We start from the raw sequence: 56,897 nt of genomic DNA on the forward strand, positions 1-56,897 counted from the left end.
AGTGCCCAGGTGGCGGAATTGGTAGACGCGCACGGTTCAGGTCCGTGTGCCGCAAGGTGTGGAGGTTCGAGTCCTCTCCTGGGCACCACCCGCATATAAGTCGGATCCGCTTTTCAAGCGAGTTTGATAGTCAAGGCGACAAGCCCCGAAAATCGAAAGATATTCGGGGCTTTTGCTTTTTGTCGGCGGCATCAGCGCCACGGCACCTTGCGCTGTAAATGATGGCGCGCATAAAGATCTTCGCCCATGCCTTCGATCTGCCCATCGATCAAGGCTTCAAAGGGACGCAATAACGCATCGACATTCATCGGCGATTCGATCGCGTTCAAGGCGTGCGTCACTGCTTCAATCGTGGACAGGGCGCCCGGGATGTCCGCATGACGCACGCGATAGCGCGTCGTCAACCCCGCCGGCAGCATCACGCGCGGCAGCGCCGCCAGCTCGGGATTGATATGCAGCAGTTTGCGCGCATGCCCCCACGTCCCATCCGGCACGATCAATTGAATCGGCTGCCCCAGATCCTGCCCATACCCCGGCTCCAATATCTCGGCCGAAGGGCCAGGAAACAGCAAACGTGGCGCATAGCCGGGCTCGGCCCAGTCGTCAGGCGAAAAACGTTCGCCCACCACGCGCCTTGCACCCACCAATCCCAATACGGCCAGTCTGGCCGTATTCAGCGCATGGCGAGATTCACTGGGGTGCTGCAAGACCACGACGCGAGTGCGGCATGACAAAGACGGAATAAGCGGGCACAGGCAGTGCGATTCAGGACGCAGGCAGCGCGTGCAAAGGGTACGGGACATGGGGCGACACTATATCGAAAGCGGGCCGCTCGAAGAAATTCAAACGAGATGAAAAAAACCGTCGCCACTTGCACACAACAAAAAAAGTATGCATAATCTCGCTCCTCTGCTGCTGAACAAGAAACGACGCGAAAGCGACGCAACAAGTGAAGCACCAGCGCCCAGGTGGCGGAATTGGTAGACGCGCACGGTTCAGGTCCGTGTGCCGCAAGGTGTGGAGGTTCGAGTCCTCTCCTGGGCACCAATTATTACATCACGAGGTACCTGTCGTGATGCGCCAAGAAGAACCCCGTTCGTGAAAACGACCGGGGTTTTTTCTTTTCCGCTGCGCTCTTTTCCAAGTGCGGCGATGGCTGGGACTGGCGCGGCAAACCCGATGCCCCGCCTAAGCCCCGCCCTACTTCAGCACGCGCGTCATCACCACGTGCGGAATGCCGGCCTCGACGAATTCCTCGCCTTCCACCGTGAAGCCGTGCGCCTCATAGAATCCGGCGGCATGCGTTTGCGCGTGCAGCACCAGCATGCGGTGGCCGTCGCCATGGCCTTGCTCGATCAGCGCATCCAGCAACTGGCTGCCCACCCCCAAGCCGCGCGCCTTCTTATGCACGGCCATGCGGCCAATATGGCCATCGGGCAGCAAGCGGCCCGTGCCCATCGGCGTACCGTCCGGCCCATAGGCAACGGCATGCACCGACACGGCGTCGTCGTCATCCAGCTCGACCTCGGGCGGCACCCGCTGCTCAACGACGAATACCTCGTAGCGAACCGAGTAGGCGTCCTCGCGCAGCCTGTCCCACGTACCCAAAGCGATACGCACCGTTGATTGCTTCATTGATTGTTTATTGGTCGACATCTCCATTCCCTCGCGTGCAGCCCGTCAATAACAAATATGCTACGCCGCATTCTCTCAGGGATGGCAATCGGGCGAAAAGGGGTACGATCGCGGCTTGCTCACGTTGCCTAGGCACGACATGACGCCCACCACTCCGCCCACCTGGCTGAAAGCCGCACCCGCACTTTTCCTATTGTTGTGGTCCAGCGGATTCGTCGTGCTCAAGATTGGCCTGGCCTACGCCGACCCGATGACGTTCCTGGCAGTGCGCTATGCCTGCGTAGTGCTCATCCTGGCGCCCTTCATGCTGATCATTCGGCCGCCGCTGCCGCGCGGCATCCATGCCTGGGTCCACCTGGCGATGGTCGGGTTGCTATTGCAGGCGGGCTACTTCTGCTTCACCTATCTTTCCCTGAAAGTGGGCATGTCGGCCGGCGGCATGGCGTTGATCGCCTCGCTGCAACCGATCTTGATCGGCCTGCTGGCCCCGCTGATCGCGCACGAGCGCGTGGACGCGCGGCGTTGGGCCGGCCTGGGGTTGGGCGTGTCGGGCGCTGCGCTCGTCATCATCGCCAAGGCATCCATCGAAGTGCTGGCGCCATTGGGGCTGGTGTTCGCCGTGGGCGCGCTGCTTTGCATTACCGGCGGCACGCTTTATGAAAAGCGCTTTGGCGTGCAGACCCATCCCGTCACGTCCAACCTGGTGCAGTATGCGGTTGGACTGGCCGTCTCCGCGCCGCTGGCCTTCTGGCTGGAGCCCATGCACATCGAATGGACCGGCGCGTTGCTGGGTTCGCTGGCTTACCTGGTCGTGGGGAATTCGTTGGTCGCCATCACCTTGCTGCTGACCATGATCCGGCATGGCGAGGCGTCGCGCGTGTCGGCGCTGTTCTTCCTGGTACCACCCTGCACGGCGGTCTTCGCCCTGTTGGCGCTGGGCGAACCGATTCCCATGCTGGCCTGGCTGGGCATGGCGCTGGCGGCCGTGGGTATTTTGCTGGTCACCCGCAGCGCGCGCACGCCGCAAGTAGAATAAGCGCCTTCTCGCCCCTGGCTCGCCCACATCGCCGCCCATGAATGCCGTCGTTACCGCCGCCCTGCCGGTCTTTGCGCTGATCCTGACCGGCTGGCTGGCCGCCCGGGGCAAAATACTGGGGCCCGGCGCCACCGACGCGCTGAACCGCTACGTGGTCTACCTGTCCTTGCCCGCCCTGCTGTTTCGCGCCATGACGCAGGTGGACCTGGCGCACATGGCGCACTGGGGCTTCGTCGGCGCATTCGCCGGCGGCATCGCCGTCACCTTCCTGGTGTCGTTCCTGCCCGGCCGGGGTGGGCGGCGCGCACTGACCGACCGCAGCATCGAAGGCTTGGCAGCGTCCTACGCCAATGCCGGCTATATGGGCATCCCTCTCTGCCTGGCCCTGTTTGGCGCCGAAAGCCTGGCGCCCGCCGCCTTCTCTACCTTGCTTACCGCCAGCGTCCTGTTCGGATTCTCCATCGCGCTCATCGAATTCGACCGCCAACAAACGCCCAACGTGGCGGCGACCTTGCTTAAGGTCGGGCGGGCGCTGATGCGCAACCCGCTGCTGGCCGCGCCCGTGCTGGGTCTGGCTTGGGCCTCGACCGGCGTGGCGCTGCCGGAAGGCCTGGACCGCTATGTCTCCCTGCTGGGCGCGTCCGCCAGCCCGTGCGCGCTGGTCACGATCGGGTTATTCCTTGCGCAGACGGAGACCGCCACGGCAGGCCCTGGCGTGCTGCGGCTGGTGACGGGCAAGCTGCTGCTGCAACCGATCATCACGGCGCTGTTGGCCTTCTACGTTTTTTCCATGCCGCCCCTGTGGGCCTGGACCGCCGTGTTGATGAGCGCGCTGCCCATCGGCACCGGCCCCTTCATGCTGGCCAACATGTACGGCCGCGACGCTCGCGTGACGTCACGCGCCATTCTCGTATCGACAGTGGCGTCGGTGCTGACGGTCAGCCTGCTGGTCGCCTGGATCAACGCCCACCCCATTTCCTGACCCTTCGCCATGCTGCTTGCCGCCGCCATCTTCATCCTGACCATCACGCTGGTGATCTGGCAGCCCAAGGGCCTGTCGATCGGCTGGAGCGCCGTGATCGGCGCGGGCCTGGCCTTGGCAACGGGCGTTGTCCATATCGCCGACATCGCGGACGTGTGGCGTATCGTCTGGAACGCCACCGCCACGTTCATCGCCATCATCATCACCAGCCTGATCCTGGACGAGGCGGGCTTCTTTGAATGGTCAGCGCTGCACGTCGCCCGCTGGGGCGGCGGACGCGGGCGACTGCTGTTCGTGCTGATCGTGCTGCTGGGCGCCGCGGTATCGGCCCTGTTCGCCAATGACGGCGCCGCGCTGATCCTGACGCCCATCGTCATGGAGATGCTGCTGGCCCTGGGTTTCGGACCCGGCGCGTCACTGGCCTTCGTGATGGCGGCGGGATTCATCGCCGATACAGGCAGCATCGCGCTGATCGTGTCAAACCTGGTGAACATCGTGTCGGCGGATTTCTTCGGGATCGGATTCGGCGAATACGCATCTGTGATGCTGCCCGTCAACCTGATGGCCGTTGGGTCGACGCTGGCGGTGCTGTTGCTGTTCTTCCGCAAGAGCATCCCGCCACGCTACGACGTGAGCCAACTGCCGGCGCCCGCCTCGGCCATTCGCGACCCGATCACGTTCCGCGCTGGCTGGATCGTTCTGGCGCTGCTGCTGCTGGGTTTCTTCGTGCTCGAGCCCATGGGCATCCCCGTCAGCGCCATTGCCGCGGCGGGCGCGTTGGGCCTGCTGCTGATCGCGGGACGGCAGCACATCGTGGGTACGCGCAAGATCATGCGCGGCGCCCCCTGGCACATCGTGATCTTCTCGCTGGGCATGTACCTGGTGGTGTACGGCTTGCGCAACGCCGGCCTGACCGCGCATTTGGCGCAAGTGCTGGACCGTTGCGCCGAATACGGCCTATGGGGTGCCGCGATGGGCACGGGCCTGATCACGGCCTTCCTGTCTTCCATCATGAACAACCTGCCGACCGTGCTGGTCGGCGCACTGTCCATCGCCGACACCAGCGCCACGGGTCCACTGAAGGACGCCATGATCTACGCCAACATCATCGGCAGCGACCTGGGGCCGAAGATCACCCCGATCGGCAGCCTGGCCACGTTGCTATGGCTGCATGTCCTGGCGCGCAAAGGGCTGCGGATCACCTGGGGATACTACTTCAAAGTAGGTATTGTCTTGACGCTGCCGGTATTGCTGCTGACGCTGGCCGCGCTGGTCTGGCGGCTGCAATAGCCAAGCGTAATCACCGCCGCCATCGGACTACGGGCTGCATATAACTTTTAGTTATTATCAAGTCGTTATTTAATGGTTTGAGGGATTTAAGCTCCGCCTTAAACTTCACCCATTCCCACGGGCGCCTTCCACGCGCCCGTTTGCATTGAAGATCCAGATTCCACCGGGACTCCCCATGAGCACCAACGCCGCAACCCTGCCCCTACCCTCGGCCATGCCGCCCATCCAGATCAACCGCAAGCCGCTCTGGATTGCCCTGTTGCTGGTGTTGGCGGGCGCGCTGTACTTGAACCAGACCGTCAGTTGGCGCCAAGGCGCGCTGTGGATCGTCGGCGCACTGCTGGGCGTCACGCTCTATCACGCTTCTTTCGGCTTCACGCAAGCCTGGCGGGTGTTCGTGTCCGACCGCCGTGGCGCGGGCCTGCGCGCGCAAATGTTCATGCTGGGCGTCGGCGTGCTGCTGTTCTTTCCCTTCCTGGCCTCGGGCACGCTCTTTGGCCAACCCGTCACCGGGCTGGTCTCGCCACCGGGCGTATCGGTCGTGCTGGGCGCCTTTCTCTTTGGCATAGGCATGCAATTGGGCGGCGGCTGCGCCTCGGGCACGCTGTTCGCCGTGGGCGGCGGCAACACCCGCATGCTGGTCACGCTGCTGTTCTTCATCGTAGGCTCGGTCATTGGCACCGCCAATTTCGGCTGGTGGTCCACATTGCCCGCGCTGGCGCCGACCTCGCTGATCAAGACCTGGGGCCTGGCGCCCGCGCTGATCGCCAATCTGGTGGTGTTCGCACTGATCGCCTGGGGCGCCACCGCGCTTGAAAAGCGCCGCCATGGCCACGTGATTTCGTTCGCGTCGCGCACGGCTCGGCCGGTCTCGCTGCTGCAAGGCCCGTGGCCGCTGATCTGGGGTGGCGTGGCGCTGGTCGTGCTGAACTTCGCGACGCTTGCGCTGGCGGGTCGGCCCTGGGGCATTACCTCGGCCTTTGCGCTGTGGGGCGCCAAAGCCTGGAATGCGGTCGCCGGCGACGTCGCCACCTGGACTTACTGGAGCAAGCAGCCCGCGCTGGCCGCGCCGCTGCGCCAGGATGTCACCACCGTCATGGACATCGGCCTGATGCTGGGTGCGCTTGCCGCCGCCAGTGCCGCCGGCAAGTTCGCCCCCGTCTGGAAGGTGCCGGCGCGTTCGCTCGCGGGCGCCGTGATCGGCGGCCTGCTGCTGGGCTATGGCGCGCGCCTGGCCTTCGGCTGCAACATCGGCGCCTACTTCAGCGGTATCTTGTCGGGCAGCCTGCACGCCTGGCTGTGGCTGCCGGCTGCCTTCGCGGGCAGCGCACTGGGCGTGCGCCTGCGCCCCGCCTTCGGCCTGGCGGTCGAAAAGACTCCGCCACCGTCCAGCTGCTGACATCCCCCTGCCGGAAAACAGTGTTCCAAGAACCGCCCCCTATTTCAGGGGGCTTTCTTTTTTTCGGCCGTTCAGCTGGTGTATGGTTGCTCCATTCCGCAATACGGAGAGGACTATGAGCTGGATCATTGGCCGCTACACGGCTTTTCTGTTGACCCTGGTCGGCGCGGTGGTCACCGCCTTCCTGGCATTCACGAGTTCGCTCTGGTGGCTGTGGGCCGCCATCCCGCTGGCGATGCTGGGCGCGCTGGGGGTCTATGACCTGATCCAGACCCGCCACGCCATCCGGCGCAATTATCCGGTGCTGGGCAATCTGCGTTTCCTGTTTGAGTTCATCCGCCCGGAGATCCGCCAGTACTTCCTGGAAGACGACACGCAGGCCGCCCCTTTTTCCCGTGCGCAACGCTCCATCGTCTACCAGCGCGCCAAGCGCGAAATCGACAAGCGCCCCTTCGGCACGCAGGAAGATGTCTATGGCGACCGCTATGAATGGATCAACCATTCCATGTCGCCCTCGCACATCAACGACACGAATTTCCGCGTCACCGTGGGCGGCCCCGACTGCAAGCAGCCCTACTCCATGTCGGCATTCAACGTGTCCGCCATGAGCTTCGGCGCGCTGTCCGCCAACGCCATCATGGCGTTGAATGAAGGTGCGCGGCAGGGCGACTTCGCGCATGACACCGGCGAAGGCGGCATCAGCCGCTACCACCGCCAACCCGGTGGCGGCCTGGTGTGGAACATCGGTTCAGGCTACTTCGGCTGCCGCGACGAGCATGGTGCGTTCTCGGAAGAAGCCTTCGTGAAGAACGCCTGTACGCCGCAGGTGAAGATGATCGAAATCAAGCTGTCCCAGGGCGCCAAACCCGGGCATGGCGGCATTCTTCCGGCAGGCAAAGTCACGCCCGAGATCGCGGAGGCGCGCGGCGTCGTCGCCTGGCAGGACTGCAATTCACCGGCCAGCCACTCGGCTTTTGACTCGCCCATCGGGCTGATGAAATTCGTGGCTCGCCTGCGCGAACTATCGGGCGGAAAGCCCGTGGGCTTCAAGTTCTGCGTGGGCCACCCGTGGGAATGGTTTGCCATCGTCAAAGCCATGCTTGAGACCGGCATCACGCCTGACTTCATCGTGGTGGACGGCGCTGAAGGCGGCACCGGCGCCGCGCCCGTGGAGTTTGTCGACCATGTGGGCACGCCGCTGCGCGAAGCGCTCAGGCTGGTGCACAACACGCTGATTGGCGTGAACCTGCGAGACCGCATCAAGCTGGGCGCCTCGGGCAAGATCATCACCGCGTTCGACATGGCGCGCGTCATGGCCATGGGCGCCGACTGGTGCAATGCCGCGCGTGGCTTCATGTTCGCCATCGGCTGCATCCAGGCGCAGGCCTGTCATACGGGCAAATGCCCCACCGGCGTCACCACGCAAGACCCCATGCGCCAACGCGCGCTGGTCGTGCCAGACAAAGCGCAACGTGTCACCAACTTCCATGGCAACACGCTGCACGCCCTGGCCGAACTGCTGGCAGCCGCCGGTTTGACGCATCCCAACCAATTGCGCCCGCACCATATCGCGCGCCGCATTTCGTCCAGCGAAATCCGCTTGCTGTCGGCCTTGTTCCCCGAACTGGCGCCGGGCGAATTGCTGCGCGGCGAATTCCGCCACCAGGTGTTCCGCGTGGGCTGGGCCATGGCGCAGGCACAGTCGTTCCAACCCACCCGCGACATCACGACGGCGCTGGCCGAACAGCACGTGTGAGCCTCAAGCGGACACGGATGTCCGGACGCTACAGCCAGCGCTCGAACATCCGCGAAAAGAACTCCATGAAACGGTCATCGGCGCCGCGATCGCGCCAGTCCTCTGGCGTGATCCGCACCGAGTCGGCCACATCACGCTGGAACAAGGCTTCCATTTCGCCTGCGAATTCTGGCCCCAACACCACGGCATTGATTTCGTAGTTCAGCGCAAAACTGCGCCAATCCATGTTGCTGGACCCCACCGTGGACCACACCCCGTCGACGACCGCCGTCTTGGCGTGCAACAAGGCGTCTCGCCTTTCGTAGAGTTTCACGCCTGCCCGCAACAGGTCGGTGTAGTGCGAACGCCCGGCATTGAACACCAGCGACGAATCGCTGAACCCCGGCAACACCAACACGACGTCCACCCCGCGCCGAGCGGCTTCCGACAACACATCGATGAAGGCAGGATCCGGCACGAAGTACGCCATCGTGATGTGGATGGACTTCTGCGCGCTTTCAAAGGCGGACATCAAGGTGAGATACACCGTGTACCCGTCGCTGCGGTCGGGCTGGTTGGCCAGGATGCGTACGCGGGTAGCGCCCACCGGCGGCGCAACATAGTCGCCGCCGCCTGCGATCGGCTCGTCCGATTGCGACGCCCAGCCCGCCTGGATGACCTGTTCCAACTGCGCCACCGCCGGACCTTCGATGCGCAGATGCGTATCGCGCCACGGCGCCGCCTTCGCGTCGCCTTCGGCCTGCCCGCCGCCTCGCCCCCCGCTTGATCCTGAACCCGATCCGGTCCCTGGCGAAGATTCGTACACGCTACTGACATTGATGCCGCCCAGATAGCCCACCTTGCCATCCACGACCAGCACCTTGCGATGGTTGCGCTGGTTCGGCGACCAGCCTGCTCGTCCGCTGGCCGGATTGACGGGGTTGAACACCGCGACTTGCACGCCCGCGTCGCGCAGGCGCTGAAACAGCGCGTCGGGCGTCTTGAGCGTGCCCACGGCGTCCACCATCAAGGCCACCTTGGCCCCACGGTTGCGTGCCGCGATCAATGCCTCGGCAAACCGGGCGCCCTCGGCGTCATCGTCGAAAATGTAGGTTTCCATGTGCACGTATCGGCGTGCCTGCCCAATGGACTGCAACATCGCCTGATAGGTGCTCGGGCCGTCCGCCAATAGCCGGACACGATTGCCGGCCGACAGCGGCGTACCGCTGACAGCTTGCTCGACGGCCAGATGGCGCGCGAGGAAATCGTCCTTGGGAGTCTTGGGGTCCGCCGCGATGCCTTGCCCGCGGCGATAGCTGTCACGAGCCGCATCCGCTGACAGGCCCGCCTGAGCTTTGCGCGCCTCGCGCTCTTGCGCGTCCGGCACGCTGGCGCACGCCGCCAACATGGCGGCAGCGCAAGCCAGCATCAGTGTTTGCGCCCAACGGCGCGCGCCGGGCAACCATGAGGCCGTGCCCGATCGCGATCCGATCCGGCCCGTGGCCGGGGGCGGCCTCATGGCGAAAGCGGCTTAACGCCTGCCGCCCGCCACCAGGCAGCCCAACAAGGCGCCGACCAATGCCGCCACGCCAACGGACTTCCACGCATTCTCATGCACGTACTCGTCCGCATAGGCCGTGGCACGACGGGCGCGCTCACGCGCCACGCCTTCCCAATCGCCCGCCTGCTCGCGTGCGTCTGCCAATTGCTGCTTCAGTCGCGCACGGGCCGATTCGATTTCGGAGCCGGTATAAGAAGCCGTCGAACGCAAGAGATCTTCCGTCCCGGCAAGCAGCTCATGGAAGCTGTCGTTGACCCGGTCGCGATGCAAAGCCATCTCAGCGCGTTGGTTCTTTCGATTCATAGTCGCTCCTTGTGAAGATTGGGCCTGTCGGCAGGCCGCCTTCCGGATGCGGTAGCGCATCCCGGCGTCACCCGATTAGCCATGTCCCCATTGTGCCGATCATTGCCCGCCGCCGCCCGAGCTTTCGCAACCAGCCGTAAACCGATATTTCAGCGGAGCGAATCTTGCTGGGTGATTACCGGGGCCAGCCACCGTCCGTGCCCCGCGACGCATTCGATTTCGTAAAAGTCCATTGCATTCAGCGGCTTAGCGCTTGACAGCGGAACCCCCCTAGCCGCCACAATAGCCCTTTGCAATGCGCTTCAACCGCCTGGAAAAAGGAAGTGAACGCATGGTTTCCCCTTCAGCAGTACTTGCCCACGCCGCGCAGGAATACCAGGCGCGCCCCCCCTTGGCCCTCAGCCCCGAACAGGCCGAATTGCAAGATGGCCTGCTGGACCGTCCGGCCCACATAGACCCCAAATTCCTGTACGACGCGCTGGGTTCATCGCTGTTCACGGCCATTACCCTGCTGCCCGAGTACTATCCCACGCGCTGCGAAACCGAAATCTTCCAGCGCCACGGGCAAGACATTGCCCGGCATATCGGGCCGGTGCAGTCGATGATCGACCTGGGCGCAGGCGACTGCGTCAAGGCCGAGCGGCTGTTCGCCAGCTTGCGGCCACGCCACTACATCCCCATCGATATCTCTGCCGACTATCTGCAAACCGCCGTCAGGCGCCTGAAGCTTTCTTATCCTGACTTGCAAGTCACGGCGATCGGGCAGGACTTCTCGCAGGCGCTTGCCTTGCCTGCCGTCATTTCTACCGAGCAGCGGCTGTTTTTCTACCCAGGCTCCAGCATCGGCAACCTCAGCCCCGACGACGCGCATGCCATGCTGCAACGCATCCGCGCGCAATGCGACGGCGGCGGCTTGCTGGTGGGCGTGGACCGGGTCAAGCCCAGACAGGTCCTGGAGCCCGCCTACGACGATGCGCTGCACTTGACCGCCGCGTTCAATCTGAACCTGCTGCGCCATGTCAACCGAGTGCTGGACGCTGATTTCAATGTGGACGACTGGCGCCATGTCGCGCTGTACAACAGCGCCCGCTCCCGCATCGAAATGCACTTGGAAGCACAACGCCCCCTGCACGTGGCCTGGCCCGGCGGTGGACGCGCATTCCACGCAGGCGAACGCATCCACACCGAGAATTCCTACAAGTTCACGCCACACGCATTTTCCGATCTGTTGCAAAGCGCCGGGTTTCGCGACGTTGCACACTGGTCGGACTCACGCGGCTGGTTTTCCGTTTTCAGCGCCCGCGCCTGACGCGGTCGTCCCCCTCAACGCCACTGGAGGATCGCCATGGAACCTGCCTGCCTGCTGACTCACCCCGCCACTGGACCGTATGCCAGCGGACAGGCCGGCCAGCACGACCGCTACGACGCAGTGCGCACCACCAGCACGGCGCTTGCGGCACCGCTAAGCCCCGAAGACTGCCAGGTGCAATCCATGCCCGATTGCAGTCCCGTCAAGTGGCACCTGGCCCACACCACCTGGTTCTTCGAGACCTTTCTGCTGACGCATTTCCACCCGCCGTACACGATGTTCCACCCGCAGTACCGCATGCTCTTCAACTCTTACTACAACGCCATCGGCGCCAAGCATCCGCGTCCCCAACGCGGTCTGCTGTCGCGCCCCACGCTTGCTGAAGTGCAACACTATCGCCAGCATGTCGACACCGCCATGCACGACCTGATCTCTCGTCTGGGCGGCAACGATGCGGACTTTGACGCCCTGCTGGAACTGGGCCTGAACCACGAGCAGCAGCATCAGGAATTGATCCTGACCGACCTCAAGCACATGCTGTCGGCCAACCCGCTGAAACCCGCCTACGTGGCGGCCGGCTCCCCGGCGTTGCCCCCAGCGACGCCGGCCGGCTGGACCCGCTACGGCGGCGGCATCACCCGCATCGGCCACGATGGCCGCGGCTTCGGCTTCGACAACGAAGGCCCCGCGCACGAGGTGCTGCTGGCCCCTTTCCACTTGGCCGATCGTCTGGTCACGCAACACGAATTCCTGGCCTTCATCCGCGACGGCGGCTACAAGCGGCCCGAACTCTGGCTGTCGTCCGGCTGGGACCGCGTTTGTGCGGAAGGCTGGCGCGCGCCGCTGTACTGGGAAGGCCAGCGCGACGACTGGCGCGTATTCACACTGCGCGGGATGCAGGAACTGGAATTGCAGGCCCCCGTCACGCACGTCAGCTATTACGAGGCTGACGCTTATGCCCGCTGGGCCCGCGTGCGCCTGCCGCGCGAAGCAGAATGGGAACACGCCGCCCGGCAACTGACCGACCCCGCATTTCCCGGCCGCGCGAACATGCTGGAGAACGGCCACCTGGACCCGCGCCCCGCCCCCGCCCGCAACGGTTCGGGCGGCCCGGTGCAGCTGTTCGGCGACGCCTGGGAATGGACTTCCAGCGCTTACGATGCCTACCCCGGCTTCAAGCCCGACGCCGGCGCCGTTGGCGAATACAACGGCAAGTTCATGTGCAATCAATATGTCCTGCGGGGCGGCTCCTGCGCCACCCCGCGCGACCATGTCCGCGCCAGTTATCGCAACTTTTTTCCGCCCGAAGCCCGCTGGCAGTTCTCGGGCATCCGGCTGGCCCGCGACGCCTGAAACCCGGCTTCCACATTTTGCATCCCCCCCGCTTGCACGCCAAAAAAGTTTCGTGCTAGAATTTCGTTCTTCGTTGCTCAGCGCTTAAAACAAGCACTGAACGGCGAACAAGGATTGGCGCATTAGCTCAGCCGGTTAGAGCGACGGAATCATAATCCGCAGGTCCCCTGTTCGAATCAGGGATGCGCCACCAAGAATTTAAAGGCATTTAAAAGAAGGCCCTCACTACGGTGAGGGCCTTTTGCATTGCGCGGCGCGGGGATCAGCCAACTGCGCCGATCCACTACACCTTACGCAACGTGTCCCGGCGCCTGCCGCCCCACGTCGCTGCCAGGCTTGCCACGAACGCGCCGATCAGCATGGAGGCGAAGCCCCACAGCGCAAATGCGGCGGCGGCCTTGCGGGCCTTGTCGGCAGCTTCCTTGGCCTTCTGCTTGGCGTCTTCCGCGGCCTTCTTGGCGTTGGCGATCGTCTGCTCGACACGGCGCTGCGCCACGGCGGGCTCCGTGCCCGTCTGGGCGGCCACCACCTTCACCACATAGTCGCGATCTTCGGGCGTCATGTCACCGCGCGCCAAGCTCATGGCCACGATGCGACCGACCTCCGTCCTGGCCGCGTTGCGGTCGCCGCCCGCATCGGGGCGGTCGGAACGCAGCAGCGTATCGGTGAAATAGTCGGTCGCCCGGTCCATTCCTCCGCCGCTTGCGCCCGCGGCGGCGGTGGCCGTCACCGCCGCGCCCGCCCCTGCCGCGACCGAGGCGCCGGCCTTGGCCGCGCCAGAGGCCAGCGTGGCGATCGCCGAGCCCAGCAAGGCGGCGCTCACCACCGCGCTCAGTGCCCACACGAGAAAGCCATGCGCCGTATCGCGGAAATAGACCTCATCCGAATGCACGTCCACCCATTTCGTGCGCAAGCGCCCGGCCACGTAGCCGCCGATGCCATAGGACACGATTTGCGTGAACAGCATCCAGGCGATGATGCTGATGCCAACAGCAGGCGCCGACATCCCCTCATCCGCCCACGGCGACACCGACAGGAAGCCCAGGCCCGTTCCGCCCGCGAACAGCGCAAGCGACAACGCGGCGGCAATCACCGCCCCCGCGAACACCGCGGCCCAAGACACCGCTGAAATCGCCGATTCATGCGGCGGCACGGTGCCGCCGTACGGCTGGCTCAATGAAGATGCGTTTTCCATGGTGATTCCTTATTGATTGTTTTGTCGCGACGGCCGCAGGCCACTCCCAGGCCGGCAACGAGTCGGGAAACGACAGGCACGTCAGTGCCAGAAAAGCGCCAGCAGGATGATGATGGGAATAGGCACGCCAAGCAGCCATAGCAAGATGGAACGCATAACGGACTCCTCATGGTTGTCATTGCATTGCGTCGACGCCAAGCAATCAGGCCAGGTCGATTGCGCCAGGCAGGCGCGGGTCGGGCGCGGGGGGTGTGGGATCGTGAGCCGGCGGATCATCGGGCGGCTGATTCGGATCCGGCAACGGATCATCCGGCGGCAGATTGCCGGGTAGCGAGGGATCGTCCGGCGACAGGTCGTCTGGCAAGCCGGGTTCTCGATGCGGGGATGGGGTCATGGTGTGCTCCTCCGGCGCCAAGCGCGCCGCCCGCCTTACAGCAATTGGCGTTCCCGGTGCAGCACATTGCTTCGCCAAGATGCGAAAAAGCCCTCATATGAGGGCTTTTCATGCGTGCCCGGCAACGCCGGGATCAAGGCTTGGTCTTGTCTTCCTTGACCATGGCAAGGCCATTTATGCCATCACTACCCAGAAATGCCATCACGGCGGCCTTGCCGGCGGTAGAAGCTTCGTCCTGACTCCCATAGCGCCGTTCTGAATAATTGGTGCTGTGCACATTACCCGTTTCGGGATCAAGCAAGGTGATGATCCACGCGAACTCGCCTGGCATCAGTTGCCTGACCTGTAGCGTGGCACGTGTGCCGGGGCGCAATCTATGCGGCATCTAGCAGCCTTTTGATTGATGGGATGCCGCCATCGTAGCGCAAACTGGCCCGCCGCCCTGATCACGCCAAACACCGTTTGGAATGCTGCGGACGCACATGATTCCATGCTGCACACCCTGCGGCAAAAACGCCACACCCTCCAGTTTGCGCCAGGAAAACCCTAGGGTTCAGTCCGCAAATACAGGCGCACAATCAGTACAAACATATAGACCGCACAAGCGGCGCCGCAGCCCTTTAATCAGGCGAGGACGGAGACAACATGACTTATGTAGCAGTGGTTATCAGCTGTTTGATGGTTATGGGTATCGTCGCGTTGGTGATTCAAACGATTCAAAGCGCAGGGCCCGAGCCCTGGCTGAAGATATCGGCGGCGATTGTCAGTTCAACCTTTGCTTCGCTTTTATTGATTCCACTGGGCTACGCGGTCGCTCAGACCATGCTGATCGACTGATGCCGCCGCTTTCCCGGCAACTCGCCAGAGCTACCCGCCTCGGGCGGGTTTGCCGCGTGTCGCCGCCCAGCACAACAATGAACCAGCGGTGACCATCGCCACGCCTTGCCAGAATGATGGGGTCAGGCGGGTCGACAGCCACACGGCTGCGAAGAAGGTGGACAGCACAGGGGTGAAGTAGGACGCCGTGGCCAATAAGGTCAGGTTGCCTTTCAGTATTCCCACGTTCCACAGTGCATAACCGGCCGCCATCGCGCCGCCGGTGACGCACAGTTCAAGCGTGGCGGGTCCCGTAAATACCATCGCCGGCTCGGCGCTCAGAAAATACTTGATCCACAACGCCCCCGCAGTCAGCATGAAAAACAGCGCGACGCCATTTTTGCCGTCGGCGAATCGCTTTGTCACGTTGCAATAAACGGCCCAGATAATGGCGCCACTGAATGCCAATCCATAACTCAAGGGGTTGCTCGACACATTGGCCAACGTGCGTTCCCACGACAGCCCGCCCGATCCGCCCACGACCCAGACTATGCCGCAAATCGACAGCAAGATCCCCGGTACCACCCAGGCGTTGGCCCGCTGGCCGTTGATGATGATCGCCAGCACCACCGTCAGGCATGGCCAGAGATAGTTGACGATGCCAAGCTCGATCGCCTGCCCGCGGTCAAGCGCAAAGCCCAGCGACAGCGACAGACAGATCTCGTAGGCGACGAACAACAGACTGCCCACGATGAGATAACGCGGGGGGAAGGTCCGCCACTTTGGAAAGCCCAGCAAACAAACCAGAAAACCTGAACCCACCGTATAAATGAGCGCCGCGCCGCCAATGGCGCCGAAGCTCTCGCTGACGCCGCGGATCAGGCCGACAACCGTGCCCCACAGCGCAATCGCCAGTAAACCCAGGATAGTGGCCGTATTCCGGCCAGGAGAAATTTGCATTACCGTTCCGCATGCTTGTTACTGCTCGTCACCTTGGCTATCGCGGCCGGGCGCGGGATCAGCCGGGCAGTTTAGCGAATACCGGACGCGAACGTAGTGACCTGCCGGCATGGGGGGAAGATCCCTGCCAAAGCGCGACATACCCACCGAAACGTTGAAGAAGAGGGAGTAGCATCCGCATGGCCATTTCCATACGCAGATTGAGCGACGTGCTCGCCAGCACAGAGTCGGGCAGGCTTTATCGGATAGAAGTTTTCTTGCAAGCGGACGACCCGGGAACCGCGGACCCACCGCCGCCCGCCACGCGCTACATCCTCAGAACCTCGGAAGGAGAGCGCGTCGTTGCCTTGGGCGAAAAGCGATATCGCCTGATATCTGGCGAAGTGCTGACGGCCCTGGCCCCGCAACAGCCCCCTCGCCCAGATGCCTGACGCACCCGCACGGCATCACAGATCCGACGCCACCCGTCGCTTGCCCTGCCCCTTGGCCTTGTAAAGCGCCACATCGGCACGTTCCAGCAATTGCAGCATCGTGATGCCGGAATCCGGATAGACAGCGATGCCCACGCTGGCCGATACGGCAACACGGATATTCGGATAGGGCAGCGACAGGCTCTCGACCAGCGCTTCGGCCACCACTTGGGCGTTTTCCCGGCCGACTCCCATCAATAGGACCGCGAATTCATCACCGCCCAGGCGGGCTGCCACGTCGGACACCCGGATCGCACGAGCCATGCGATCCGCGGCTTCCTTCAAGACCGTATCGCCGGCGGCGTGGCCATGCAGGTCATTGACGGCCTTGAACCCGTCCAGGTCGATCGCCAGAATGGCGAACGATTCGCCGCTACGCTGGGCCACGGCCAGCTCACGCAGGATCAGTTCGCCAAACAGCACCCGGTTGCACAATCCGGTCAGTGGATCGTAGTGCGCCAGATGCTGGGCATGCGCCAGCATGCGTGAAGCCTGCAACAGCGCCGTGCCGACCTCTTCGGCCTCTTTGACGCGGGTGCCCGGCAATTCGACGGTACGGCCTTCACCCAGCGCCAGCGCGGGACCGACCAGGCCCTGCACCGCCGAGGTCAGACGGCTGGCCAGGCGCAAGGCCAGCCACAGCCCCAGGCCAAACGCGAACGCGGTGCCCAACGCCAGCCAGGCGATGGACCGGTACAGGTCTGTCGTCAGCAGGGTCATGGGCGCACCCGCGGCAACCGTCCAGCCTGATAGCGCCGATCGACTGAACGCGGTATAGACCGGTGTGCCTTCCTTGGTGGTCGACTCCAGCGCTCCCTCGCTTTCCTGCTGCACCGCCTGGGCCAGGGTGGGAACCGCCTTTTGCCCCACGAACTTCGCGGCATCGCGAGTGCGCGCAACGATGGTCCCCGAATTGTCCAACACCGCTGCCACCCATCCGTCCGGCAGCGCCCGCCGGCCCAGCGCATCGCCGATGCGGCTGGGCGACAGGCCCACATTCAAGCTGTAGACAACCGCATCGCCCCGCACCACCGGCACGCCCAGCGCAATCGTGGGATTGTGGCTGATCGCCCCGGTGAACAGCCCGGTCAGCACCGGCGTGCGCGTCTCGAACACTCGGTTCAAGTCCCGCGACGCGCTGCTGGTAGGCAAGGCGGTGCCAAAGGGCACCAGCGTATTGAGAACCTGGTGGCCCTCTCGATCAGTCAGGACATAGCTGTCCACGATTTGGAAACGCACGGAATCCCGCGCGCGCTGATGGAACCCTGCCAAGTCACCGCCGATCAGGTCAGGCGACGACGCCAGCATCTGCAAACCCGCCTCGACGCCGGTCAACTCGCGGTCAAGAATGGAGGTCAGGTTGCGGGCCAGGAATATCGTGTCGCGAAAGACGCGCTCTTTCTGGATGGCATAGCTCTCGTACACAGCCACGGACGCCACGACCAGCGCCGGCGAAATACAGGTGAAAACGAGCGCCAGCAAGCCGGTTCGCATGGAATACCGGTGCTGCGGGCGACTCCGCACGCCCGCCAGGCTTTCGCCATCAGCCATCGCCTATTCCCCTTGGACCCATGTGCCTCCCGATATGCCCTTCCCGGACGTACGCCGGGAATGAAATTCAGAAATTATTGCAGAACTCCGCAAACGCACAATCGGCGCACAGAAGCCATTTTCTGACGCTGTAACGCCTTTTTGGCAAACCATATCGCGTCCCCAATTTACTCTCAAAATTTCGGCTCGGCGACGATTTCCTGACAGATCGATACGCTTGGCAATCTGTATTGATGGCAGGTTGCTACTATCGCCGCCATGACCACTCCGTCCCCCAAACCAGCCGCCTCCAGCACATTGGAGCCCGCCGACAAGACCGTGCTGACGTACGGCGCCATCGCCGCCCTGTCGGGCCTGATCCTCTTCCAGCTCCTGGCGCGCGGCGCCTGGCCATGGGGCAGCCCGTTTGCCCTGGCCTTCCTGCTGCAATGGGTTGCGCTGGCGCCGCTGGCTGGCGCACTGCTGGCCGGCATGCGCAGTGGCCGCCGCTGGCTGGCCGCGCTGGCCATCTACGGACTGATCCTGCCCGCCGTGACGGCCTACGGCCTGACCTCGGCGAATGACGGATTGCCCGGTGAACTGCGCGGATGGCCACAAAGCACTGAACTGGCGTTGGCACTGCTGTTGACGGGCGCGGCGGGGTTCATCCTGCTGCCTGTCACCCAGGCCCTGGATCCCGGCAAGCCGCAGTGGAACTACCCTGCCGTGTTCCGCGCTGCCTGGCGTAACGCGGTCCATCTGACGTTGGCCGCCTGCCTGGCGACGGCGGTGTGCCTGCTGCTGACGGCAGCGGGCGCGATGTTCAACATGATCGGGATCTCGATCGTCCGGACCATCGTCGAGAATACGAATTTCCGGCTTGCCGTCTGGCCGATGATCATGGCCGCCTGCCTGGTGGGGGTGCGACGCCGCCCGCAATTGACGGACACACTGCAACGCTCCTGGTTGACGTTGAATGCCTGGCTGCTGCCGTTGGTCACGCTGGTGGGACTGGCATTCACGCTGGCGCTGGCCGCCCGGCTGGCGTTGGGTCTGCAAGCCGTTCAACTCTCTGCCGGCGCGCTGATCGCGTTTTCACTGGTGTGGATCAAACTGATCAACGCTGCCTGGCAGGACGGCCCCGCCGCTGCCCCCTTTGGCCCGCGCCTGCGCGGGCTGCTGCGTGCGGCGATGGTGTGCCTGCTGCCACTGGCCGCGGTTGCGTTATACGGCGCCATCGTCCGGGTAGAGCAATATGGATGGACAGTCCTGCGCGTCTGGGGCGTTGCCAGCAGCATGGTGCTGGTGTTGTACGGCGCCGGCTATGCGTGGGCGGCGCTGCGCCCAGTGCGCTACTACGCGACGCTGGGCGCCACCAATCTGATCGCAGCCTTTGCCACGCTGGGGTTGCTGGTGGCGGTCAACACACCCATTGCCAATCCCTTGCGCCTGACCGCAGAGAGCCAGTTGCAACGCATGATCGACGGGCGCATGAACCCGGAGCGATTCCGCTTTTACGCAATGGGCAAGGACTATGGCCATTGGGGCCGCGACGCCTTGCAGCAGTTGGCCGACGGCGCAGCCAACGCGCAGGATCCGCAAATTGCCATTGCGGCCGCTGAGACGCTACGGGGCGGGTACTTTCGCTGGGATGACGCCAAACTGGCGGTAGACCAACTGCCGGCAACCGTACCCGCCTTCACCACGATTCCCGCCAACCGCGCGATACCCGAGGCGTGGTGGACCGCGCTACGCGAGACGGCCCCCAGCCACGCAAGTACGTGCGCAACCCCCGTCAATTCCGCCAAACCGGACCAAGCACCGAGTTTGCCTTGCCGCCTGATCTTTGCCGACCTGACGAGCGACGGCCAGGACGAAATCATCCTTTACATGGCGCGGCCAGACGACCAGGCGCCCGGCGCGCAGGAACGATTGATTGCCTATGCCTCGAACGCGCCGGGAGAATGGAGCATGTTGGGGCGGTTGCAGCAAGAGGGCTTCGCGCAACGCCTGGAAGACATGACCGGCGTCATGGATATCCAACAGGCGCTGGAACAAGGCCTGGTGCGCACTCAGCCTCGCACGGATCTCGACCTGATCATCGGCGATAACCTGCTACGGCTGTATTGAAGCGGAATCGATGACACCAGGCGCGGAACCCTGATTCCGCGCCTGCATCACGCTACTTCTCTTCCAGGTCGGGCACGCCCGAGAACTGGCTTTTCAGCAGGGTCAGCGCGCCCTTTTCCGCCAACACCTCGTTGGGGAATACATGCTTGGTATCTTCAAGTACCGGAAATCCGAATATGCGGACCCGGGCATGAAATCCTTCAGGGGTCTCGGCGAACTCGATATCGAAGTTGCGCTCTTCGATCCAGCCTGATCGATGCAGTTTCCATTCCATATGCAACGCGCTCCTGATTGGCGAAGTTGACACGAAAGGCCGGCCCGGACAGAGCCAGCGCTGCTAACACCATACACCCGGCGCCGCCCATGCGGATGACTTGTCGCCATTCGCACGCGCGGCGCCTGCGGCGTTACTCTCGCCGGGCCGGCGGCGTTTCCGCCTTGCCCAGCAGTTCGTCGGACGAGGGCGAAAAAAGGTCCCAGCAGGCCATGAACAACGCGGCGATCAGCGGACCAATCACAAAGCCATTCAGGCCGAACAAGCCCATGCCGCCCAACGTGGAAATCAGGACGACGTAGTCGGGCATCTTGGTGTCCTTGCCCACCAGAATCGGACGCAGCACATTGTCCACCATGCCGATGACCAGCACCCCGAACGCAATCAGCACCGCGCCCTTCACCACGGCGCCCGTCAACAGGAAGTAGATGGCAACCGGCGCCCAGATCAGGCCTGCGCCGATCGCGGGCAGCAACGACAGGAAGCCCATGATCACGCCCCAGAGCAATGCGCCCTGGATCGACAGGATCGAAAAGATGATGCCGCCCAGCGCGCCCTGCGCCGCTGCCACCGCGATGTTGCCCTTGACGGTGGCGCGCACGACGGTCGTGAACTTGCGGAACAGATGCTGCTTGTGTGCGTCGCTCAACGGCATGGCGCGCTTCAAGCGCGCGGACAACTGCGGCCCGTCGCGCAACAGGAAGAACAGCAGATACAGCATGATGCCGAAACTGATCACGAACTGGAACGTGTCCTGCCCGATGCTCAGCGCCTGCGTCGCCAGGAACTGGCTGGCCTGCATGGCGCCCGCAGTGAGTTTTTCCTGCAAGCTTGGAATATCGGCAAGATCAAAACGCGCCAACAGGTCATGCACCGACGGTGGCAAAGCCTCCATTGCCTGCTGGAAATACGAGCCGAAGTTCAGTTCGCCCGACTTGATGCTCTGATATAGATTCGCGCCTTCGCGCACCATGGATCCACTGATCGCGACAAGCGGCAGGATGACCAGCAACAACACAAGCGCCAACGTGATCAGCGCGCCAAGATTGCGCCGCCCGCCGATGCGCTTGACCAGCCGGCGCTGCAAGGGGGCAAAGATGATGGCAAGAATGGCGCCCCAGAAAACGGCGCCGTAGAAAGGCCACAATAGCCAGCCGAACGCGATGGTGACCACCACGAGCAGGAGCAGAAAGGTTCTGTAGTGCAAGCTGGATGATTGACTCATGTTCCATTCCAGGCACGGCGTGCGCCGCGAGACCCGCATTGTACAAAGCGTCCGTCCCGGGACGGATTCAGGCTCCCTGCCCCAGGGTGCGCAGGATGGTTTCCCGAGCCTGCGCCAGGCCCTCTGATTGCGCATTCAGCCCCTGCAAGCGCAAGTTGAGTTCCTGCTGTAGCGTGAGCGTCGCCACGCGCGCCTGGCCGTCCACCAGCAGGATGTCCACGGCATGAGCAGCAACAAAATCCGCCACGCCCACGGCATCGCGGGCCACGGAGTCCATCCGGGTCGCCGCCTGCATCAATTCTGAGGCGGGTGCGGTCACGGCTTCGTCATAAACACCGTCGTAGACCGGCGCCAGATCGGGCGGCAGTGCCAACTCGACACGAGCGCGATCGGCCTTGGCGCGTGCATCGTGGAGTTTGCCCGCGCTATCGGCCAGCGTTTTGCGGGCCGCCTCGAAGCCGGACTTGCGTTCGACGATCTCGCCCACCGAGCGGATCGTCTCCATCGCCAGCACCTCGCGCAACGGAGCGGCGGCCTCAGCCATCGCCTTCTGAAAATCGGTGATGACCTCGTAGGCATCGGCGTAATCACCCACCGCCTCCTTCTCAGACTCGCTCAGCGCGCCAATCGGCAACAGCGCATCGCTGCTGACCCGTGCTTGCAGCAGCTGAATGAACGCCACGCGCTCTTGGGGCTCTTTATTGACGCAGGCCGTCATGAATAGCATCGACGCCATCGCCAGGCCCGTCAGGCTGGCTCGCCACGGTGACATGCGTGTCCTCCTTGCATCAGCGGATTGAGGTGGCGGGGTTGAAACCCCAAGGGGAATGAACCACGGCGATGCCGGACATCCGTGGGCAGATTATCCCGAAGCATCGGCCAGCAGCCGTTCATGGGCGGATTTTGTTGCGATCGAAGCGAGTTGACACAGGACGCGGGGGGAGCGGATCGCCCCAGGGCCTCAGACATTCAGCGGATACCGCATCGCGCATCGCCGTGCCGGGTCGAAGCCCGCGGCCGCCTCGGCATGCAAGCGCGCTTGCAAGGGCGGCGAATACGGCTCGGCCAGCTCGGCGAAGCCCAGCCGACGGTAGAACGGCGCATTCCATGGCAGTTCCCGGTCAGTGGTCAGCACAACCGCCCCGTACCGGTCCATAGCCCGCGCATGCGCCAGGACTACCTGCATCAAGGCCCGGCCCAGGCCGCGCCCCTGCCACGGCAACGCCACCGACATTTCGGCCAAAAACAGGTCACCGCCCATCGGCCGCGCCAACGCGAATCCGCGCACATGATCATCGGGCTGCGCCACCCACAGCAGGCCGGCCGTTTGCGCCTGGGCCAATTCAGTGTGCGGCAAGGGGGCGCCGTCGGCGGCCCAGGCCATGGCCGTGCCAAGGAAGCGCTCGGCCGCAGAGCGCTCGATATCGGCCAGGCCGGTCAGGTCGGAAGGGTGGGCGGATCGGATCATCAGGATGGAAAGTATGCACCATGCGGGGCCGTGGCCGGCCCCTGCCCCAATCCCTTAAAATGCAGGATTCGGCCGCGCCGTCGGCCGCTCGCAACATTGGCATCGCCCTGACCATGACTCAAAACGCCACTCCCGCCCCCTGGGGCTTTACCCAGCCTGATTGCCGCGGCGCGGCCGCCCTGCTGTTCTTCATGAACGATCTGGCGCGTGTCGTGAACCAGTACTTGGGACAGGGCCAATTGTCGGACGAAGCCTTGGCGGATGCCCAAAAAGCCGTTGACGCGCTCCTGCAACGCTATATCGAGATCCAGGCGGCGCCTGAAGCGTTCAATGACGAGCACATCGGATTGGCCCTGGAAACCGAGCGCCAACCTGACGGCACCACCGGCGCGCAAGTGGCGCTGCGGATGTCTCCCCGCCTGGAAGGCCTGATCATCGAGGCCCAGCGCCAGGCTCGCGCCACGGAACACTGACCCGGCCGGGGCCATTGCGCCCCACTTGAAAAAAGACTTGCAAACCCCCTCAATTAGCGATAATATCGTTGGTTGAGGTCTTTCTTCTCGCCACCGCATTTCAAAATAAACGGCAAGGGCTGAAAGAAAAGCGCTACTAGCAATAGCAGCAATAGCAAGCAACAAATAGCACGCAATACCTCAGCAGTGCCTGGAGCGCCCCAGAGGCAACCCAGAGCAGCACCCCGGACTCCGGCCTGATTTGCGAAAACCCATAATGCCAAAACGCAAATCCCGGCTCCGTTCAGGAAGCCGCGCCCTATCGGCGCAACTTTCACAACCCAAGCAGCTTCGCATCCCACTGCGTTGAATCGGTTAAAGCCCGGGTCTCGAACCTGAAGGGCCAGACCGCAGGCACGCAGCCAGAAGCCGCCCACAGCACCTTCGCCAAACCGCCAGTCCGGCTTGGCCAGAAGCAACAAAATACGCTGCGGCTTGCGTCGACCTCACGACAACAGCCGCACAGCAACCGCCAAAGCCAACCCACTTTGCGCGGCCCCCTCAGGCCTAAAGGGCGCACGCACCGAACCTGCGCACCACCTGGCCCGAACTGATGCCGTCCTGGACTGACGGATGGCATCAAACAGCGGCAGCAAACCGTTACCCGCGCACGCAAAAATATGAGAATGCGCAAAGGGACGGCAACACTTATGCGTTAGTGTCATGCATGCCTGTCCGATTCAACCCGGCCGGACATGGCGAACGACCACGATGTGAGGCGCTTTTGTTACGTCCACATCTTGCGCGGCATGAACACCACGCAGCTTTCTAATAACTAGAACCTAGAGAACAAAACACCATGAATACTCGTTTCACTACCTCGGACCTGATCCGACGCCCGGCACACACGATGCTGGACAACACCCCGATCCACATCGGCGACATCGTTTACCTGCAACCGGCCAATGGCCCGGCCATCCGTGCGACGGTCATCTTCAATGCGCCGATCGACGGCACGACGACCTACACCACTGAAGTCGTGCCTTGCGGCTCGCCCACGCAGAAAGTGCCTGGCCAACGCATCCGCTTCCGCCACGAGCACGTGCACCGCATCGAACCCGTGCGCCGCACCACGCATTAATCCAAGTCAAACTCGCCGCGCTTCATGCGCGGCGAGTACTTTTGTGCGTGATAAAGTCCCAGGCAATCCTGTCCAGGCAAGCTCAACATGCAGAACAATCGGCAAGCGATCCGCATCTGGGATCTTCCCACCCGCATCTTTCACTGGGCGCTTGTCGTCTGTATCGTCGGCGCCTTTGTCAGCGTGAAGCTGGGCGGCCTGTATATGGATTGGCACGTGCGCTTCGGCTGTACGACGCTGGGCCTGATCATCTTCCGCCTGCTATGGGGCATCATCGGCCCGCGCTATGCCCGCTTCAGCCAATTCGTGCGCGGCCCCGCCGCGGTGGCGCGATACCTGAAGGGTGCCGCCGCCCCCGCTGGCCATAACCCGCTGGGCGCACTGTCCGTGCTTGCCCTGCTGCTGGTCATTGGCTTTCAGGCCGCAAGCGGCCTGTTCACCACCGACGACATCATGACCCAGGGGCCGCTGTTCGGACACGTCAGCGAGACCATCTCGGGCGCCCTGACCTCGTGGCACAAACTCAATGAATGGGTCATCATCGCGCTGATCGCGTTGCATCTGCTGGCTGTCGCCTGGTACGCCGTGGTGCGCCGCAAGCGGCTGGTGCGCGCCATCATCACGGGCAATGTCGACGCCCGCGAGGTGCCCGCTGGCACGCCCCCCACGCAAGACGGCGTAGCGGTCTGGTTGCGCGCGCTGGTGTTGGGCGCCTGCGTGACTGGCCTGGTGCTGTGGATACGGTCGCTGGAAATCGTGTCGGACATGTCCTTCTCCTGATCCAGCCCCAAACCGCCACAAAAAAAGCCCCTCGAAAATTCGAGGGGCTTTTTCCTTGGGTCCACGCGGCTGCCCGAAGACAGCCTGCGGCCTTATTTCTTCTTGCGATAGGAATCGTGGCAAGCCTTGCAGCTTGCGCCCACGTCACCAAAGGCCGCGCGCAGCTTGTCCAGATCGCCAGCATCGGCCGCAGCCGACAGCTTCACGATATTGTCCTGGAAGGCTTGCTGCTTTTGCTTGAAGCCGGCCGCATCGCTCCAGACCTCGGGGCGGGCATCGCCACCTTCCGTACCTGGACCGAACGCCGTCCACGGCAAAGCCGAAAGCGTCTTCAGCACTTCAACGTTGGCCTTGATCTGCGCGGCATCGTAGGGCGCCTGGCCCTTGACCACCGGCGCCATGCGGCCGAAGTGCGAAGCCATCAACGTCAATGCTGACTGACGGTACTTGACCGCATCTTCAGGCTTGGCGAACTGCGCCGAGGCGGTGGTCGCCAGCAACGGCCCCGCCGTCATACAGGCCAACGCGATCAGCGTGGACAACTTCTTCATTGCAATCTCCCGTAAGGACAACAACAATGCCGCGCGCATGACGCGCGCGGCATGGCGACTATACCGCCCGGGCCAACTCTGCGGCCAGCCCGATGTAGGAACGCGGGGTCATCGCCAACAAGCGGGCCTTCGGCTCATCAGGCAGCGCCAGGCCCTGGATGAATTCTCGCAGAGCTTCCTCGGTAATGCCCTTGCCCCGCGTCAAAGCCTTGAGCTGTTCGTACGGTTGCGGCAGGCCATAGCGGCGCATGACGGTCTGCACGGGCTCGGCCAGCACTTCCCAGCACGCATCGATATCGGCATCGATGGCGGCCGTATTGACTTCCAGCTTGCCCAGGCCGCGCATGCACGCATCCCATGCCACCAGGCAATAGCCCAGGCCCACGCCCAGGTTGCGCAGAACGGTGGAGTCGGTCAGGTCGCGCTGCCAGCGGGAGATCGGCAGCTTGTCGGCCAGATGGCGCAGCACTGCGTTCGCCAGACCCAGATTGCCTTCGGAGTTTTCAAAATCGATCGGGTTGACCTTGTGCGGCATGGTCGACGAACCGACCTCGCCGTCCTTCAGGCGTTGCTTGAAGTAGCCCAGCGCCACGTAGCCCCAGACATCCCGATCCAGGTCCAGCACGATGATGTTGGCGCGCGTGATGGCGTCGAACAGGGCGGACATCCAGTCATGCGGCTCGATCTGGATGGTGTGGCGGTTCTGGGTCAACCCCAGGCCGGCCAGCACCCGCTGGCTGAAGGCGGGCCAGTCGATTTCCGGATAGGCCGACAGGTGAGCGTTGTAGTTGCCGGTGGCGCCATTGAGCTTGGCCAGGGGCTCGACCGCTTCAGCCGCGGCGATGGCGCGATTCAGGCGCGCGGCCACGTTGGCGAATTCCTTGCCCAGGGTCGTGGGGCTGGCCGGTTGGCCGTGCGTGCGCGACAGCATCGGCTGGTCCGCCTGGACCAGGGCCATGTCGTTCAACTTGGCGGCCAGTTCGCGCAGGCGCGGCACCACGACCTGATCACGCGCGCGCGACAGCATCAGCGCATGCGAGGTGTTGTTGATGTCTTCGGACGTGCAGGCGAAGTGGATGAACTCGGCGGCACGGGCCAACTCGGCGTCGTCGGCGACTTTTTCCTTCAACCAGTACTCAACGGCCTTCACGTCATGGTTGGTGACCCGTTCGATGTCCTTGATGCGGGCAGCGTCGGATTCCGAGAAATCCTGCACCAGCTGGTGCAGCCGCTGGCGGGCGGCCGCGGAGAACGTGGGCAGCTCGGGCAGGCCGGCGTCGGACAGGGCGACCAGCCAGGCCACCTCGACTTCGACACGGTGCGCCATGAAGCCGGCTTCGGACAGCAGACCGCGCAGCGCGTCGCCCCGGGAAGCGTAACGGCCATCCAATGGCGAAAGGGCATTCAGTTGGCTCAATTGATCGGCGATTTGCATGGTGTGAAGAAGAAATGGCTACGGATGGGAAAACCCGGTGAGTTTAACATTCGGGAGAATGCAACATTGTGGCAAACTGGCGAAGATTCCGGCCAGCGGACGGTTCGACCGTCATGCGGCCTGCTATACTTCGGCCGCTTTTCGACTCCGCTTGTGACTCCATGAAACTGATCGGCTCGCTTACCAGTCCGTACGTACGCAAGGTGCGTATCGTCATGGCCGAGAAAAAGCTGGACTACCGGCTTGAACTCGAAAACGTCTGGTCCGCCGACACGCAGATCCAAACGTATAACCCCTTGGGCAAGGTTCCGTGCCTGGTAATGGAAGACGGCGGCGCGCTGTTTGATTCGCGCGTCATCGTCGAATACCTGGACACCTTGTCTCCTGTCGCCCGTCTGATTGCACAGCCGGGGCGCGATCGTGCAGCCGTCAAATGCTGGGAAGCCATCGCCGATGGCCTCCTGGACGCCTGTGTCGCCATCGTGAAGGAAAACCAGCGTCCCGAGGCGCAACGCAGCCCTGAATGGATCGAGCGTCAGTACAGCAAGATCCACGCCAGCCTGGATGCGATGAACAAGAGCCTGGGCGACAACGCCCATTGCATGGGCATCAACTACAGCCTGGCGGATATTGCCGTCGGCTGCGCGTTGGGTTACCTGGACCTGCGCTTTGCCGCGCTGGACTGGCGCACCAACCACCTGAACCTGGCCCGCTTGTACGACAAGCTGTCGCAACGTCAATCGTTCATCGACACGATCCCGAAGACTGCCTGACGGCAGTGCTGGATCGCCCGGCTTGAACGGGCACCCGAAAACCGGCCGCATCGCGGCCGGTTTGCATTTCCTCATTCCAAAATTCTGTCTTACCGCACCGGCCTCATTGCGCCGTGAAAGTCTGCCACGCCTTGAACAGCATGTACGCAGCGAGTGCGAACAACAGGCAGGCGAACACGCGCTTCAGGGTCTGCACCGGCAGGCGATGCGCCATGCGCGCGCCCAATGGCGCCGTCAACACGCTGGTGCACACCAGTGCCACCAGAGCCGGCCAATAGATGTAGCCCAGCATGCCCGGGCGCGACGTCCCTTCGTTCAGGCCCGACACCACATAGCCGATGCTGTTGGCCAACGCGATGGGAAAGCCCAGCGCTGCCGATGTCGACACCGCGTTGTGCAGGGCCACGTTGCACCAGACCATGAAGGGCACGGACAGGAATCCACCTCCGGCGCCGACCAACCCTGACAGGAAACCGATGCCCGCCCCCGCCGCGCTGGTGCCCACCACGCCGGGCATCTGCCGCGCCGGCTTGGGCTTCTTGTTGCGCAGCATGCTCCAGCCGGAATAGCCCACGAACAGCGCGAAGAACAGCGACAGCCACAACGTGCTGAGCGCCGCAAACACGGCCCCACCCGACAACAGTCCGCCCACAATGATGCCTGGCGCCATTGCCCACACGATGCCCCACTTGATCGTGCCCTTTTGCTGGTGCGCCCTGACACTGGAAACCGACGTGAACAGAATGGACGTCATCGACGTCGCGATGGCGGCATGCACCACCAGTTCAGACGGCATGCCCTGCCACGCAAACAGCATCGTCAGAAAAGGGACCAGCAGCATTCCGCCACCGATGCCCAGCAAGCCCGCCGCAAATCCCACCACCGCGCCAAGCGCCAGCAGGCAAATCACCATCGTCACATCCACAACCCTCTCCTCTTTTATTGTTTGGATTCTTGCTTGCCATGAACAAGGCCCCGCAAGCATTGCACCTGCGGGGCCTTGCCGGGTCCGTTCGCGCCGGACCCATGCGTTCTAGATAATGATTCCACCGCCCAGACAAACCTCGCCATCGTAAAGCACGGCTGACTGCCCCGGTGTGACGGCCCATTGCGGCTCGACGAAATCCAGCGCGAAGGTATCACCTTCGGCCCGGTCCAAGCGGCAAGCCGCGTCGGCCTGGCGGTAGCGCGTCTTGGCGCCATAGCCGGCGATGGCGGGGGGATGCCCCGCCACCCAACTGGCGTCCTGCGCCTGCAATTGGCCGGACAAGAGCCAGGGATGGTCATGCCCCTGCACCACATACAGGATGTTGCGTTCCAGGTCCTTGCGCGCCACGTACCAGGCTTCGGCCGTCCCGTCTTCGCGCTGACGCCCCTTCACCCCGCCCACGCCCAGGCCCTTGCGCTGGCCCAGCGTATAGAAGGACAAGCCTTCGTGACGCCCCACCTTCTGCCCTTCCGGCGTCAGGATCAACCCCGGCTCGGTCGGCAGATAGCGGTTCAGGAATTCGCGGAACGGACGCTCACCGATGAAGCAGATCCCCGTGGAATCCTTTTTGGCGGCATTGTGCAGGCCGATCTCGTGAGCGATGCGGCGCACTTCCGTCTTGTGGATCTCGCCCAGCGGAAACAGCGTGCGCGACAGCTGCGCCTGGTTCAGCCGGTGCAGGAAATAGCTTTGGTCCTTGGACGCATCCAGCGCCTTCAGCAACTGGAACTGCGTGCCGCCGCCTTCGGCCGGCACCTCGCGCACCCGCGCGTAATGCCCCGTGGCAATGTGCTCGGCACCCAACGCCATGGCGTGATCCAGGAACGCCTTGAACTTGATCTCGGCATTGCACAGCACGTCTGGATTGGGAGTGCGGCCTGCGGAATATTCGCGCAGGAAGTCCGCGAACACGCGGTCTTTGTATTCGGCAGCGAAGTTGACGAACTCGAAGTCCACGCCAACCAGGTCGGCCACGCTGGCCGCGTCCAGCAGATCCTGGCGGGTCGAACAGTATTCGGAATCGTCGTCGTCTTCCCAGTTCTTCATGAACAGGCCGACAACGTCATAGCCTTGCTGCTTCAGCAACCAGGCGGTGACCGACGAATCGACCCCGCCCGACATGCCGACCACGACGCGGCCTCTTTTGCCGCCGGGCCGCCCCAAGGCAAGAGCTTCCCCCTCGGGGGGGCAGCAAGCCGAAGGCGCAGCGTGGGGGGCTTCCTTGGTGGATATTTGACTCATGATGCGACTATTTTAGTTCGGACAAGGTGTCTTCCCGCAGCTGCGGCTCCGCAGCCCGCGACACTTCCATCAGCCAGGCCCGGAAAGCCTGCAAGGTTGGCAGGTTGGCCTTCTGCTCGGGGTAACACAGGTAATAGCCCATGCGCGCACGAATGGGCAGTTGGATGGCGATGGCCAGCTTGCCGTCGCGCAGTTCGTCTTCGATCAGGCAGCGCGGAATCAACGCCACGCCGAACCCGGCCGCCGCCGCCTGGGACAGCAGCGCGTACTGGTCGAAGCGCGCCCCCTCAAGGCTGCGCCGCGTATCGCAGCCTGCTTGCTCGAACCAGTCGCGCCAGCCTTCCAGCGCCGACGTGTGGTGCAGCAGCGGATACGCCAGCAAGGCCTCGGGCGACGGACAGCCGCCAGGGATCAGGCGCGGGCTACAGACGGGCACGATTTCCCGGCCCACGATGTAGTCCGAGCCGCTGCCAGGCCACAGGCCTTCGCCAAACCGCACGGCGGCATCCAGTTCCGGAGTCGAAAAGTCATAGCCCTGGCGGTGCGGCAGGAACTCCACATGGATGTCGGGGCGCAGGCGCATGAAGGCCGTCAGCCGTGGGATCAGCCAGCGCGCGCCGAAGGTCGGCATACAGGTCAGGTTGAGCGTACCGCCCTGCCCCTGATGTGCGATCAGCTCCACCGTGGCGGCTTCAATCTGGCCCAACCCCGCCTGGATCTTGGTCAGATAGCTGCGGCCGGCTTCGGTCAGAACCAGGCCTTGCCTGATCCGCAGGAATAGTTCGACGCCGACGAACTCTTCCAGATGTTTCACCTGTTTGCTGACGGCGCCCTGCGTCACGCACAGTTCCTGCGCCGCGCGCGTGAAGCTGCTGTGCCTTGCGGCGACTTCAAACGCCTGGAGGTCAGTTAGGGAAGGACAAAAACGTCGCATGTGTGGCCCTCACCAAGGGTGAGGCTCCGGCCCGCATCGGGGCTTGAATCGGGGTGTCGTCTCTGGAGGCCAGCCATTGGCATGGGCCCGGCTGACAAACAATCGTGTCAAAAATGTTACGCAAAAGTAACGTCCGAACGATGTCCGCCAAAAGAGGCATGAAAAAAACTCATAGCTTACGGAGAAACTTTCGTTTGCGCAAACCGGGCTGCCAGGAAAGAATCGTTGCGTTTGCGTCTGCCTTTGCGCATTCGCTTTCCATCTATTAGGGGAATTCATGCAACGCCGTAACGTAGTACTGGGCCTGTGTGTCGCTGCCGCGACCCTGGCCACGCCGCTGATCTCGGGCATCGCGCACGCCGAAGACGCTTATCCGAGCAAGCCCATCCGCCTGATCGTTCCCTTCCCGCCCGGCGGCACCACCGACATCGTCGGCCGCCTGTTCGCGGACAAGCTGGGCAAGGAACTGGGCCAGACCGTCGTGGTGGAAAACCGCGGCGGCGCCGGCGGCTCGATCGGCAGCGCCTTCGTGGCCAGCAGCGCACCGGACGGCTATGTCCTGGGCATCGCCACCGTCAGCACGCACGGCATCAACCCGGCCATCTACCCGAACCTGCCGTTCGATGGCGAGCGTGACTTCACGCCCATCTCGAACCTGGCGGCCGTGCCGAACATCATGACGATCAACCCGAAGGTTCCGGCCAAGAACATCGCCGACTTCATCAAGCTGGCCAAGAGCCAGCCGGGCAAGCTGACGTATGCATCGGCCGGCAACGGTTCGGTCTCGCACATGATGGGCGAACTGTTCAAGATGGCATCGGGCACCGATCTGATGCACGTGCCTTACCGTGGCGTGGGCCCGGCGCTGAACGACGCGCTGGCCGGCCAGGTCGACGTCATGTACGACAACCTGCCCTCCACCCTGCCGCACGTGCAGTCCGGCCGCCTGATCGCCATGGCCGTTGCCTCGCCCAAGCGCGTCGCAAGCCTGCCCGACGTGCCCACGTTCGCCGAAGCCGGCCTGCCGGCCGTGAACGATGCATCCTGGTTCGGTCTGGTCGCCCCGGCCAAGCTGCCGGAACCCATCCTGGCCAAGCTGAACGCCGCCGTGCAGAAGGTCAGCGCCGAAGCTGACGTCAAGACGCGCCTGGAAGCGCTGGGCGCCGAGCCCGCCGCCAACAGCTCGGCTGACTTCAGCAAGCAGATCGCGGCGGAAATCGCCAAGAACAAGCGCATCGCCAAAGAAGCCAACGTGAAGATCGACTAAGCGATCTTCGGCCCCCGCCGCGCGCTGCGCGCGGGGGTCTCCGATTCACGAACGCAATACCTCCCTATGCGAATTACTCAACCCCTGTCTTACCGGCTCGACCTTCCGCAGCAATATCCGAATTCGGAATCCTCGGCCCCGCTTGTGCTGGACTCCCCGCACAGCGGCACCGCCTACCCCCCCGATTTCGCGGCCGCGGTGGACTTTGGCGCATTGCGCACTGCCGAGGACACTTGGGTTGACGACCTGTGGGGCGACGCCATGGACATGGGCGTGCCGATGATCGCCGCTGGTTTCCCGCGCGCCTACATCGACGCCAACCGCGCGCCCGACGAGATCGACGAACTGCTGCTGGACGAAGCCTGGCCCGACGCCATCAACGCCTCGCCCAAGGTCAAGCTGGGCAAGGGCCTGATCTGGCGCATGCTGGACGACGGCACCCCGCTGTACAACCGCAAGCTGACGGTTGAAGAAGTCCGCCACCGCATCGAAGCTTGCTGGAAGCCGTACCACGCCGCGCTGGGCCAAGTGCTGGACACCGCCCACCAGAAGTTCGGCAAGGTCTGGCACATCAACTGTCACTCGATGCCCAGCGTCGCTGGCGCCTTCGCGACAGACCGCCCTGGCCTCGTCCACCCCGACTTCGTGCTGGGCGACCGCGACGGCAGCACCAGCGACCCGGCCTTCCGCGAGTTCATCGCGGCCTGGTTGCGCGAACGCGGCTACAACGTCACGGTGAATGATCCCTACAAGGGCGTGGAACTGGTACGCGCCTTCGGCCGCCCGGAAGAAGGCCGCCACAGCTTGCAGATTGAAATCAACCGCAATCTGTACATGGATGAAGTCACGCTGCGTCCGACGGAGAATTACGGCCGATTGAAGGCCGATCTGCGCGACCTCACCGCCGCGCTGATCAAGTGGACTCGCGCGCAAACGGCCTGACGCCGGACGTTTGCACGCAGGTAACCGGCCAGCGACGTGGTAAGACTGGCCGGCGCAAGTGGGTGAAGAACCCGAGCCCCATGGTTCGCCATGGGGCTTTTTTTCGTTTGGCGATGACGGCGGGTTGATGGGTTGTGCGCATTTGTTTGTTGATGGGTTGCGCTCGCTTGTTTCTTGGTTGATGGGTTGCGCGCGTTTGATTCCCGCGTTCTTTTCGGCACGCTCTCGCGCTACACCCATCCTACGTTATCGCCAGCAGCCATCGCATGCCGCAAGCGCCGTTCAAGCGCCGGCCCGCCGCCGGGCCGCCCCCAAGGCGGGCCAGCCCCCTTGGGGGGCAGCAAGCGAGCAAAGCGAGTGCGGCGTGAGGGCCAACCACCAGCGGGCCAGCCCCCTCGGGGGGCAGCAAGCGAGCGAAGCGAGGCAGCGTGGGGGCTCCCCCCCTGGGGGCCTTTCCCGTGTATAACTACGGCGAACCTTCTGAGGAGAGGCGTCGATGCACATCGGGATACCAAAAGAAACCCGAGACGGGGAAACTCGTGTCGCAGCAACACCAGAGACCGTCAAGAAGTACGTAGGCGGCAAGCACACCGTTGTCGTGGAGCGCGGAGCCGGCACTGCCGCCCGCTATCTTGATGACGCCTATGAGGCCGCGGGCGCCACGCTCGGTTCCGCCCAGGATGCCCTGGGCGCGGGACTTGTCATGAAGGTTCGCGCCCCCTCCCCCACCGAATTGCCCCAGATGAAGCCTGGCACCGTCGTCATCGGCATGCTCGATCCGTTCGACGCCGAAGGCCTGACGCAGATGGCGAATGCGGGATTGGTCGGATTTGCGCTTGAGGCCGCGCCGCGCATCACGCGCGCCCAAAGCCTGGACGTGCTGTCTTCCCAGGCCAACCTGGCCGGCTACAAAGCCGTGCTGCTGGCCGCGCATCACTACGGTCGGCTGATCCCCATGATGATGACTGCCGCCGGCACCTTGAAGGCCGCGCGCGCCGTGGTGCTGGGCACGGGTGTGGCCGGCTTGCAGGCCATCGCCACGGCCAAGCGCCTGGGCGCGGTGGTGGAAGCTTCCGACGTACGCCCCGCCGCGCGCGAACAGGTGGAATCGCTGGGCGCAAAATTCATCGACGTGCCATTTGAAACGGACGAAGAACGCGAGATCGCCCAAGGCACGGGCGGCTACGCACGCTCCATGCCCCCCGCCTGGATGGCACGGCAAGCGGCGCTGGTATCTGAACGCTGCAAGCAGGCGGACATTGTCATCACCACTGCGCTGATCCCCGGACGCCCTGCCCCCACGCTGGTGTCCGCCGACACGGTCGCGGCCATGAAGCCTGGCTCGGTGCTGGTGGACCTGGCCGTTGAACGCGGCGGCAACTGCCCCTTGTCCGAGAAAGGCCTGGTCGTGGAAAAACACGGCGTGACGATCATCGGACTGACCAACCTGCCCGGCCTGGTCGCCACCGACGCATCCGCGCTGTATGCGCGCAACGTCCTGGACTTCCTGAAGCTCATCATCAATGCAGACGGCGCTCTGGCCATCCAGCGCGACGATGAAATCGTGGCGGCCTGCCTGGTATGCGAAGGCGGCAATGTGACGCGGAGAACCTGAACATGGAAGCGATCAACCCCACCCTGATGAATCTCATCATCTTCGTGCTGGCCATCTATGTCGGCTATCACGTTGTGTGGAACGTCACGCCTGCCCTGCACACGCCCCTGATGGCGGTCACCAACGCCATTTCGGCCATCATCATCGTGGGCGCCATGCTGGCGGCCGCGCTGACCGAAGGCGGACTGGCCCGAGGCATGGGCGTGTTTGCCGTGGCGCTGGCCGCGGTGAACGTGTTCGGCGGTTTTCTCGTCACGCGGCGCATGCTTGAGATGTTCAAGAAAAAGGATCGCAAGCCGGGCAAGGAGGAAGCGAAATGATCTCGCTGAATCTCGTCACCCTGCTGTACCTGATCGCCTCGGTGTGCTTCATCCAGGCGCTCAAGGGCCTGTCGCATCCCACCACCTCGCGGCTGGGCAATGCTTTCGGCATGGCCGGCATGGCGATCGCCGTGCTGACCACGGCGGCGCTTATCGTCGGTCTGGCGCGCGAAGGCACGGCCACGATCGGTCTGGGCTGGGTCTTGCTGGGCTTGCTGGTGGGTGGCTCCGTCGGCACCTTGATGGCCCGCCGCGTCGAAATGACGAAGATGCCGGAGCTCGTCGCCTTCATGCACAGCATGATCGGCCTGGCAGCCGTGGCCATCGCCGTCGCCGTCGTGGCGGAACCCCATGCCTTTGGCATCGTCGCCCCCGGATCACTGATCCCCACGGGCAACCGGTTCGAGCTCTTCATCGGCACCTTCGTGGGCGCCATCACGTTCTCGGGTTCCGTCATTGCCTTCGGCAAGTTGTCGGGCAAGTACAAGTTCCGGCTGTTCCAGGGCGCACCCGTCGTGTTTCCGGGCCAGCACATGCTGAACCTGGCGCTGGCGCTGGTCATGCTGGGCTGCGGCGTGTGGTTCATGCTGACTCAGGACTGGACGCCCTTCATCATCATGACGCTGGTCGCCTTTGTGCTGGGCGTGCTGATCATCATTCCGATCGGTGGCGCCGACATGCCGGTGGTGGTGTCCATGCTGAACAGCTATTCGGGCTGGGCGGCAGCCGGCATCGGCTTTTCGCTGAACAATCCGATGCTGATCATCGCCGGCTCGCTGGTGGGCTCATCCGGTGCCATTCTGTCCTACATCATGTGCAAGGCGATGAATCGGTCGTTCTTCAACGTGATCCTGGGCGGCTTCGGCGGCCAGGCGGGCGGTGGCACGGATGCGGGCGCGGGGCAGCAGCGCAGCGTCAAATCAGGCAGCGCGGACGATGCCGCCTTCCTGATGACCAACGCCGAAAGCGTCACCATCGTGCCGGGCTACGGCTTGGCGGTGGCCCGCGCGCAGCATGCGCTGAAGGAACTGGCGACGAAACTCACCGAACGCGGCGTGACCGTCAAGTACGCCATCCATCCCGTCGCGGGACGCATGCCTGGCCACATGAACGTGCTGCTGGCTGAAGCCGAGGTGCCTTACGACCAGGTCTTCGAGATGGAAGACATCAACAGCGAGTTCGCGCAAACCGATGTGGTGCTGGTGCTGGGCGCGAACGACGTGGTCAACCCCGCCGCCAAGAACGATCCAAAGTCCCCCATTGCCGGCATGCCCATCCTGGAAGCGTACAAGGCGCGCACCGTGATCGTGAACAAGCGTTCGATGGCCTCGGGCTATGCGGGCCTGGACAACGAACTGTTCTACATGGATCGCACGATGATGGTGTTCGGCGATGCGAAGAAAGTGCTGGAAGACATGGTGAAAGCGGTCGAGTAGCACACGCCGTTGCGCGAATGCCCCTTGGGGTATTCGCGCGGTGGCGCTCCTTGCGGCTCACCCTAAGCTGCTGCCGCCTTCTGCAACTGCTCGTCCACCACTTCCACCCAATGCCGCACCGGCGTGTCGGTGCCGCTTTGCAGATGGCCGATGCAGCCGATATTGGACGACAGGATCACGTCGGGTCCGCCCGTCGCGATGGCGCCCAGCTTGCGGTCACGCAATTCCAGGGCAATCTCCGGATTCAGCACCGAATAGGCGCCCGCCGAACCACAGCACAGATGCTTGTCGGCAAACGGCAGCAATTCAAACCCCAAGTCCACCAGCAGTCGTTCCGACAGCGGCCGCAGCCCCTGCCAATGCTGCAACGTGCAGGGTGGATGGAACGCGGCGCGAGTGCCGGCAGGCAGGCGCGCGCGCAGTTGATCGGCGTGTGGCGCCACGATCTCGGCCACATCCTTCACCAGCGCGACGATATCCGCGGCCTTCTGGGCATACGCCGGATCGTGCTTCAGATGATGCGCGTATTCCTTGACCATCGCGCCACAACCCGAGGCATTCATGACGATGGCTTCGACGCCCCCGTCCTTGACCAGCGGCCACCACGCATCCACGTTGGCGCGCATCTGCGCCAGCGCCGCATCCTGCGCATCCAGATGAAAACTGACCGCCCCACAGCAACCGGCACCCGGCGCGAGTCGCGCGCCGATACCCACGGCATCCAGCACGCGAATGGTCGCGGCATCGATGGTGGGCATCATGGCAGGTTGCACGCAGCCCGTCAGCATCAGCACTTGCCGCGCATGCCCGGTCACCGCAGGCAACACGCCCACTTCGCGGCGTTCGGGCACTTTGCGTTTGAGGGCTTCTGGCAAGATGCCCCGCACCGCCTGCCCCACCCGCATCGCGGGTCCGAACATCGGCGACAACATGGCCCGCCGCAGGAAATTGCGCTTTGCCTTTTCCGCCCAGGAACGCGGCACGCGCTCGTCCACGATCTTGCGGCCGATGTCGATCAGGTGGCCGTACTCGACGCCGGACGGGCACGTGGTTTCGCAATTGCGGCAGGTCAGGCAGCGGTCCAGATGCTGTTGCGTGGACTGCGTGGGCTCGGCGCCTTCCAGTACTTGCTTGATCAGATAGATGCGGCCACGCGGACTGTCGAGCTCGTCGCCCAAGACCTGGTAGGTCGGACAGGTTGCCGTGCAAAATCCGCAATGCACGCAACGCCGCAGAATGGCGTCGGCTTCTTTACCCAGATCGGTATCGCGTGCCCAGGATGCCAGGTTGGTTTGCATGATGCGCTATAGCTCCAGGACCAGGCGTCCAGGGTTGAACAGGCCCGCCGGATCAAGCTCCTGCTTGAGCCGGCGCGTGATCGACGCAATGCCCGGCGCCAGCGGATGGAATACGCCGTCGGCCGGCGGCTTGCTGTTGCCCACCCGGAACAACGTGACATGCCCGCCCAACCGCTCAACGGTGTCCCGTAGCTCAGCGGCATCGCGCGGCCCGGACAGCCAGCGCTGCCCGCCGCCCCATTCGATCAGGGTTTGGCCCAACCCAAGCACGGCGGCCGTGGGTGGCAAGGCCAAACGCCACAAAGGCTGGTCTGGCGCGAAAAACTCATGGGTCTGCTCACGCAGCGCGTGCCACCAGGAGCGCGCCGCATCGGGATCCATGGGATCGCCGCCGATCACCTGGCGTGCGCTGGCAATGGCCGGCGGCGCACCTGACAGCCGCACATGCATCGCGCCTTCGGCGTGGTCCTCGCCCCCGGTCCAACTGGTGGCGGAGATGGGCAGAGGCTTGCCACGCCACAGCGCGAAGCTGGCTAGCGCCTGCGCCTGGGTGGCGGGCAGAACCAACGTCAACTCTTCCATCGGCCGCGGCACGACCTTCATGGACACTTCCAGAAGCGCGCCAAAGATGCCATGCGAGCCGGCCAACAGGCGCGACACGTCGTACCCGGCCACGTTCTTCATGACCTCTCCGCCAAACGACAGGATGCGTCCTTCCGAATCCAGCAGGCGGGTGCCCAGGACAAAGTCGCGCAAGGCGCCTGCATGCATGCGACGCGGGCCGGACAGTCCCGCCGCGACGCAGCCGCCCACCGTGGCGGAGGCCGCGAAATGCGGCGGTTCAAAAGCCAGCATCTGGCCGTTGTCGGCCAGCGCCGCTTCCAGTTCGGCCAATGGCGTGCCCGCGCGCACCGTCACCACCAGTTCCGAGGGGTGGTAGCTGACGATGCCGCGATATGGCGTCATATCCAGCAGGCAGTGGCCGTCCTGCGGCGTTACCGGACGGTAATTGCCGTAAAACGCCTTGCTGCCGCCGCCCATCACGAACAGGGGCTTATGACCGGCACGGGCCGTCATGACCTGGTCGCACAATTCCGACAGGACAAAATCCATGGGGGATGCGTCCTAGAAACGGGCGAGATCGGGGAAGCGCAGCTCGCCCGCATGGACGTGCATCTTGCCGTATTCGGCGCAGCGGGCCAGCGTGGGAATGACCTTTTCAGGATTCAGCAGGCACGGCGGGTCGAACGCCCGCTTGACCGCCAGGAAAGCGTCGAGTTCTTCGCGAGAGAATTGCACGCACATTTGATTTATTTTCTCCATACCCACACCGTGCTCTCCGGTCACGGTCCCTCCTACCTGCACGCACAGCTCAAGAATGGCGGCGCCGAACTTCTCGGCGCGCTCCACATCGTCCGGCTTGTTTGAATCGAACAGAATCAGCGGATGCAGATTGCCGTCGCCCGCATGGAACACGTTGGCGCAGCGCAAGCCAAACTCATCTTCCATCTGTTCGATGGCGCCCAGCACGCGCGCCAGATGGCGGCGCGGAATCGTGCCGTCCATGCAGTAGTAATCAGGCGATACGCGCCCGGCCGCCGGGAATGCATTCTTGCGGCCAGCCCAGAATTTCAGGCGTTCGGCTTCGGACGTCGATACCTGGCAGCGCGTGGAACCGGCATCCCGAAACACCGCTTCCATCCGTGCGATCTCGTGAGCCACCTCTTCGGGCGTGCCATCGGACTCGCACAACAGAATCGCTTGTGCGTCCATGTCGTAGCCGGCACGCACAAAGGGCTCGACCATGTGCGTGGCACGGCGGTCCATCATCTCAAGCCCTGCCGGGATCATGCCCGCCGCGATCACCTGGGTCACCGCGTTGCCAGCCGCTTCCACGCTGGAGAAGCTGGCCATCACGACCTGCGCACAGGCAGGCTTGGGAATCAGCTTGACCGTGACTTCGGTGACCACGCCCAGCATGCCTTCGGATCCGATGAAAACGGACAGCAGATCCAGGCCAGGCGCGTCCGGCGCTTCAGAGCCCAATTCCACGATATCGCCGTCGATCGTGACCACGCGCACGCGCAGCACGTTATGGACGGTCAGTCCGTATTTCAGACAATGCACGCCGCCAGAATTCTCGGCCACATTGCCGCCGATGGTGCAAGCGATCTGACTGGAGGGATCGGGCGCGTAGTACAGCCCGTAAGGGGACGCGGCCTCGGAGATCGCCAGATTGCGCACGCCAGGCTGCACGATCGCCGTGGCGCTGGCCAGATCAATATGCTTGATGCGATTGAACTTCGACAGGCCCAGCAACACGCCCTGGCTGTGCGGCATGGCACCGCCCGACAGGCCGGTGCCCGCGCCACGCGCCACGATGGGAGCGTTCAAGCGCTTGCAGATGCGCAAGATGGCCTGCACTTGCTCTTCGGTTTCCGGCAACGTCACGACGGCAGGCAGCGCGCGATACAGCGACAGGCCATCGCACTCGTACGGACGAGTGTCTTCTTCGCGGAACAATACGCAGTGCGCGGGCAACGCGGCCGACAACGCCTCGATGAGCTGCTGCAACGAATAAGGCGCCTGCACTTGTGCCAGGCCGGTTTCGACCAGTGAATTCATGAGCGCAACAATAGCGCGACCGGTCCCTTAAAACAGGCCGGGATTTACCCGCATCCAATGGACTATCCCATGGCGCACACGTAACCAGCAGTAATTCCAGACAGCGTTTGTCGTTGAAAAGCCGCAGCGGCCTATGCCGAGAAATCCAACAGCGCCAATTTTCTGGAAATCGCCGCGCAGGTATCGACCAACGGTTTGATATAGCTGCCGGTTCTGTCTTTGCTCATGCGAAACGCGGGAATGCTCAAACTGACGCACGCCACCGGCCTGCCCTGCTTGTCGACGATCGCGCAACCGAAGCAGAAGATATCCTTCTCATTCTCTTCGCGGTCTTCCGCATAACCCTGCTGGCGAATCCGCTCAAGTTCCTTGCGCAACGCCTGGGGCGTGCGCAACGTGGCCTCGGTGAACACCTTGAAATCCAGCGTCCGGATCACCGCATCGCGTGCGTCCGTCGGCAACTGCGCAAGATAGGCTTTGCCGACTGAACTGGAATACATCGTGACGCGGCTGCCCAGACGCGAATTCATGCGCACGGCCTTGGGGCTTTCCAGTTTGTCGATGTAGGTCATTTCAGACTGGTCTGGAACAGCCAGATGCACCGTTTCCTGCGTCAGCTCTTTCAGATCGAACAGGTGGTCTTTGCAGATCTGACGAATATCGGAGCTTTCCAGTGCGCGGCTTGCCAGGCTGACCAGCCGGGGCCCCAATCCGAATGACTGGCCGTTGTGTTTCGGCACAATCAATTGCTCGGCAATCAGCGCCTCGACGATGCGATAGATCGTCGGGCGTGGATATCCCAGCTTGAGGCTCAGTTCATTCACCGTCCAAGCGGTGTCGCCGCCCAGCGCGATGGCGTCAAGCACGCGCATGAACTTTGAGAAAGAGGCCGTGCCGGCAACCGGGGCTGCCGCAGGCGCGGCATCGGGGTTTTTCACACTGCGGGCTTTCACGCTGGGGGTCTTCACACCGGGGGCTTTCATGAACGGATTCCGTGACAAAGCGCGCCGGCGGGCCGGAGCGCGGGTCAGGTTACCATGTAGCCGCCATCCACCGGCATCACCACGCCGGTCATGAAAGCCGACGCCGGCGAGCACAGGAACATGACCGCCTGCGCCACATCGCCCGGCGTTCCCCAGCGGTTAAGCGGGGTACGTTCCAAAATGCGCGACGCGCGCGCAGGGTCCTTCTGCAACGCCTCCGTCAGCGGGGTGGCGATCCATCCCGGCGCCACCGCATTGACCCGGATCCCCGCATCGGCATAGGCGATGGCAAGCGACTTGGTCAATTGCGCCACTCCGCCTTTGCTGGCGCTGTAGGCCGGCACCAACCCACCCCCGAAAAAGCTCAGCATCGATGCCGTGTTGACGATGCATCCACTGGCACGCGCCAGTTGCGGGCGCAAGGCCTCGCACACACGCATGGTGCCGGTCAGGTTGATATCCAACACACGCTCGAACACCGGCAGTTTGAACTCCTCTTGCCGGAAGATCACGCCCGCGCAATTGACCAGGATGTCCACACGCGGCTGCGTCGCGGAAAAACGCGCGATGTCTTCCGCTTGCGTGACGTCCAGCGTCGCCACCTCCACCCCCGCCGGTGGCGCTTCCGCGGACGGCAAGCCGACCGCGATCACGCGCGCCCCCAAGCGCGCCAACGCTTCGGCCACGCCCCGGCCCAGGCCCTGCGTGCCGCCCGTGACGACGGCGGTCTTGCCGTTGAACAACCCTGCTTGAAAGGTCATGGCGCTTTCCTCAGCGGACGAACTGATCGACATAGTCCGAACCCAGGCCCACGCTTTCGTAGTGCTTGCGGCACATGTCCAGCTTGGTGAACACGTCTTCGTAGCCGGTATGGCGGCCTTCGCTGTCGCAGTAGTACATGACGCCATTGACCTGGAACATGGTGATCATTTCCTCCACATCCTCCGGCACATACAAGGTATGTGTTTCGCCCGGCGGCTCGAACACATAGCTGCCTTCGCGGGCGATCCAGTCGTGCTCCAGATATCGCCACGAGCCTTTGATGACGTAGCCATGCACCGCCTGCGGATGACGGTGACAGCTCAGCACGCCCGACTTGCGCACACGCAGCAGATTCATCCAGTACCCCTGCGACACGTTCAGACAGAGCGGCCGGAACCAGACGTTCTCGGCCTGTGGCACCCAGACGCGCTCGTCATCCGGAATCACTTGCGGCACCACGATGTCGGGCAGCGCCTCCTTGGGGTTGGGGTAACGGTAAGGGGTAGGTACAGCAGTCGTTTGGCTCATGGTGATCCGGCGGTCAGGAGAAAGTGGCGTCACGCGGTGACGCGGCTTACTTGATGCTCAAGGTCTTCAGTACCTGGGCATAGTCGGCGGTTTCTGCCGCCATCTTCTTTTCAAAGGCATCGCCGTCGGCATAGACGTAGCCCAGGTTCTGGGCCTTGATCGCCGATATCAACTGCGGGTCTTGCGCCACTTTTTCAAAGACTTCCTTCAGCTTGGCCACGGTGGCGGGCGGCATGCCTTTCGGCCCGGCGATGCCACGCCAGGTGCCGTAAGACACATCCAGACCTTTCTCCTTGGCCGTTGGCACGTCAGGAAATTCAGGTACCCGCTTGTCGCTCATCAACACCAGCAGGCGCAACTTGCCCGCCCGCACGTATTCGGACGCCTCGGCGGGGCTCGTGGCCACCGCATCCAGCTGGCCGCCCAGCAGGTTCAGCAAGGCCGGGCCCGACCCCGGAAACGGAATGTGCGTGAATCGGGTATCCGACTTGACCTCGAAGGCGCTCAGCGCCACGTCATAGATGGAGCCGGTGCCCGAGGTGCCGACATTCAACGCGGCCGGCGTCTTCTTGGCGGCCGCCATGAATTCCTCAAGCGTCTTGTAGGGTGAGTTGACAGGCACCACGATCGCCGCCGGGTCCGCGTTCAATTGCACCAATGGCGTGTAGTCCTTGTAGGTGTGATCGAACAGGCCCAGCAGCGGCAGAATCACGAATTCCGCCGTCACCACGGTCAGCGTGTGCCCGTCGTTCTTGCTGTTCAACACGTACTTCCAGCCCACCGCGCCGCCGGCGCCAGCTTTGTTCAGCACCACCATGCCTTTGGGGAAATACTGCGCCGACACCTTGGCGAAGGTGCGCGCCACGGCATCCGTGCCGCCGCCCGGCTGGAACGGCACCACCAGCGTCACGGGCTGGTTCGGGTAGGTGTCCGCTTGCGCGTGCGCCGGCAGCGATGCCGCCAGACCGGCCACGATCAGGCTGGCTGCCATCAAACCTTGTCTCATCAACATCCTTGTCTCCTTGGTTCTGGACGCGCTTTCTATCGAAACGCGGTCCAACTTGTTTTTCCGCAGGCGCTTTTTTAAATATCCACAATGTGGACATTTGTCTACGAAAATTCAGAATAAAGGATTTGACGATGCGTGTCACTGGAAATTCACGCAAGCCACTTGCGATGCTGGGTCGAAAAAAAAGCCGACGGGCAGATTGCCGTCGGCTTGGATGCACGGGCGGCGTGATCGCCGCACGGTGTTTACCAGGACACGATCTTGCCCGGGTTCAGGATGTTGTTCGGATCAAAAGCGTGCTTCAGGCTGCGCATCAGGTCCAGTGCGTCCTCGCCGTGCTCTTCGGCCATGAACTGCATCTTGTGCAGACCCACGCCGTGCTCCCCCGTGCAGGTGCCATCGGCGGCAATCGCACGGCGCACCAAATTGTGGTTGATCGTTTCCGACTCTTCCCATTCCTGCGGGTTGTCAGCGTCCAACAGCATCAACACGTGGAAATTGCCGTCGCCGACGTGACCGACGATCGTGTACGGGAAGCTGGCGCGGTCCAATTCCTCAACGGTGTCGCGCACGCAGTCAGCCAGTCGCGAGATCGGCACGCAAACGTCGGTCGTGCTGGCGCGGCAGCCGGGGCGCAGTTGCAGGCCGGCAAAATAAGCGTTGTGGCGGGCGGTCCAGAGACGGCTGCGGTCTTCGGGGCGTTCGGCCCATTCAAAGTCCATGCCGCCATGCTCCGCCGTGATCGCCTGCACCGTTTCGGCTTGTTCCTGCACGCCCGCCGGGCTGCCATGAAACTCGAACACCAGCAGCGGCGTTTCACGCAAGGTCAGCTTGCTGTACTGGTTGACCGAACGCACGCTGGCGGCGTCCATGAATTCGACGCGCGCGATGGGCACGCCCATCTGAATGATCTCGATCACGCTCTGGACCGCGTCATCCAAGGTGGGGAAATTGCAGACCGCGGCCGACACGGCTTCGGGCTGTGGGTACAAGCGCACCGTCACTTCCGTGATGATGCCCAGCGTGCCTTCGCTGCCGATGAACATGCGCGTCAGGTCATAGCCCGCCGACGATTTGCGCGCGCGGCCCGCGGTGCGGACGATGCGGCCGTCAGCCGTCACCACCGTCAAGGACATGACGTTTTCGCGCATGGTGCCGTAGCGCACGGCGTTGGTGCCAGACGCGCGCGTGGCGGCCATGCCGCCCAGGCTGGCGTCGGCGCCCGGGTCAATCGGGAAGAACAGGCCGGTGCTGCGGATCTCTTCGTTCAACTGTTTGCGCAGCACGCCTGCCTGCACTGTCGCGGTCAGGTCTTCGGCGTTGATCGCCAGCACCTTGTTCATTTGCGACAAGTCCAGGCTGATGCCGCCCTGGATCGCCAGGATGTGGCCCTCCAGCGAAGAACCCGCGCCGTAGGGAATCAGCGGAACACGATGCGCGTTGCACAGCTTGGCAACCTCGGCCACTTCTTCGGTGGTGTGCGCAAAGACGACGGCATCGGGCAGCATGGCCGGATACGGCGATTCGTCGCGGCCATGATGTTCGCGCACGGCGGAAGACTCGGACAGGCGGTCGCCAAAGCGAGTGCGCAAGGCATCCAGACAGGCGGCAGGCACCGCGCGGCGCAACGATTCAGCGTGCAAGGGAGCGTTCATGATCAGCGTGTTCTCGGGGTTCGGTAATCCAAATATTCTACGCCGCCGCGCATGCTGCGCCGCACACCGCCCCAGGCAGGCGGTCCACGGCGCGCACGCGGGCTTTACTTGCCAGACGTCAGCGCGACCCGCCGGCGCTCACGCACCGCATGCGCCAAGCGCTCCAACACGGCCACCGACGCATCCCAATCGATGCAGCCGTCGGTGATGCTCTGGCCGTAGACCAGCGGCTTGCCCGGCACCATGTCCTGGCGACCGCCCAGCAAGTGGCTTTCCACCATGACACCCACCAGGCGCGCGTCGCCCGCTTCCATCTGGCGAGCCACATCGTCGATCACGCGGGGCTGGTTCTCGGGGTCCTTGCTGCTGTTGGCGTGGCTGGCGTCCACCATGATGCGTTGCGCCAGGCCTGCCTTGGACACGTCCTGGCAGGCCGCGTCCACGCTGGCGGCGTCGTAGTTCGGCGTCTTGCCGCCACGCAGGATGACGTGGCAGTCTTCGTTGCCGGCCGTCGACACAATCGCCGAATGCCCGCCCTTGGTCACCGACAGGAAATGGTGCGGCTGCGATGCCGCCTTGATGGCATCAACCGCAATCTTCACGTTGCCGTCCGTGCCGTTCTTGAACCCCACCGGACACGACAGTCCAGACGCCAATTCGCGATGCACCTGGCTTTCCGTCGTCCGAGCCCCGATCGCCCCCCAGGAGACCAGATCCGCGATGTACTGCGGCGTAATCATGTCCAGGAACTCGCAACCCGCCGGCAGTCCCAGGCTGTTGATATCCAGCAACAGCTCGCGGGCCACGCGCACGCCCTTGTTGATGTCGAAGCTGCCGTCCAGGTCCGGATCGTTGATCAGGCCCTTCCAGCCCACCGTGGTGCGCGGCTTTTCGAAGTACACGCGCATCACGATTTCCAGATCGGCGCTCAGGCGGTCACGCACCGGCTTCAGACGCTTCGCGTATTCGATGGCGGCGCGCGTGTCGTGGATGGAACATGGCCCGATCACGACGATCATGCGGTCATCCATGCCATGCAGGATGCGGTGCATGCCCTGACGGGCGGCGAACACGGTATCGGACGCCTCCTTGGTGCACGCGAACTCGCGCATCACGTGCGCGGGCGGATTCAGTTCCTTGATTTCTCGAATGCGAAGGTCGTCGGTATTGTGTGACACGGTACTGCTCCTGGGTTGCCCGCCAACGGGATCCATTCCAACCGGTCTTTCCCGGTCCCGGCGGCGCAAAAAAAGCCGCCAGGTCGCTGGCGGCTTTTTTGGGGGGGATTCTTTCCAAACTTCAGATTGAGCGCGTCCCTTCCTCCGCCAGCGGCTTCAGAAAACCATAAAAATAAAAATAAAAGGCGGGGGACGCGAATTTCATGGGGATTGACTCTAGCACAGTTCTTTCGGGCCGTCACATCGTTTTTTCATGGATGGAACGGCCCGGCATCACGTTCAGGCGGTACCGCCGACCGTCAGGCCTTCCATCCGCACCGTCGGCATTCCAACGCCCACCGGCACGCTCTGGCCATCCTTGCCGCAGGTGCCCACACCCGAATCCAGCTGCAAATCGTTGCCGATCATCGTGACGCGGGTCATGGCATCGGGACCATTGCCGATCAGGGTGGCGCCCTTGACCGGGTAGGTCACCTTGCCGTCTTCGATCATGTAGGCCTCGGAGGCCGAGAACACGAATTTGCCGCTGGTGATGTCGACCTGGCCGCCGCCGAAATTCACCGCATACAGTCCGCGCTTGACGGACGACACGATTTCCTCGGCAGGCTTGTCGCCGGCCAGCATGTAGGTATTGGTCATGCGCGGCATGGGCAGATGCGCGAAGGATTCGCGGCGTCCGTTGCCGGTGGCGGCCGTTTTCATCAGGCGGGCATTCAAGGTGTCTTGCATGTAGCCACGCAGGATGCCGTCTTCGATGAGCACGTTGCGCTGGGTGGCATTGCCTTCGTCGTCGATATTGAGCGAGCCGCGGCGATCGGGCAAGGTGCCGTCATCCACCACCGTCACGCCCTTGGACGCGACCCGCTCGCCGATGCGGCCCGAGAACACGCTGGAACCCTTGCGGTTGAAATCGCCTTCCAGACCGTGGCCCACGGCTTCGTGCAGCAGAATGCCCGGCCAGCCCGACCCCAGCACCACGGTCATTTCCCCGGCCGGCGCAGGGCGCGCTTCCAGGTTCACCATGGCTTCATGCACGGCGCGTTCAACGTAGCCTTGCAACATTTCGTCGGTGAAGTAGGCCAGGCCCAGGCGTCCGCCGCCTCCGGCATGACCCATTTCGCGGCGGCCATTGCGTTCTGCGATCACGGTCAGCGACAAACGCACCAAAGGGCGCACGTCGGCAGCCAAGCGGCCGTCGCTGCCGGCGACCAGCACCACGTCGTATTCGGCGCCCAGCCCCGCCATCACCTGAATGACGTGGGGGTCGCGCGCACGCGCCATGCGTTCGATGCGCTCGAGCAGTGCAACCTTTTCCGGAGCGCTAAGGGTCGCCACCGGGTCGATGTCCGCATACAGGCTGCGGCCCATCTCGGCCTCGACCTGAGCCGCCACCTTGACCTTGCCCGCGCCGCGGCGCGCAATGCCGCGCACCGCATGGGCGGACGACAGCAAGGCGTCCGCGGACAACGAATCGGAATACGCGAAAGCCGTTTTCTCGCCGCTGACCGCGCGCACGCCCACGCCCTGGCTGATCGAGAAGCTGCCGGTCTTGACGATGCCCTCTTCCAGGCTCCACCCCTCGCTGCGCGTGTACTGGAAGTACAGATCAGCGTAGTCGACCTTGTGGGTGAAGATTTCACCCAGCGCGCGCGCCATATCCGCTTCGGTCAGGCCCCAAGGGTCCAGCAGCAGCGATTTGGCGGTGGCAAGGGAGGCAATAGCGGGATCAATGATTTTCATAGGCTCTATTCAGGGGGCGCCGGCGCGGCATGGACGCGCGCGCTTGCGTTGACGCTCAAGACCGTATCGTAACGCCGACCAGGGCCTGGCGTCCCGTCCGGCGCCAAAAGAGGCCTGCCGCTAGCTCGGGTGGGCCTCCGGACGGGAAAAAATGGCCGGACATTATTCACATATCAATTAGATGGGGGACGCAATAGTGAGTATCAAGTTAAGCCATTGCGTCCCGAAATTGTTCGGCCACATAACAGTTTCTTTCCTGTTCTTTCCTTCGCGGCAGGTGCCAGGCATTCTTGGCGTACAAGATCGACGAACACAACGGACTCGTCATACAACCTGGAAAATATGCCACCCGAGCGCCCGCTCGGTTCGTTTCCAGCCCATATCATTCTCGAAAAGCAAGAAAGCCAAAATGCATGGCAAAGGCTCAAACACGCTGATAAGGGATGATTTGGTCATCAGATCACGGCATTGAAAGACAGCTGTAAATGTCGCGTTTTAAATCGCAGCAATCCGTGGAACCCGTAGGAATGCCCGCCCGTCCGCCCCCCCGATCAGCCCGTTACATGAAACAAAACCGCTCCCAAATGGCGCTATCGCCCTCCATCCGTCCACCTCATGGCCCATCGGAGCATATGTTTCAGTTTGTCCCAAATTTGAGAATATCCTTCCCAATACTTGCTCCTCTCGGACATCCGCAAGCCCAAAGGCTCTCCGACCCTTTTGATACAAAGTAATTAGTCCGAAAATAGGGAAGTCAAGCCGTAATTTCTGTATTATGCGAAGCACAACAAATAAACATAACTTCGCCGGCGATTAAAGCAGTTCCATAATCAGGAATAAACCATGGCCCGAGAAACATACGCAGCACTGCAAGCAAAGATCGAAAAAGAAATCAACAAGCTCCAGAAGAAGGCCGAAGTCCTTCAGACGAAGCGCCGCAAGCCCGTGATCTCGTCCATCATCACGTCCATGCGTGAATACGACATTACGCCGGAAGAGATCGTCGCCGCCTACGGCGCAGGCAAGCCTGCCCGCGCTGCCACCGGCACGCGACGCAAGGCTGGCGCGGCTGGGCGCCCCGCCACGGCTGCCAAGCGAGCCGTTGCTCCGAAGTATCGCCACCCCCAAACCGGTGAAACCTGGAGCGGTCGCGGCAAAGCCCCGCGATGGCTCGCCGCGGAAGAAGCCGCAGGCGCTACACGCGACAGTTTTCTCATTAAAGAATAAAACCTATCCGGCAGTAAGAAATAAATCGGCGCACCAATTTGGTGCGCCGATTTTATTTACGGAACTCGCTGGAAAGTTCGTCGGACTCAGCGAAGCGGGAATTCAATCTCGCGTTCGGCCCCATTATTTCCGGGGAAATTGTCAAATATTGCGCGAACCAGATAGGGCATTGTCCGCATGAAATCGTCGCCCTGACTCAGTATGAAGGCGCTGGAACGATATACCTCGGCACCGCCCCGCTGCGTATCGCGGATCTTCAAGCTGAGCGTATTGCGCTGCACTGCCATGGGCACATCGACCCAATCCGGTCCCCAGTAACCGTATCCCGGCCCCCACGGACGCGGGCCGTAGTAGCCGCCATATCCATAGCCGCCATAGAAGTACGGATCATAGGGACGGCGCACCATGATCTGGGTCTGGCTGGTCCCGTAAGTGAACAAGACATCGAAGCGGGCCTTGCTTCCCGGCTGCGCCTCGACCAAGCCGGTCGCGCCAATACCCGCGCGCACCATATCCTGATAAGACTGGTATTCCAGATTATTGACCTGGTTGGGATCGGCTGCGACGAATTGATAGGTTTGCCCTTCGACTCCCGTCGGCCACTGCTGAAATGACGTCACCCTGGCAGACACCGAGGGAGCTGCGCATCCCGTCAATGTCAGCACTCCTGCGATGGCCAATAACCCGGCCCAACGGCCTACACTGAACATGGACAACTTGGACATTTGCGACTCCTCTTGCGCGCGACGGCGCAATCATACTGAGCTTTGACAGGCATCACGCCAAAAAGTTTGCCGTAGCCCGCATGCGCCAGCAGCTCGCTACACCACCCACTACAATAGAACCCTCGTTCAACCAGGACTGCAACTCCATGCGCACCGACACGCCCATTACCGTATATCGCAAGGACTACCAGCCCTACCCCTACGACATTCCTGAAGTCGCCCTGGCCTTCGACCTGGCGCCTGACGCCACCGAGGTGCGCTGCACCATGCGCGTGCAACGCAAAGCCGGCGCCAGCGCCGACGCCGCCTTGATCCTGGATGGAGAAGAACTGGAACTCGTGTCGGTAGGCGTCAATGGGGTGGCGCTGGCCGCCGACGGCTATCACCTGTCGGATCACAGCCTGGCAATCTACGGGCTGCCCGCTGACGCCACGGTCGAGATCGTCAGCCGCTGCAATCCGTCCGCCAATTCGACCCTGATGGGCCTGTACGTCTCGGGCGGCAACTTCTTCACGCAATGCGAAGCCGAGGGTTTCCGCCGCATCACGTGGTTCGCCGACCGCCCCGACGTCATGTCCCGCTATCGCGTGACGCTGCGCGCGGCCTCGCAGTATCCGGTGTTGCTGTCCAACGGCAACCTGATGGCTTCCCGCCAGTTGGCGGACGGCCGCAACGAGGTCGAATGGGAAGATCCCTTCCCCAAGCCCTGCTACCTGTTCGCCCTGGTGGCCGGCAACCTGACGCACCGCGAAACCACCGTCAAGACCGCCAGCGGCCGCGACGTGCTGTTGCAGGTCTACAGTGACCCGGGTTCGGAAACCAAGACCGAATGGGCGCTGGATTCGCTGGTGCGCGCGCTGCGCTGGGATGAAACCCGCTTCGGCCTGGAATTGGATCTGGACCGCTTCATGATCGTCGCCGTCCATGACTTCAACATGGGCGCGATGGAGAACAAGGGCCTGAACATCTTCAACGCCGCCTACGTGCTGGCCGACGCCGACACCGCCACGGACGCCAACTACGAAGGCATCGAATCCGTCATCGGACACGAGTACTTCCACAACTGGACGGGCAACCGCGTCACCTGCCGCGACTGGTTCCAACTGAGCCTGAAAGAGGGCCTGACGGTCTTCCGTGACCAGGAATTCAGCGCGGACATGATGGCGCACGGCATGGACGCGACCGCCGCGGCCAGCGCGCGCGCGGTCAAGCGCATCGACGACGTGGTGGCGCTGCGCGCCGCTCAATTCCCCGAAGATGCCGGCCCGATGGCTCACCCCATCCGCCCGGAAAGCTACCAGGAGATCGGCAACTTCTACACGGCCACCGTGTACGAGAAAGGCGCCGAAGTCATCCGCATGCAGCACACGCTGCTGGGCGAGGAAGGCTTCCGTGCCGGCATGGACGAGTACTTCCGCCGCCACGACGGCCAGGCCGTGACCTGCGACGACTTCGTTGCCGCCATGGAGTCCGTCTACGTGCGCCAGCACCCGGGGCGCGACCTGTCGGTGTTCCGCCGTTGGTATCGTCAAGCTGGCACGCCGCGCGTCGCGGTCAAGCTGGAGCACGACGCCGCCACGCGCCGCTGCACGATCACGCTGACCCAGGATTGCCAGCCGGTGGGCGTTGAAAGAAAGGCTGGCGCCGACTACGTCAAGGCGCCGTACCATATTCCATTCGCCCTTGGTCTGCTGGACCGTGACGGCCGCGCCCTGCCCTTGCGCCATGACGGCGCCATCAAGGACACCGCCTTGCTGGAGCTGACGACGCAAAGCCAACAATGGGTATTCGACGATATCGCCGACCTGCCCGTGCCGTCGCTGTTGCGTGATTTCTCCGCCCCCGTCATCGTGGACTACGACTGGACGGACGAGGAACTGGCCCTGCTGTCCGCGCACGACGGCAATCCGTTCGCGCGCTGGGAAGCTGGCCAGGAATTGGCCACACGCCAGATCCTGGCGCTGGCCGAAGCCCGTCAGGCCGGCCGCACGCTGCACGCGGACGCCGCTTTCATCGACACGTGGCGAGCCCTGCTGACCGATCCAGCCATCGACGCCGCCTACCGCGCCCGTGCGCTGGCGCTGCCGTCCGAGAAGACCCTGGCCGAGCGCATGCAGGCCGTGGATCCGCCCGCGCTGGCCGTGGCGCGCGACTTCCTGCGCGCTGAGCTCGGCCGCCAGCTTGCCGCCGAATTCCGCCACGCATTCGAGCAGAATCAGACGCCGGGCGATTACAGCCCTGCCCCAGTGCCTGCCGGCATGCGCGCGCTGAAGAACCTGGCGCTAAGCCATCTGCTGGCTGCCGGCGAACACGACGCCCAGCGTCTGGCCGAACAGCAGTACGAACGCGCCGGCAACATGACCGACAGCATGGCCGCGCTATCGGCGCTGATCAACTACGGCCAGGGCGATTTCCCGCAGCAAGCGCTGGCCGCGTTCTACGACAAGTGGCGCGACAACCCGCTGGTGGTGGACAAATGGTTCGCCCTGCAAGCGGCCGCCCGCTCGACCACCGTGCAGACCGCGCGCGAGCTGATGACTCACCCGGCGTTCACGTTGCGCAACCCGAATCGGGCACGCGCCCTGATTTTCCAGTTCTGCCTGAACAACGCCCGCGGCATGCACCATCCGGATGGCACGGGCTATGCCTTCTGGGCCGAACAAGTCTTGGCGCTTGATGCGCTGAACCCGGAAATCGCGGCACGCCTGGCACGCGCGCTGGACAATTGGTCGCGCTTCGTGCCGGCCCTGCGCACGCCCATGCAGTCCGCCCTGCAACACGTGCGTGCCCATGAAGGCCTGTCACGCAACGTGCAGGAAATCGTATCCAAGGCGTTAGAATTCGCAGCATAGGGAGACCTTTTTTGAAACGTAAAACACTGACTCAATACCTGGTGGAGCAGCAACGCTCCGCCCAAGCCCTTGCACCGGAAGTACGACTGCTCATCGAAGTGGTCGCGCGCGCCTGCAAGGCCATCAGTCACGCTGTCAGCAAGGGGGCCTTGGGCGGCGTCCTGGGCAGCCTGGAAAGCGAAAACGTCCAAGGCGAAGTGCAGAAGAAGTTGGACGTGCTGTCCAACGAAATCCTGCTGGAAGCCAATGAATGGGGCGGCCACCTGGCGGCCATGGCCTCGGAAGAGATGGAAACCATCCATCTGATCCCGAACCGCTATCCCAAGGGCGAATACCTGCTGCTGTTCGATCCCCTGGACGGCTCGTCCAACATCGACGTCAACGTGTCGATCGGCACCATCTTCTCGGTGCTCCAGGCCCCGCACAACGTGTCGGGCGCCCCGGTCTGCGAACAGGACTTCCTGCAACCGGGCAACAAGCAGGTCGTGGCGGGTTATGCCGTCTATGGTCCGCAGAGCATGCTGGTGCTGACCATCGGCAATGGCGTGGTGGGCTTCACGCTGGATCGCGAAATGGGTTCTTGGGTGCTGACGCACGAGAACATCCAGGTGCCGGAAGACACCAAGGAATTCGCGATCAACATGTCGAACATGCGTCACTGGGCGCCCCCGGTCAAGCGCTACGTCGACGATTGCCTGGCCGGGTCGACCGGCCCCCTGGGCAAGGACTTCAACATGCGCTGGATCGCCTCGATGGTGGCGGACGTGCATCGCATCCTGACCCGCGGCGGCATCTTCATGTACCCCTGGGACGCCCGTGAACCGGGCAAGGCCGGCAAGCTGCGCCTGATGTACGAAGCCAATCCCATGAGCTTCCTGATCGAGCAAGCCGGCGGCGCATCGATCAACGGCAACCAGCGCATCATGGACATCCAGCCCGACACGCTGCACCAGCGCGTCAGCGTGATCCTGGGCTCGAAGAACGAAGTTGAGCGCGTGGGCCGCTACCACGCAGAAGACGCCGGCAAATAAAACCGCCGTGCATGAGAAAGCCCCGGTTCATCGCTGAACCGGGGCTTTTTTTCGTTCCGCAAGAGGCGGAACCGCGGTCACTTGACCTCTTCAATGGACTTCACATCGTCCTTGTTGATCTGGACCTTCTTGCCGTCCTTATCGTATTCGTACATGCCGGACTTCTTGTCGTAAGACGGCGTGTCGGGCGTCACGGTCGAGGTCCCGTCCCGTTGCTGAATGACCGAGGGCGACGAGCATCCGGCCAGCACCCCAACTCCGGTCACCACCAGGGCCAACGTCATGGTCTTCAGGTTCATGGGCGTGTTCTCCAAGTGTGAATAGGTGAATTCACTGTATCGGGAACCTGGCCCCGAATCCGTGTCGGGTTGTGGTCAAAATGCATGAGAACGTAATCTTGGCGTCCCACATCATGAAAAATAACGGTAAAAAACCCCTCACGGGACAGACCCGGGAGGGGTTCTTGCGCTTACATAAACCGTAAGCAGTTACACCTTCTGGCCCCTAGACCTTGGCGTTTGCCTCGATGAAGCGGCGCACGGCGGATTCGCTGCAATCCATGATTTCCACGCGCTGCGGCAAGGATTCCAGATTGGCCAGATTGCCCGGCGGCGTGGCCGGCCGGCCCAGCGCTTCTTCGATGGTTTCGGAGAATTTCGCAGGCAAGGCGGTTTCCAGCACCAGCATCGGCACGCCCGGCTCGACGAATTCGCGCGCGACCTTCACGCCGTCGGCCGTATGCGGATCGATCAGCACGCCCGTCTCTTCGTACACCGAACGGATGGTTGCCAGACGATCTTCGTGCGAGCTGGCGCCCGACACGAAGCCGTAGCGCGTTTCAAACTCGGGCTTCAGATCGGACAGGTCGAACGAACCGTCCTTGGCCAACGATGCCCACAATGCCTTCACACGCGCGGCATCGCGACCCACCAGGTCGAACACAAAACGTTCAAAGTTCGAGGCACGCGAAATGTCCATCGACGGGCTGGACGTGGCGTAGGTCTGTTCGGCGGGACGCGGGCGATAGACGCCCGTGCGGAAGAACTCTTCCAGCACGTTGTTCTCGTTCGTGGCCAACACCAGGCGCCGCACAGGCAAGCCCATGCTGCGCGCGATATGGCCCGACAGGATATTGCCGAAGTTGCCGGAGGGCACGGCGAACGACACCTGTTGGCCCGGCTTGTCCGTGGCGCGCAGCCAGCCGTGGAAGTAGTACACCACTTGGGCGGCGATGCGTGCCCAGTTGATGGAGTTGACGGCGCCCAGCCGGTACTTCGTCTTGAATTCGAGGTCGCCGGCCAGCGCCTTGACGATGTCCTGGGCTTCGTCGAACACGCCGTGCACGGCGATGTTGTGGATGTTCTCGTCTTGCAGCGAATACATCTGCGCGCGCTGGAAGGCGCTCATGCGGCCATGCGGCGACAGCATGAAGACGGCCACGCCCTGCTTGCCGCGCAGCGCGTATTCCGCGGCTGAACCCGTGTCGCCAGAGGTAGCGCCCACGATGTTCAGCGTGGTGCCACGCTTGGCCAGCACGTACTCGAAGACCTGACCCAAAAACTGCATGGCCATGTCTTTGAAGGCCAGCGTCGGCCCTTCGGACAAGCCCAGCAGCGACAGACCGTTGTCCAGCGGACGCAGCGGGACGATGTCCTCGCTGTTGAAGATTTCCTGCGTGTAGGCGGCGCGAGTCAGGCGACGCAGATCATCGGCGGGAATGTCGGTGGCAAACAGCGACAGCACTTCAAACGCCAGGTCCGCGTAGGACAGGCCGCGCCAGGATTCAAGCGTCTGTTCAGACACCTGGGGCAACTGTTCCGGCATGGCCAGACCGCCGTCAGGCGCCAGGCCTTCCAGCAGGATGTCGGAGAACGCCAGGGCGGCCATGCCGCCGCGAGTCGAGATGTATTTCATAGTGTTTGCTCCACGATGCGCCGCGCTGCCCACAACGGGGCGGCCGCGGAGCCGGCTTTGCCGGTCCGCAGGGGGCGCCCCCTTGAGGGGGAAGCGCCAAACGCGCTGCGGGGGTGGGATCTCATCATGTCAAATTTTCCACGCGCAATCGCGTTACCTTTGACCGCACGAACGGCAAGGACTCGATGCGCTCAATGGCTTGGTTGACGTTGCCTTCCACGGCTTCATGCGTCAGGAAGATGATGTCGGCGCCACCGATGTGCGAGGGCTGCTGGATCATCGACCCGATCGAGATGGAGCGGTCGGCCAGGATGCGAGCGATGTCCGCCAGCACGCCAGGCTGGTCGTCCACGCGCAGGCGCAGGTAGTACGAGGTGCTGACCAGCTCGATCGGCAGGATCGGCGTGTCGGACATGGCATCGGGTTGGA

General features: G+C 63.2%; 54 protein-coding genes and 3 tRNA genes (1 of these 57 running past the window's edge). 24 read left to right on the plus strand and 33 right to left on the minus strand.

What is annotated here, in order from left to right:
* Positions 1-3: 3 nt before the first annotated feature.
* Positions 4-88, plus strand: a tRNA-Leu gene (locus HV753_RS27090).
* Positions 89-191: 103 nt separating this feature from the next.
* Here the strand turns inward: HV753_RS27090 and HV753_RS27095 are convergent.
* Positions 192-803, minus strand: coding sequence for a tRNA-uridine aminocarboxypropyltransferase (locus HV753_RS27095; RefSeq protein WP_175177671.1), 612 nt, complete (start codon positions 801-803; stop codon positions 192-194).
* 159 nt (positions 804-962) lie between these two features.
* Here HV753_RS27095 and HV753_RS27100 point away from each other — a divergent pair.
* A tRNA-Leu gene (locus HV753_RS27100) sits at positions 963-1,047 on the plus strand.
* Positions 1,048-1,200: 153 nt separating this feature from the next.
* Here the strand turns inward: HV753_RS27100 and HV753_RS27105 are convergent.
* Positions 1,201-1,635, minus strand: a complete 435-nt coding sequence (locus HV753_RS27105) for a GNAT family N-acetyltransferase (protein WP_175177672.1) — start codon at positions 1,633-1,635, stop codon at positions 1,201-1,203.
* A gap of 139 nt (positions 1,636-1,774) precedes the next feature.
* Between HV753_RS27105 and HV753_RS27110 the strand changes: the two genes are divergently transcribed.
* From HV753_RS27110 to HV753_RS27130, 5 genes are all read left to right on the plus strand, one after another.
* Positions 1,775-2,671, plus strand: a complete 897-nt coding sequence (locus HV753_RS27110) for a DMT family transporter (protein ID WP_175177673.1) — start codon at positions 1,775-1,777, stop codon at positions 2,669-2,671.
* A 37-nt stretch (positions 2,672-2,708) separates the two neighbouring features.
* Complete coding sequence (locus HV753_RS27115) at positions 2,709-3,653, plus strand: AEC family transporter (RefSeq protein ID WP_175177674.1); 945 nt, start codon at positions 2,709-2,711, stop codon at positions 3,651-3,653.
* 9 nt (positions 3,654-3,662) lie between these two features.
* Positions 3,663-4,943: an arsenic transporter gene (locus tag HV753_RS27120; protein WP_175177675.1), complete on the plus strand. Its 1,281-nt coding sequence runs from the start codon at positions 3,663-3,665 to the stop codon at positions 4,941-4,943.
* A gap of 175 nt (positions 4,944-5,118) precedes the next feature.
* Positions 5,119-6,342 carry a YeeE/YedE family protein gene (locus tag HV753_RS27125; protein ID WP_175177676.1) on the plus strand — a complete coding sequence of 408 codons (1,224 nt, stop codon included), beginning with the start codon at positions 5,119-5,121 and terminating at the stop codon, positions 6,340-6,342.
* Between the two features lie 115 nt (positions 6,343-6,457).
* Entirely contained in the window at positions 6,458-8,098 is a 1,641-nt protein-coding gene (locus HV753_RS27130) for an FMN-binding glutamate synthase family protein (protein ID WP_175177677.1), read from the plus strand.
* A 28-nt stretch (positions 8,099-8,126) separates the two neighbouring features.
* Here HV753_RS27130 and HV753_RS27135 read toward each other — a convergent pair whose 3' ends face one another.
* Positions 8,127-9,485 (minus strand): phospholipase D-like domain-containing protein, encoded by a 1,359-nt coding sequence (locus HV753_RS27135; protein ID WP_175177788.1) that lies wholly within the window; start codon positions 9,483-9,485, stop codon positions 8,127-8,129.
* A gap of 123 nt (positions 9,486-9,608) precedes the next feature.
* A complete protein-coding gene (locus HV753_RS27140; protein ID WP_175177678.1) occupies positions 9,609-9,941 on the minus strand; it encodes an ElaB/YgaM/YqjD family protein in 333 nt (110 codons plus the stop codon).
* Positions 9,942-10,272: 331 nt separating this feature from the next.
* Between HV753_RS27140 and egtD the strand changes: the two genes are divergently transcribed.
* From egtD to HV753_RS27155, 3 genes are all read left to right on the plus strand, one after another.
* The gene (gene egtD, locus HV753_RS27145) at positions 10,273-11,250 is read left to right on the plus strand and encodes an L-histidine N(alpha)-methyltransferase (protein ID WP_175177679.1); all 978 of its coding nucleotides are present in this window, start codon (positions 10,273-10,275) and stop codon (positions 11,248-11,250) included.
* A gap of 36 nt (positions 11,251-11,286) precedes the next feature.
* Positions 11,287-12,603 (plus strand): ergothioneine biosynthesis protein EgtB, encoded by a 1,317-nt coding sequence (egtB, locus tag HV753_RS27150; protein ID WP_175177680.1) that lies wholly within the window; start codon positions 11,287-11,289, stop codon positions 12,601-12,603.
* A gap of 116 nt (positions 12,604-12,719) precedes the next feature.
* Positions 12,720-12,796 (plus strand) — tRNA-Met (locus HV753_RS27155).
* A 90-nt stretch (positions 12,797-12,886) separates the two neighbouring features.
* Here HV753_RS27155 and HV753_RS27160 read toward each other — a convergent pair.
* The 3 genes from HV753_RS27160 to HV753_RS27170 form a co-directional block, all read right to left on the minus strand.
* On the minus strand, positions 12,887-13,798 hold the full coding sequence (locus tag HV753_RS27160; protein ID WP_175177681.1) for a hypothetical protein: 912 nt from the start codon (positions 13,796-13,798) through the stop codon (positions 12,887-12,889).
* Between the two features lie 202 nt (positions 13,799-14,000).
* A complete protein-coding gene (locus tag HV753_RS27165) occupies positions 14,001-14,192 on the minus strand; it encodes a hypothetical protein (RefSeq protein WP_175177682.1) in 192 nt (63 codons plus the stop codon).
* Positions 14,193-14,325: 133 nt separating this feature from the next.
* A complete protein-coding gene (locus HV753_RS27170) occupies positions 14,326-14,493 on the minus strand; it encodes a hypothetical protein (RefSeq protein ID WP_246288407.1) in 168 nt (55 codons plus the stop codon).
* Between the two features lie 344 nt (positions 14,494-14,837).
* Here HV753_RS27170 and HV753_RS27175 point away from each other — a divergent pair, with 344 nt between their 5' ends.
* Positions 14,838-15,029: a hypothetical protein gene (locus HV753_RS27175; protein WP_105558470.1), complete on the plus strand. Its 192-nt coding sequence runs from the start codon at positions 14,838-14,840 to the stop codon at positions 15,027-15,029.
* A gap of 30 nt (positions 15,030-15,059) precedes the next feature.
* Here the strand turns inward: HV753_RS27175 and yddG are convergent, their stop codons facing one another.
* Entirely contained in the window at positions 15,060-15,968 is a 909-nt protein-coding gene (gene yddG / locus HV753_RS27180) for an aromatic amino acid DMT transporter YddG (protein WP_175177684.1), read from the minus strand.
* A 446-nt stretch (positions 15,969-16,414) separates the two neighbouring features.
* On the minus strand, positions 16,415-17,989 hold the full coding sequence (locus HV753_RS27185) for a sensor domain-containing diguanylate cyclase (protein ID WP_175177685.1): 1,575 nt from the start codon (positions 17,987-17,989) through the stop codon (positions 16,415-16,417).
* A 258-nt stretch (positions 17,990-18,247) separates the two neighbouring features.
* Between HV753_RS27185 and HV753_RS27190 the strand changes: the two genes are divergently transcribed.
* A complete protein-coding gene (locus tag HV753_RS27190; protein WP_175177686.1) occupies positions 18,248-20,098 on the plus strand; it encodes a DUF4153 domain-containing protein in 1,851 nt (616 codons plus the stop codon).
* Between the two features lie 52 nt (positions 20,099-20,150).
* On the opposite strand, the gene HV753_RS27195 is transcribed toward HV753_RS27190, so the two are convergent.
* The 4 genes from HV753_RS27195 to HV753_RS27210 all read right to left on the minus strand — a co-directional run bounded on the left by HV753_RS27195 (position 20,151) and on the right by HV753_RS27210 (position 23,065).
* Entirely contained in the window at positions 20,151-20,372 is a 222-nt protein-coding gene (locus HV753_RS27195) for a hypothetical protein (RefSeq protein ID WP_175177687.1), read from the minus strand.
* Between the two features lie 133 nt (positions 20,373-20,505).
* On the minus strand, positions 20,506-21,597 hold the full coding sequence (locus HV753_RS27200) for an AI-2E family transporter (RefSeq protein ID WP_175177688.1): 1,092 nt from the start codon (positions 21,595-21,597) through the stop codon (positions 20,506-20,508).
* A gap of 67 nt (positions 21,598-21,664) precedes the next feature.
* Entirely contained in the window at positions 21,665-22,369 is a 705-nt protein-coding gene (locus HV753_RS27205) for a DUF3053 family protein (RefSeq protein WP_175177689.1), read from the minus strand.
* 189 nt (positions 22,370-22,558) lie between these two features.
* The gene (locus tag HV753_RS27210) at positions 22,559-23,065 is read right to left on the minus strand and encodes a GNAT family N-acetyltransferase (RefSeq protein WP_175177690.1); all 507 of its coding nucleotides are present in this window, start codon (positions 23,063-23,065) and stop codon (positions 22,559-22,561) included.
* A 113-nt stretch (positions 23,066-23,178) separates the two neighbouring features.
* On the opposite strand from HV753_RS27210, the gene HV753_RS27215 reads away from it, so the two are divergent.
* Positions 23,179-23,538, plus strand: a complete 360-nt coding sequence (locus HV753_RS27215; protein ID WP_175177789.1) for a hypothetical protein — start codon at positions 23,179-23,181, stop codon at positions 23,536-23,538.
* A 53-nt stretch (positions 23,539-23,591) separates the two neighbouring features.
* On the opposite strand, the gene HV753_RS31155 is transcribed toward HV753_RS27215, so the two are convergent.
* Positions 23,592-23,999: a hypothetical protein gene (locus tag HV753_RS31155; RefSeq protein ID WP_217481498.1), complete on the minus strand. Its 408-nt coding sequence runs from the start codon at positions 23,997-23,999 to the stop codon at positions 23,592-23,594.
* 377 nt (positions 24,000-24,376) lie between these two features.
* On the opposite strand from HV753_RS31155, the gene HV753_RS27220 reads away from it, so the two are divergent.
* Positions 24,377-24,658 (plus strand): hypothetical protein, encoded by a 282-nt coding sequence (locus tag HV753_RS27220; protein ID WP_175177691.1) that lies wholly within the window; start codon positions 24,377-24,379, stop codon positions 24,656-24,658.
* Between the two features lie 87 nt (positions 24,659-24,745).
* On the plus strand, positions 24,746-25,438 hold the full coding sequence (locus HV753_RS27225; RefSeq protein ID WP_175177692.1) for a cytochrome b/b6 domain-containing protein: 693 nt from the start codon (positions 24,746-24,748) through the stop codon (positions 25,436-25,438).
* Positions 25,439-25,530: 92 nt separating this feature from the next.
* On the opposite strand, the gene HV753_RS27230 is transcribed toward HV753_RS27225, so the two are convergent.
* The gene (locus HV753_RS27230) at positions 25,531-25,989 is read right to left on the minus strand and encodes a c-type cytochrome (protein ID WP_175177693.1); all 459 of its coding nucleotides are present in this window, start codon (positions 25,987-25,989) and stop codon (positions 25,531-25,533) included.
* A 58-nt stretch (positions 25,990-26,047) separates the two neighbouring features.
* Positions 26,048-27,424, minus strand: coding sequence for an adenylosuccinate lyase (gene purB / locus HV753_RS27235; RefSeq protein ID WP_175177694.1), 1,377 nt, complete (start codon positions 27,422-27,424; stop codon positions 26,048-26,050).
* A 161-nt stretch (positions 27,425-27,585) separates the two neighbouring features.
* Between purB and HV753_RS27240 the strand changes: the two genes are divergently transcribed.
* A complete protein-coding gene (locus tag HV753_RS27240; RefSeq protein WP_175177695.1) occupies positions 27,586-28,197 on the plus strand; it encodes a glutathione S-transferase in 612 nt (203 codons plus the stop codon).
* Positions 28,198-28,300: 103 nt separating this feature from the next.
* On the opposite strand, the gene HV753_RS27245 is transcribed toward HV753_RS27240, so the two are convergent.
* The 3 genes from HV753_RS27245 to HV753_RS27255 all read right to left on the minus strand — a co-directional run bounded on the left by HV753_RS27245 (position 28,301) and on the right by HV753_RS27255 (position 31,361).
* Positions 28,301-29,122, minus strand: a complete 822-nt coding sequence (locus HV753_RS27245) for a sulfite exporter TauE/SafE family protein (RefSeq protein ID WP_175177696.1) — start codon at positions 29,120-29,122, stop codon at positions 28,301-28,303.
* A 108-nt stretch (positions 29,123-29,230) separates the two neighbouring features.
* On the minus strand, positions 29,231-30,427 hold the full coding sequence (gene mnmA, locus HV753_RS27250; RefSeq protein ID WP_281370989.1) for a tRNA 2-thiouridine(34) synthase MnmA: 1,197 nt from the start codon (positions 30,425-30,427) through the stop codon (positions 29,231-29,233).
* A 7-nt stretch (positions 30,428-30,434) separates the two neighbouring features.
* A complete protein-coding gene (locus HV753_RS27255) occupies positions 30,435-31,361 on the minus strand; it encodes a LysR substrate-binding domain-containing protein (RefSeq protein WP_175177697.1) in 927 nt (308 codons plus the stop codon).
* Positions 31,362-31,638: 277 nt separating this feature from the next.
* On the opposite strand from HV753_RS27255, the gene HV753_RS27260 reads away from it, so the two are divergent.
* The 5 genes from HV753_RS27260 to HV753_RS27280 all read left to right on the plus strand — a co-directional run bounded on the left by HV753_RS27260 (position 31,639) and on the right by HV753_RS27280 (position 36,941).
* Positions 31,639-32,628, plus strand: a complete 990-nt coding sequence (locus tag HV753_RS27260; RefSeq protein WP_175177698.1) for a Bug family tripartite tricarboxylate transporter substrate binding protein — start codon at positions 31,639-31,641, stop codon at positions 32,626-32,628.
* A 66-nt stretch (positions 32,629-32,694) separates the two neighbouring features.
* Entirely contained in the window at positions 32,695-33,570 is an 876-nt protein-coding gene (locus tag HV753_RS27265; RefSeq protein WP_175177699.1) for an N-formylglutamate amidohydrolase, read from the plus strand.
* 496 nt (positions 33,571-34,066) lie between these two features.
* On the plus strand, positions 34,067-35,185 hold the full coding sequence (locus HV753_RS27270) for a Re/Si-specific NAD(P)(+) transhydrogenase subunit alpha (RefSeq protein ID WP_175177700.1): 1,119 nt from the start codon (positions 34,067-34,069) through the stop codon (positions 35,183-35,185).
* A gap of 2 nt (positions 35,186-35,187) precedes the next feature.
* A complete protein-coding gene (locus HV753_RS27275) occupies positions 35,188-35,505 on the plus strand; it encodes an NAD(P) transhydrogenase subunit alpha part 2 (RefSeq protein WP_006224972.1) in 318 nt (105 codons plus the stop codon).
* Positions 35,502-36,941, plus strand: a complete 1,440-nt coding sequence (locus HV753_RS27280; RefSeq protein ID WP_175177701.1) for an NAD(P)(+) transhydrogenase (Re/Si-specific) subunit beta — start codon at positions 35,502-35,504, stop codon at positions 36,939-36,941. Before HV753_RS27275 ends, HV753_RS27280 begins: the two co-directional genes overlap by 4 nt.
* A gap of 62 nt (positions 36,942-37,003) precedes the next feature.
* Here the strand turns inward: HV753_RS27280 and glcF are convergent, their stop codons facing one another.
* The 10 genes from glcF to tldD form a co-directional block, all read right to left on the minus strand.
* Positions 37,004-38,239 (minus strand): glycolate oxidase subunit GlcF, encoded by a 1,236-nt coding sequence (gene glcF / locus HV753_RS27285; protein WP_175177702.1) that lies wholly within the window; start codon positions 38,237-38,239, stop codon positions 37,004-37,006.
* Between the two features lie 6 nt (positions 38,240-38,245).
* The gene (gene glcE / locus HV753_RS27290; RefSeq protein ID WP_175177703.1) at positions 38,246-39,352 is read right to left on the minus strand and encodes a glycolate oxidase subunit GlcE; all 1,107 of its coding nucleotides are present in this window, start codon (positions 39,350-39,352) and stop codon (positions 38,246-38,248) included.
* Between the two features lie 12 nt (positions 39,353-39,364).
* Positions 39,365-40,864: an FAD-linked oxidase C-terminal domain-containing protein gene (locus tag HV753_RS27295; protein WP_175177704.1), complete on the minus strand. Its 1,500-nt coding sequence runs from the start codon at positions 40,862-40,864 to the stop codon at positions 39,365-39,367.
* A gap of 131 nt (positions 40,865-40,995) precedes the next feature.
* A complete protein-coding gene (locus HV753_RS27300) occupies positions 40,996-41,847 on the minus strand; it encodes an IclR family transcriptional regulator (protein WP_425485943.1) in 852 nt (283 codons plus the stop codon).
* A gap of 44 nt (positions 41,848-41,891) precedes the next feature.
* A complete protein-coding gene (locus HV753_RS27305) occupies positions 41,892-42,608 on the minus strand; it encodes an SDR family NAD(P)-dependent oxidoreductase (protein ID WP_175177705.1) in 717 nt (238 codons plus the stop codon).
* Between the two features lie 10 nt (positions 42,609-42,618).
* The gene (locus HV753_RS27310) at positions 42,619-43,137 is read right to left on the minus strand and encodes a 2,4'-dihydroxyacetophenone dioxygenase family protein (RefSeq protein ID WP_175177706.1); all 519 of its coding nucleotides are present in this window, start codon (positions 43,135-43,137) and stop codon (positions 42,619-42,621) included.
* A 46-nt stretch (positions 43,138-43,183) separates the two neighbouring features.
* Positions 43,184-44,149 carry a Bug family tripartite tricarboxylate transporter substrate binding protein gene (locus tag HV753_RS27315; RefSeq protein WP_175177707.1) on the minus strand — a complete coding sequence of 322 codons (966 nt, stop codon included), beginning with the start codon at positions 44,147-44,149 and terminating at the stop codon, positions 43,184-43,186.
* A gap of 242 nt (positions 44,150-44,391) precedes the next feature.
* Complete coding sequence (locus HV753_RS27320) at positions 44,392-45,801, minus strand: FAD-binding oxidoreductase (protein ID WP_175177708.1); 1,410 nt, start codon at positions 45,799-45,801, stop codon at positions 44,392-44,394.
* A gap of 104 nt (positions 45,802-45,905) precedes the next feature.
* Entirely contained in the window at positions 45,906-46,979 is a 1,074-nt protein-coding gene (gene aroG / locus HV753_RS27325) for a 3-deoxy-7-phosphoheptulonate synthase AroG (RefSeq protein WP_006224982.1), read from the minus strand.
* Positions 46,980-47,258: 279 nt separating this feature from the next.
* A complete protein-coding gene (gene tldD, locus HV753_RS27330) occupies positions 47,259-48,719 on the minus strand; it encodes a metalloprotease TldD (protein ID WP_175177709.1) in 1,461 nt (486 codons plus the stop codon).
* A gap of 843 nt (positions 48,720-49,562) precedes the next feature.
* Here tldD and HV753_RS27335 point away from each other — a divergent pair.
* The gene (locus tag HV753_RS27335; RefSeq protein ID WP_175177710.1) at positions 49,563-49,946 is read left to right on the plus strand and encodes an H-NS histone family protein; all 384 of its coding nucleotides are present in this window, start codon (positions 49,563-49,565) and stop codon (positions 49,944-49,946) included.
* A gap of 86 nt (positions 49,947-50,032) precedes the next feature.
* Here HV753_RS27335 and HV753_RS27340 read toward each other — a convergent pair whose 3' ends face one another.
* Entirely contained in the window at positions 50,033-50,656 is a 624-nt protein-coding gene (locus HV753_RS27340; protein WP_425485944.1) for a DUF4136 domain-containing protein, read from the minus strand.
* A 161-nt stretch (positions 50,657-50,817) separates the two neighbouring features.
* On the opposite strand from HV753_RS27340, the gene pepN reads away from it, so the two are divergent.
* Positions 50,818-53,523, plus strand: a complete 2,706-nt coding sequence (gene pepN, locus HV753_RS27345) for an aminopeptidase N (RefSeq protein ID WP_175177712.1) — start codon at positions 50,818-50,820, stop codon at positions 53,521-53,523.
* An 11-nt stretch (positions 53,524-53,534) separates the two neighbouring features.
* Positions 53,535-54,554, plus strand: a complete 1,020-nt coding sequence (locus tag HV753_RS27350) for a class 1 fructose-bisphosphatase (protein WP_175177713.1) — start codon at positions 53,535-53,537, stop codon at positions 54,552-54,554.
* A gap of 77 nt (positions 54,555-54,631) precedes the next feature.
* On the opposite strand, the gene HV753_RS27355 is transcribed toward HV753_RS27350, so the two are convergent.
* The 3 genes from HV753_RS27355 to HV753_RS27365 all read right to left on the minus strand — a co-directional run.
* Positions 54,632-54,853, minus strand: a complete 222-nt coding sequence (locus HV753_RS27355; protein WP_068980158.1) for a YgdI/YgdR family lipoprotein — start codon at positions 54,851-54,853, stop codon at positions 54,632-54,634.
* A gap of 205 nt (positions 54,854-55,058) precedes the next feature.
* Positions 55,059-56,468: a threonine synthase gene (gene thrC / locus HV753_RS27360; protein ID WP_175177714.1), complete on the minus strand. Its 1,410-nt coding sequence runs from the start codon at positions 56,466-56,468 to the stop codon at positions 55,059-55,061.
* Between the two features lie 124 nt (positions 56,469-56,592).
* Positions 56,593-56,897, minus strand: partial view of a homoserine dehydrogenase gene (locus tag HV753_RS27365; RefSeq protein ID WP_175177792.1) — the 3' portion only. It continues 1,000 nt past the right edge of the window; 305 of the gene's 1,305 nt are visible here — the last part of the coding sequence; its start codon lies off the right edge, out of view; the stop codon is at positions 56,593-56,595.

Origin of the sequence: Achromobacter pestifer, from assembly GCF_902859625.1 — a bacterium.
In the GTDB taxonomy this organism is placed as follows: Bacteria; Pseudomonadota; Gammaproteobacteria; order Burkholderiales; family Burkholderiaceae_B; genus Achromobacter; species Achromobacter pestifer.

Bases quoted from the DNA above. Each gene is read 5' to 3' on its own strand.
- HV753_RS27240 (WP_175177695.1), top strand. From the start codon at position 27,586: ATGAAACTGATCGGCTCGCTTACCAGTCCGTACGTACGCAAGGTGCGT.
- egtB (WP_175177680.1), top strand. From the start codon at position 11,287: ATGGAACCTGCCTGCCTGCTGACTCACCCCGCCACTGGACCGTATGCC.
- HV753_RS27200 (WP_175177688.1), bottom strand. From the start codon at position 21,597: ATGAGTCAATCATCCAGCTTGCACTACAGAACCTTTCTGCTCCTGCTC.
- HV753_RS27140 (WP_175177678.1), bottom strand. From the start codon at position 9,941: ATGAATCGAAAGAACCAACGCGCTGAGATGGCTTTGCATCGCGACCGG.
- HV753_RS27280 (WP_175177701.1), top strand. From the start codon at position 35,502: ATGATCTCGCTGAATCTCGTCACCCTGCTGTACCTGATCGCCTCGGTG.
- HV753_RS27195 (WP_175177687.1), bottom strand. From the start codon at position 20,372: ATGGAATGGAAACTGCATCGATCAGGCTGGATCGAAGAGCGCAACTTC.
- HV753_RS27260 (WP_175177698.1), top strand. From the start codon at position 31,639: ATGCAACGCCGTAACGTAGTACTGGGCCTGTGTGTCGCTGCCGCGACC.
- HV753_RS27320 (WP_175177708.1), bottom strand. From the start codon at position 45,801: ATGAACGCTCCCTTGCACGCTGAATCGTTGCGCCGCGCGGTGCCTGCC.
- HV753_RS27130 (WP_175177677.1), top strand. From the start codon at position 6,458: ATGAGCTGGATCATTGGCCGCTACACGGCTTTTCTGTTGACCCTGGTC.
- HV753_RS27215 (WP_175177789.1), top strand. From the start codon at position 23,179: ATGACTCAAAACGCCACTCCCGCCCCCTGGGGCTTTACCCAGCCTGAT.
- HV753_RS27340 (WP_425485944.1), bottom strand. From the start codon at position 50,656: ATGTTCAGTGTAGGCCGTTGGGCCGGGTTATTGGCCATCGCAGGAGTG.
- HV753_RS27300 (WP_425485943.1), bottom strand. From the start codon at position 41,847: ATGAAAGCCCCCGGTGTGAAGACCCCCAGCGTGAAAGCCCGCAGTGTG.
- HV753_RS27120 (WP_175177675.1), top strand. From the start codon at position 3,663: ATGCTGCTTGCCGCCGCCATCTTCATCCTGACCATCACGCTGGTGATC.
- glcE (WP_175177703.1), bottom strand. From the start codon at position 39,352: ATGGATTTTGTCCTGTCGGAATTGTGCGACCAGGTCATGACGGCCCGT.
- HV753_RS27190 (WP_175177686.1), top strand. From the start codon at position 18,248: ATGACCACTCCGTCCCCCAAACCAGCCGCCTCCAGCACATTGGAGCCC.
- HV753_RS27230 (WP_175177693.1), bottom strand. From the start codon at position 25,989: ATGAAGAAGTTGTCCACGCTGATCGCGTTGGCCTGTATGACGGCGGGG.
- HV753_RS27125 (WP_175177676.1), top strand. From the start codon at position 5,119: ATGAGCACCAACGCCGCAACCCTGCCCCTACCCTCGGCCATGCCGCCC.
- purB (WP_175177694.1), bottom strand. From the start codon at position 27,424: ATGCAAATCGCCGATCAATTGAGCCAACTGAATGCCCTTTCGCCATTG.
- HV753_RS27305 (WP_175177705.1), bottom strand. From the start codon at position 42,608: ATGACCTTTCAAGCAGGGTTGTTCAACGGCAAGACCGCCGTCGTCACG.
- HV753_RS27165 (WP_175177682.1), bottom strand. From the start codon at position 14,192: ATGACCCCATCCCCGCATCGAGAACCCGGCTTGCCAGACGACCTGTCG.
- glcF (WP_175177702.1), bottom strand. From the start codon at position 38,239: ATGCAAACCAACCTGGCATCCTGGGCACGCGATACCGATCTGGGTAAA.
- HV753_RS27275 (WP_006224972.1), top strand. From the start codon at position 35,188: ATGGAAGCGATCAACCCCACCCTGATGAATCTCATCATCTTCGTGCTG.
- pepN (WP_175177712.1), top strand. From the start codon at position 50,818: ATGCGCACCGACACGCCCATTACCGTATATCGCAAGGACTACCAGCCC.
- mnmA (WP_281370989.1), bottom strand. From the start codon at position 30,427: ATGAGTCAAATATCCACCAAGGAAGCCCCCCACGCTGCGCCTTCGGCT.
- HV753_RS27315 (WP_175177707.1), bottom strand. From the start codon at position 44,149: ATGTTGATGAGACAAGGTTTGATGGCAGCCAGCCTGATCGTGGCCGGT.
- HV753_RS27175 (WP_105558470.1), top strand. From the start codon at position 14,838: ATGACTTATGTAGCAGTGGTTATCAGCTGTTTGATGGTTATGGGTATC.
- egtD (WP_175177679.1), top strand. From the start codon at position 10,273: ATGGTTTCCCCTTCAGCAGTACTTGCCCACGCCGCGCAGGAATACCAG.
- HV753_RS27210 (WP_175177690.1), bottom strand. From the start codon at position 23,065: ATGATCCGATCCGCCCACCCTTCCGACCTGACCGGCCTGGCCGATATC.
- HV753_RS27115 (WP_175177674.1), top strand. From the start codon at position 2,709: ATGAATGCCGTCGTTACCGCCGCCCTGCCGGTCTTTGCGCTGATCCTG.
- tldD (WP_175177709.1), bottom strand. From the start codon at position 48,719: ATGAAAATCATTGATCCCGCTATTGCCTCCCTTGCCACCGCCAAATCG.
- HV753_RS27205 (WP_175177689.1), bottom strand. From the start codon at position 22,369: ATGTCACCGTGGCGAGCCAGCCTGACGGGCCTGGCGATGGCGTCGATG.
- HV753_RS27270 (WP_175177700.1), top strand. From the start codon at position 34,067: ATGCACATCGGGATACCAAAAGAAACCCGAGACGGGGAAACTCGTGTC.
- HV753_RS27310 (WP_175177706.1), bottom strand. From the start codon at position 43,137: ATGAGCCAAACGACTGCTGTACCTACCCCTTACCGTTACCCCAACCCC.
- HV753_RS27185 (WP_175177685.1), bottom strand. From the start codon at position 17,989: ATGGCTGATGGCGAAAGCCTGGCGGGCGTGCGGAGTCGCCCGCAGCAC.
- HV753_RS27160 (WP_175177681.1), bottom strand. From the start codon at position 13,798: ATGGAAAACGCATCTTCATTGAGCCAGCCGTACGGCGGCACCGTGCCG.
- HV753_RS27095 (WP_175177671.1), bottom strand. From the start codon at position 803: ATGTCCCGTACCCTTTGCACGCGCTGCCTGCGTCCTGAATCGCACTGC.
- HV753_RS27335 (WP_175177710.1), top strand. From the start codon at position 49,563: ATGGCCCGAGAAACATACGCAGCACTGCAAGCAAAGATCGAAAAAGAA.
- HV753_RS27225 (WP_175177692.1), top strand. From the start codon at position 24,746: ATGCAGAACAATCGGCAAGCGATCCGCATCTGGGATCTTCCCACCCGC.
- HV753_RS27220 (WP_175177691.1), top strand. From the start codon at position 24,377: ATGAATACTCGTTTCACTACCTCGGACCTGATCCGACGCCCGGCACAC.
- thrC (WP_175177714.1), bottom strand. From the start codon at position 56,468: ATGAAATACATCTCGACTCGCGGCGGCATGGCCGCCCTGGCGTTCTCC.
- HV753_RS27265 (WP_175177699.1), top strand. From the start codon at position 32,695: ATGCGAATTACTCAACCCCTGTCTTACCGGCTCGACCTTCCGCAGCAA.
- yddG (WP_175177684.1), bottom strand. From the start codon at position 15,968: ATGCAAATTTCTCCTGGCCGGAATACGGCCACTATCCTGGGTTTACTG.
- HV753_RS27255 (WP_175177697.1), bottom strand. From the start codon at position 31,361: ATGCGACGTTTTTGTCCTTCCCTAACTGACCTCCAGGCGTTTGAAGTC.
- HV753_RS27295 (WP_175177704.1), bottom strand. From the start codon at position 40,864: ATGAATTCACTGGTCGAAACCGGCCTGGCACAAGTGCAGGCGCCTTAT.
- HV753_RS27110 (WP_175177673.1), top strand. From the start codon at position 1,775: ATGACGCCCACCACTCCGCCCACCTGGCTGAAAGCCGCACCCGCACTT.
- HV753_RS27135 (WP_175177788.1), bottom strand. From the start codon at position 9,485: ATGTTGGCGGCGTGCGCCAGCGTGCCGGACGCGCAAGAGCGCGAGGCG.
- HV753_RS27355 (WP_068980158.1), bottom strand. From the start codon at position 54,853: ATGAACCTGAAGACCATGACGTTGGCCCTGGTGGTGACCGGAGTTGGG.
- HV753_RS27105 (WP_175177672.1), bottom strand. From the start codon at position 1,635: ATGAAGCAATCAACGGTGCGTATCGCTTTGGGTACGTGGGACAGGCTG.